Here is a 55613-nt window from a genome sequence, read left to right as displayed (position 1 = left end):
AGCCCCATGTCGATCCGCCGGGAGAGGTTACTCGCCTGTTCCAACACGCCTTTTCCAAATTCCGGGCGATGCGCGATGGCGCCCACTTCCGGCATTCCCGCGCGCAGCATGTCGAGGCACCAGCGCGGCCGCGCGAGCAGGCGCAGGCCGAGCGCGGGGGAGATGCGGGTGAGCGCGCGGAAGCCGTTGCGCAGGTCGCGCTCGCGCACCGAGGTGATGGCGGTGTCGACGGTGAGGAACAGCGTCTCGACGCCCGCCTCCTCCGCCTGGGCCAGCAATTCATCGCCGATCGCCCGATCGGACAGCACATAGAGCTGGAACGCCAGCGGGCCGGAGGTGGCGGCGCGCAGCTGACCGATCGAGGCGATGGAGAAGGTCGAGAGGCATAAGGGTACCCCCGCCGCATGGGCCGCGCGGGCCGCCGCGATCTCCCCGTTTCCGGCATAAAGCCCAAGGAATCCAACGGGTCCGAGCATGAAGGGCAGGGGATGAGAGGTGCCCAGATAGTGCGTGGTGAGGTCGCGCGTGGAGATGTCGTTGAGCACGCGCTGCACCAGCGTCCAGCGGGCGAAATCGGCGCGGTTGGCGGCCAGCGTCTCCTCGCCAAAGGCACCGCCATCGACATAATCGAAGAAGATGCGCGGCAGGCGGGCCTTGGCGGCGGCGCGGGCATCCTCGACATTGACAATCATGGGCGGCGTCTCCCGGTAAAATGGCACCCTATAGACGCGAAGGGCGGTCGGGGTCGATGGAATCGAGGAAGCGGGTGACGATATCCTCGCCCTCCACCGGCGCGGAGCCAACCATCACCGCCACGCAAAGCCCTATCAGGGAAGAGATTTCCGTGTGCGAGCGGGCATGGGCGCGCAGATTCATGACGAGAGTGGGGCACAGGAACAGGCCGAGGCGGATCACCTGCCGCCAGTCCTGCGGTAACATGTTGCGATTTTTGAGCTCGGCCAGCAGCGGGCGCCAGACCTCGCGTGCCTTCACGGCCAGCAACTCGGCGCGGATGGGCGAGAGCCGCCAGTCGGTCTCGACGACGATCCGCCCCTCGTCCAGCGCCATCTGCGCGGTGAACCAGTCGCTCGCCAGCCTGGGCTCATAGAGCCAGAACGGGTGGGCGAATATGTTGTGAAAGCTCGCTTTTATTTCCGCGAGCAGGGTCGGCACATGGGCTCCGGCAAAGGCCGGATCGAAGAAGGAGAGGTGGGCTTGCTCGCCCTGCTGGCTGAACCAGACATTGGCGTTGTGCGCATCGCCATGGGCGACCACGCCGCCGGCATCGGCGAGGCGTTCCGGGCGAAGCCGGGCCTCGGCGGCGGTGAAGAGGTCGCCCAGCGTGCTGGCATAGGTGACGCCGTTCACGGTGAAGCGACGGGTGGAAATGTCTTCCCAGTCAAGGGTTTGGCCGGGCAGGGGGAAGCTCTGGCCGACATAGAAGTCGCGGTAGCGCCCGCCGGGGAAGGCGTAGGGGGCGCGGTCGATCAGCCGCTCATGGAACAGCCGGTGGATCGGCTCGGCGCTCGCCTCAGCCGGTGAGATCGGGTGCAGCGTGTCGCGATAGGTGGCGCTAAGGCTTTGAGAAAGCTGGCGTTCCGCCTCCACGGCGAGGGCGCGCAGGGCGGGTTCGTCGGCCAGGTCGAGGGTGCGCAGCACGTCGGAAAAGCGCGGCTCGTCGCGGCGGCGATAGATCAGGATCTGCTCGCCCGGCAGGGTCGACATCAGCACCGGCTGATCGACCGGCAGGCCGGCCTTGGCGAGGATGTCGGCGCGGTAATATTCTCCGGCCATCGCCTCCTCGCCTTCCTCCTGATGGAACTTGAAGAAGAAGGCGCCGTCCTCGGTATTAAAGAAACCGTTCAGCGAGTTGAGGCTGTACTGGTCGAGATTGATCTTCAGCTTCAATGGCTTGACGGCGAACAGGTCGGCCAGCAGGGCAGCCAGCGGTGCCTCCGCCGCCGCCGGATCGCGCAGCGCCAAAGCGCGGATATGGGCGGTGCGGCTTGGGGGCGTGCGATCAGGTGTCATGATACCCCTTGCGGGCGGATAATGGTCTTCAAACCCGTCGCTTCGCCCGCCAGCAGGCGCGCATAGGCGGATGGCACGGCGCCGAGTTCCACCTGCTGATCCACGAGGTCAAGGAGTGCAGTGTGGTGGACGGTCAGTGCAGTGAGTGCAAGGGCGAGCTCGTCGGTGAAGGCGTGGCAGCCGATGAGGCTCACCTCGCGCTCGACCAGCAGATTGGGGTCGATGTCGAGCCGGCCATGGAAGATGCCGACGAGGCCGATCCGCCCGCCGCCCTCAATGCCCCCGAGCAGATGGGCGAGCGCGGCGGTGCTGCCGGTCGCCTCGATGGCGGCCATGGGCAGTGCTCCCTTGAGCGCGGCGCGGATCGCTTGCGGTTCCAGCGGGACGATGGTCGCCCCGGTCACCTCAGCCACGCTTTGGGCGCGGGCGGCGTTGCGGTCGACCACCAGCACCGGGCCGTCATGGTCATGAGTGAGCAGCAGCGCGCAGAGCCCGCCAATGGTGCCGCAGCCGAGCACGAGCACCGGCTCGCCGGGCTGGAGGGCGAGGCGCCGCAGCGTGTGCAGCGCCACCGCCAGCGGCTCGGCCATGGCGGCGACCGCCGGGTCGATGGCGGGGTCGACGGGGAAGAGGAGGCGCGCGGGCAGGTTGACCTGTTCGGCGAAGCCGCCATCGCAGGCCTCGCCGACAAAGCCGAGTTTTTCGCACAGATGATGGCGACCCGCGCGGCAGGCCGGGCACGCCCCGCACCAGAAGCGGGAATCCGCCACCACGCTTTGCCCCACCGTGAGGCCGCTCACCCCCTCGCCCAGCTCCGCGACGATGCCGGTCAGCTCATGGCCGGCGACGGAGGGGGCGCGGGTGATCCATTGCCCGGTGCGGAAATTATGCAGGTCCGAGCCGCAAATGCCGGCCGCCGTCACGGCCAGCCGCACCCAGCCGGGCGCGGGCGTGCCGGGGGCGGGGATGTCTTCCACGCGTAGATCACCGGCGGCATGCAGACGGACGGCTTTCATCGTGTCACTCCGCAGTCCGTCATGGCCGTCCCCGGACGTGATCCGGGGATCATCCCGGTCCTCCACGTCTTCGCGTGCACGGGGCGGGACGGGGCAAGTCGTGGATCCCCGGGCCAAGCCCGGGGATGACGGTCGATCAGGTGGGACACCCCCTTGCCATCCGTCATGCTGAGCCGCGGGGCTCGGCCCCGCGTGTCGAAGCCCGCAGGCGACGGCCATTTGGTGGCCGGTCGGCCGGCGATATCCTTCAAGGCGCGCTGCGCGCGCACCTCAGGATGACGGTGCGCCTGGGAGAGAACGCGGAGCGGCATTCCCTTCCCTACCCCTTCAGCAACTCGTCGCGCAGTTCCGAGACCGCGTTCTCGTGGCTGGAAAAGCCCTCATAGCGGGCGAGGCGGCGGGCGTGGGCGGCGAATTCCGGGTAGGCGCTGCCGGTGACATAGCCGATGGACGACCGCTTGAGGAAATCCGTCACCGAGAGCGGGCCATAGGTACGGGCCCAGCGGCTGGTCGGCAGCACGGCGTTCGGCCCCAGCACGAAATTGGCGATGGTGACGGGCGTGTGCGGGCCCATCAGCACCTCCGCCGCCTCGGTGATGCGGCCGAGATGGGCGAAGGGGTCGGTGGAAAGGATTTCCAGATGCTCGGGGGCATAGGCGTTGATGAAGTCGATGCTCTCCTCGACCGACGAGGTCAGCACGATGCCGCCGCTTTTGCCGGTGAGCACGGCTTTGGAGAACGCGACGCGCTGCTCGCTCATGCGGGCCCAGAGGCCCGGCAGGGCTTTCAGCGCGGCCTCGGCCACCTCGCGCGAATGGGTGACGAGATAGGCGGAGCTGTCCGGCCCATGCTCGGCCTCGATCAGCAGGTCGAGCGCGGCGACCGCGCCATTCACCGTGCCATCGGCGAAGATGATGGCTTCGGACGGCCCGGCGGGCAGGCCGGTGTCGATGATGTCGGACAGAAGCCGCTTGGCCGCCACCAGCCAGGGCGAGCCGGGGCCGACGATCTTGATCGCCTTGCCGACGGTCTGCGTGCCATGGGCGACCGCCGCCACGGCTTGGGCGCCGCCGCATTTATAAACGGTCTCGACGCCGGCGAGGCGGGCGGCGACCAGCGTGGCCGCGTCCACGCCGCCATCCTCGGTCGGGGGCGTGACAATGGCGATGTTCGGCACCTTGGCGACGGTGGCCGGCACGGCGGTCATCATGGTGACGGAGGGAAAGGCTCCCTTGCCGCGCGGCACATAGAGCGCGACGGAGGAAATCGGCGTCCAGCGGTCGCCGGCGAAGGCGCCGGGGCGCACTTCCTTCAGCCACATCGGCTCAGGGGCCTGCTCCTCATGGAAGCTGCGGATGTTGGAAATGCCGAAGCGGATGCTGTCGATCACCTCCGGGGCGACCTTGGTGAAGGCCTCGTCGAACTCCGCCTCGGTCGCCTTGATGCGGTCGGGCGAGAGATTGGCCTTGTCGAAATCGCGGGCGAAGCGGGCCAGCGCCGCGTCGCCTTCGGTCCGCACCGCCTCGATGATCGGGCGGACCTTCTCGATGAAGCCGGAGAGATCGGTTTCCGAGCGCCTCAGCAGGGCGGCGCGGCCTTCCGCGTCCAGATGTGCCAGCTCATGGAGATTGCAGATCGATTCCGACATGGTTCAGGCCCTCAACGTCTCGGTCTGGGTGAATATGTACATACATATCAGCCCGTCTGTGAGACCAAAATTGTCGCGCCGCCTGCCCAATTCGCGGGCGGTGTGGGGTCACACCGAGGCGAGGAAGCCGCCATCGACCGGGAAGCACTGGCCGGTAATGTAGCCGGAGGCATCGCTGGCGAGGAAGATGACGATGCCGGCGAGGTCGTCCAATTCGCCGAAACGGCCGAGCGGGATTTTCGGCAGCATGGCCGCCTGCCAGGCGGGATCGGCGTAGAACACTTCCGTCATCGCCGTGCGGAAATAGCCGGGCGCGATGGCGTTGACGCGGATGCCGAGCGGCGCCCATTCCGTGGCCAGCGCCCGCGTCATGCCGAGCAGGCCGGTCTTGGACGAGCCATAGGGCACGGCGGTGGGGATGCCGACCTCGGAGGTGAGCGAGCACAGATTGACGATGGCGCCCGTTCTGCCGCCGGCGCGCATCGCCTTTGCGGCCGCCTGCGCGCAGAAGAAGGCGCCCTTGAGATTGGTGTCGAGAATGGCGTCCCACAGCGCCTCCTCGACCTCCAGCGCCGGGCAGACCTGCTCCATGCCGGCATTGTTGATGAGGATGTCGAGCCCGCCCAGCGCGGTGGCCGCTGTGTCGATGGTGGCGCGGATGCCGGCGACATCGGTGACGTCGAGGGCGAGGGGGATGGCGCGCCGGCCGAGGGCTTGGATGGCGGCTTGCGTCTCCGCGAGGGAGGCCGTGTCGCGCGCGGTGATCGCCACATCCGCCCCGGCGGAGGCCAGCGCGGTGGCCAGCGCCGCGCCGATACCCCGGCTCGCGCCGGTGACGAGGGCGGTGCGGCCGGTGAGGTCGAAGGCGGGGTGGGTCATGGGTGGTTCACTCGGGTCGGCGTTGTCACGCCGGGACGTCGTGGATGGCCGGATCAAGCCCGGCCATGACGGTGTTCTGTTTCATCGGTCGTCGTCCTCCCAAGCGCCGTCATCCCCGGGCTTGACCCGGGGATCCACGACTTGGGCCGGGCACGTGGTGGAAGGCGTGGAGGACCGGGTCAAGCCCGGCCATGACGGTGTTCTGTTTCATCGGTCGTCGTCCTCCCAAGCGCCATCATCCCCGGGCTTGGCCCGGGGATCCACGACTTGGGCCGGGCACGTGGTGGAAGGCGTGGATGGCCGGATCAAGTCCGGCCATGACGGTGTGAGAGGCGCCCACCGCCCTCAGTGCTCGTCGTCCTTGATCTCGTTCTTCAGCAATTCGAGAATCCGGCGCTTCACGGCGATGAATTCGGGATCCATAACCATGTCCATGGTGCGCGGGCGGGCGATCGGGACGATGATCTCCTCCTTCAGCCGGCCGGGGCGGGCGGTCATCACATAGATGCGGTCGCCGAGCAGGATCGCCTCGTCAATGTCGTGGGTGACGAAGAGGACGGTCTTGCGGTTCTCCTCCCACACCCGCAGCAGCAGCTTCTGCATGGTGTTGCGGGTCTGGCTGTCGAGCGCACCGAAGGGCTCGTCCATCAAGAGGATCTTCGGGTCGTTGGCGAGCGCGCGGGCGATCGCCACGCGCTGCATCATGCCGCCGGAGAGCTGCTTGGGGTAGGCGTCGTGGAAGGCGGCGAGGCCCGTTTCGTTGAGGTAGCGGTTGACGATCGCCTCGCGCTCGGCGGCCGGCATCTTGCGGCGCTTGAGGCCGAATTCGACATTCTCGCGCACGGTGAGCCAGGGAAACAGCGTGTAGGACTGGAACACCATGCCGCGATCCGGGCCGGGGCCGTCGACTTCCTCGTCACCCAGCAGGATCTCGCCGGAGGTCGGCTGGGCGAGGCCGGCGACGAGATAGAGCAGGCTCGACTTGCCGCAGCCGGACGGACCGACGATGACGGCGAACTGGTTGTCCGGCACGTCGATCGAGATGTTGTCGATCGCCACCACGGTCTTGCCGCGGGTCGCATATTCCAGCCGCACATCCTGGATGCGCAGGCGCGGCGTCTCGCCGGCAACAGGGGCGGAGGTCTCGACGGGGGCGGCAGCCCGCAGGATTTCAGCGGCGCTCATGGCGAGGCCCTTTCGTTCTCGGTTGGCCGGGGTGTTCAGTTCGCCCACGGCACGAGGCGCAGGCGGACCAGCCGGAAGATCGTGTCGGTGAACAGGCCGAGCAGGCCGATCACGGCGATGGCGAGGAAGATCACGTCGACCTGAAAGCCGCGCATCGCCTTCATCGAGATGTAGCCGAGGCCCGAGGAGGCGGCGACGAGCTCGGCGACCACGAGATAGGTCCAGGCCCAGCCCATAGTGATGCGCAGCGTATCGACGATGCCGGGCAGCGAGGCCGGGGTGAGCACATGCAGCAGCGCGTCGCGGCGCGACGCGCCGAGCGTGTAGGAGGCGTTGAGCAGGTCCTTGGAGACGCCGCGCGAGACGTCGGCGATCATCACCAGCTGCTGGAAGAAGGTGCCGAAGAAGATGACCATGATGCGCTGCTCGATGCCGATGCCGATCCACAGGATGAACAGCGGCACGAAGGAGGTCACCGGCAAATAGCGGATGAAATTGACCAGCGGTTCGAGGCCGGCCTGCACCACGCGGAAGGTGCCCATCAGCAGGCCGAGCGGCACGGCGAGCAGCGAGGAGATGAGGAAGCCGATGACGACGACCTGAAGGCTGGCCCAGATGTGCTGGGCGAGCGTGCCGTCATCCAGCAGGCGGAAGAAGGCGCCGATCACGGCGGTCGGCGAGGGCAGGAAGATGTCCTGCATGAAGCCGCCATAGGTGGCGAACGACCAGGCGCCGATGACCAGCAGCCAGACCAGCGTCGAGACGAGATAGCGCAGCGCGCCGGGCACCTCCTCCTTCGGGGTGAGGCAGAGGTCGACGACGGAACGCTTGCGGGCCATGGGCTGTCTCGGAACGAAAAGGCAAAAGGGGAGGGAGCGCCCGCTGCCGGGCGCCCCCGCGCGGCTTACTGGAAGGACGGGTCGATGATCTCGGCATAGGTGATCGGCTTCTTGATCTTGCCGAGGTCGGTCCAGATCTCATTGCCGAGGGCGATCACCTCGGTGACCTTGCCGGGCTTGGCGGGCGTGCCGAGGTAATCAATGGTCATCGCCTTGTCGTAGAACTTCACGCCCGAGGCGGCGTCGGCGAAGTCCTTCGGCTCGGAGAGATAGCCGCCGACGCCCTTGGCCATGATGGCATAGGCCTTTTCGGGGTTGGTCTTGATGTAGTCGACCGCCTTCTGCAGCGCGGCGACGAAGCCCTTCACGTCCTGCGGACGGTCCTTGATGACCGAGCAGGAGAATTCCAGCACGTCGACGATGACGCCGGGGGTGGCGGCGCTGTCGGTCAGCACCTTGCCGACATTCTTGGTCTTCACCAGCGTCAGGTTCGGCTCCCAGGTGACGGCTGCGGGCACCTGGCCGGCGATGAAGGCGGCGGCGGCGGCGTCGGCGCTCATGTTGAGCACTTCGACATCCTTGAGCGGCAGGCCCTGCTTCTTCATCAGGTAGGAGAACCAGAACTGCGAGGTCGAGCCCTCGTTCAGCGCCACCGTCTTGCCCTTGAGATCGGCCAGCGAGTTGATCTCCTTGAGCGAGACCATGCCGTCGCCGCCATGGCTCTCGTCGAACAGGGCGACCGCCTTGAAGCAGAAATTGTCCGAGCGGTACTTCAGGATCTCGTCCAGCGTGGTGGCGGTGCCGTCCAGCTTGCCGGCGGCCTGCGCGGCCATCGCCAGCGCGGAATCATCGACCACCTGGAACTCGGCGTCGACGCCGTTTTCCTTGAAGTAGCCGAGCTCCTTGGCGAGGTAGAGCGGGCCGTAGCCGACCCACACCGTGTGGCCGATGGAGATCTTGCCGGCGGCGGCCGGCTGGGCAACCGACGCGGCGAGCACGGCCCCGGTGAAGGCGCCGGCAAGGCACCGGCGGAAGGTGGTGGTCAGCATGGATGGTCTCCCTGTGGATCCGGCACTCGGGGACCCGGCACCTCACCCGAAGGCCGGTGGAACCCGTGATGAAGATCGCTCGGCGCGGGATCGGGAGTGTCTATTCTTAGCACCGCGAAACCGGCCTAGCGGCAAACAGTTAGCTTTCAGGGATGCGGCGCGTGCCAGCCTTTGAAAGCCGAAAAACGCTATGCCGAAACCGCTTCTTAGGCACGCCTATGTTTTGGGCGCCGCGCGCCCTTTCTTGTGTCAGCGGTGGCCCGCTCCGCGCGTCCGGCAGGTAAGCGCGCGGCCCGTGACTCCGGGCCGTTTTGCGCCCGTGCCGGCGCTGGCGCGTCAGCCGCGCGGCTTTGCCGACTGCTCGCAAAGCGAGCGGCGGATCACGCGCCGGCCGCGCGCTCGGTGGGAGCGTGGGTCGCGCCCTGAAGCGCGTGGTAGCGGCGGCTGAAATAGATCAGCCCTTCCGCGCCGTCGCCGCTGGCCAGGCCCACCACCTCGCAGAACAGCACGTCATGCGTGCCGACCTCGACCGTGCGGACGATGCGGCAGTCGAAGGCGGTGAGCGCGCCCACCAGCATCGGCGCCCCGGTCTGCGAGACGCGCCATTCGCCGCCGGCGAAGCGTTCCTCGACCGGTTTGCCGCCGCCGAACAGGTTGGACAGCGTCTCGTGGCCGGAGGCCAGCGTGTTGATGCAGACGACGCCATTGGCATGGACGGCGGCGCTGGCCGAGGAGCCCTTGTTGAGGCAGACCAGCAGCGTCGGCGGCTGGTCGGTGACCGAGCACACCGCCGAGGCGGTGAAGCCGTGCCGCCCACCCGGCCCGTCGGTGGTGACGATGTTCACGGCCGCGCCGAGGCGGGCCATGGCATCGCGATAGTCCTGCCGTGTCACCGCCGGTCCCGCGACGCTGTCGGCGCGCTCCGCGCTCTCGGCCTGCTGGCACTGTCCCATGACGATCTCCCTCGCTGCGAGGATGTTAAGTCGGCTAAAAATAGCGGACGGCCGGGGCCGCCCACCGGGGTCGCGATGCTCAGAACTCGCGCAGATTGTCGCGCAGCAGCTGGTGCTTGTATTCCTTGCGGGTCAGGCCGCGGGCCTGAAGCTCCGGCACCAGCCCGTCGCAGATTTCGGCGATGTAGCGGCGCGAGACGCGCAGCACCGGGGTGGTGATGAGGAAGCCGTCGCCGCCGATCTCGGCCATCGCCTCGCCCATCTTCTCGGCGACCTGGGCGGGGGTGCCGATCAGCTCCATCGAGGAGACGAGACCGCCGCCGCCGGCCGCCGCCAGCTCGCGCAGCGTCTTGCCCGAACCCCACTGCTGGAACTTGTCGAGCGTGCCGGATTCGCCGTTGGTCACCAGCTTCTCGGGCAGCGGCTTGTCGAGATCATATTTGGCGAAGTCGATCTCGGTGATGGCGGAGATCGAGATCAGCACGTCGGTGACGAAATTGTCGGACATGGTGACGTGCTCATAGCGGGCGCGGGCTTCCGCTTCGGTCTCGCCGAGGCTCGGGCAGACGCAGAAGAACACCTTGATGTCGTCGGGGTTGCGGCCCATCGCCTCGGCGCGGGCGCGGATGTCGGCGCGGAACGCCTTCATGCCCTCGACGCCATTGGCCACCGAGACGATGGCGTCGGCATAGCGCGCGGCGAAATCGCGCCCGCGCGGCGAGGCGCCGGCCTGCAGATAGACCGGGCGGCGCTGCGGCGAGGGCACGGTATTGAGCGGGCCGCGCACCTGATAATAGGTGCCCTTGTGGTCGATGGTGTGGACCTTGGAGCCGTCGGCATAGATGCCGTTCTTGCGGTCGAGCACCACGGCGTCCGGCTCCCAGCTGTTGAACAGCTTGTCGCAGACTTCCATGTATTCCTCGGCCATGGCGTAGCGGTCCTCGCGCGGAGGCAGCTTGTCCATGCCGAAATTCTTCGCCATCAGGTCCTCGGCCGAGGTGACGACGTTCCAGCCGAAGCGGCCCTTGGTCAGGCTGTCGATGGTCGAGGACAGGCGTGCCAGCATGAAGGGCGGGTAGGCCATGGTCGACATGGTGGCGACCACGCCGAGATGCTTGGTGGCCATGCCCATGGCCACCGCCAGCGGGGCGGGATCGGCCTTCGGCACCATCATGGCGTGCTTGAGCGAGATGTCGCGCGAGCCGCCATAGGTTTCCGGCACCATCAGCTTGTCCTCGATCATGATCAGATCGAAGCAGGCGCGCTCCATCGCCTGGGCCATCTCGATATAGAACTGCCCGTCCCACGGATTGCCGCCCTGGCCGAACGGCTCGCGCCACTCGTCGGGGGTGAAGTTCATGAACCAGGCGAGGTGGAAGGGCTTGGGGGCGGCATTGGGGGCGGCCGTGTCAGAGGCAGACATCGTTCAGTCCTTCACGAGAAGCCGCGCCGGCGCGGGGGTGCCGGGCGGGATCGCTGATGCGGGAGTAGGGGTGGATGAAACGAGGGTGAGGCGGACCTTCTCGCGCTCGGCCTCGAAGGCGCGCGATTCGCGCATCACCCGGCACTTCGCCTCGAAATCCGAGACGATGGTGGCGCCGAAGCGTTCGGGCGCCTGCGGGTCCTTGCGCGGGCGGTCCACGGCGATGACGCGGGTGCCGAGCAGGAAGGCCTCGGGCAGATCATGCGTGACCATGACGATGGTCATGCGGTTCTCTTCCCACAATTCGCGCACCAGCTCGTGCATGGATTTGCGGGTGCCGGGGTCGAGCGCGCCGAACGGCTCGTCGAGCAGCAGCACCTTCGGCTTCATGATCAGCGCCTGCGCCAAAGCGAGGCGCTGCTGCATGCCGCCGGACAGCTGGGCGGGGTACTTGCCGGCGTGCTCGGCAAGGCCGACGCGGGTGAGCAGCGTCATGGCCCGCGCCTCCAGCGCCCGGCGACGGGCGCCGAAGAACCGGCCGAGGATCGGCGCGCCGGCCCATTGCGGGCCGAGCATCACGTTTTCCAGCACGGTCTTGTGCGGGAACACGGAGTAACGCTGGAACACCACGCCGCGATCGGCGGTCGGCTCGGCGGCGATCGGCTCGCCGTCGATCAGGATTCGTCCGCGCGTGGGCACTTCCTGGGAGAGCAGAAGGCGCAGCAGCGTGGTCTTGCCGACGCCCGAGGGGCCAATGATGACGAGGAATTCGTGATCGTCGAGCGACAGGTTGACCTGTTCGAGCACGATCCGCTCGTCATATTCCTTCCAGACATTGTCGATGAGGATCGTGGTCATTCAGGCCGCCTTGATCCGGTCCCAGGGATAGGCGGCGGCGGCGAGCTTGCGCAGACCGTAATCCATCAGGAAGGCAAGCAGCGTGATCCAGGCGACATAGGGCAGGATCACGTCCATCGCGAGATAGCGGCGCACCAGGAAGATGCGGTAGCCGAGCCCGCCCTCCGCCGTGATCGCCTCGGCGGCGATGACGAACAGCCAGGCCGCGCCGAGCGAGAGGCGCACGGAATCGATGAGGCGCGGCATCACCTGCGGCAGCACCACGCCGGTCACCATCTGCCAGGTCGAGGCGCCCAGCGTCTGCGCCTTGATGATCTGCTCGGCCGGGATGGCGGCGACGCGCAGCATCACGTCGCGGATGATGAAGGGGGCGATGCCGAACACGATCAGCACGATCTTCGAGGCCTCGCCCAGCCCGAACAGGATGAACAGGATCGGCAGCACGGCGAGCGGGGGAATGAGCGAGAAGGCGGCGAAGAACGGCTCGAACATCGCCCTGAGGTAGGGGATGAAGCCGACGGTTATGCCCAGCACCAGCCCGAGCGCGGCGGCGATGCCGAGCCCGACGAACAGCCGCCAGAGCGAGAGCCAGGTGTCCCACCACAGGAGATACTGCTTGGTGGCGATGTCGAGCGTCGTCGCCAGCCGGGCCATCGCGGCATAGAAGGTGGAGAAGGCCGGCATCAGCTTGTCGTTCGGCTCGATGGCGAGCCGAGCATTCGAGGCGAGAAGATAGATCGCGATCACCGCCACGAAGGGCAGGGCGGCCAGGATCACCTTCACGCCGGGGCGGGGCGCGTAATTGATGATGCGACGCATGGTTTGGCCTCTGCTTCCCTCTCCCCGACGGGGAGAGGTGGCCCGCGAAGCGGGTCGGTGAGGGAGCTGCTTGGCTGCGGGGCGGGAGACAAGCCCCTCACCCCACCCCGCTCCCCCTCGGGGAGAGGGAGCTGCGCCCGGCTTTTTGGCGCGCGCTGTTGGCTCCTGTGAGCCCGCTCACAGCTTCCCGTCGACCGCCAGCTTGGTGAAGCTCGGGTTGATGCGCATCTTGATGTTGCCCTTGTCGCCGAGCACGGCGCCGCTGGCGACCTCGATGCCGATCGAGTCGACGCTGGTCGCGCCCTGACCGAACAGGCCCTGCTCGAAGCAGAAGGTGCGGATGCTGTCCCAGATCTTGGCGTTCTCGGCCGCGGTCAGGAAGTCATAGGCTTCCGCCGGGGTGTAGAAGAAGTGCGTGGTGTCGATCTGCGCCTGCAGGCCGCCGGCATCGGTGCCCATGGCGCTGGTCATCACCGCGCGCATTTCCTCGCCCTTGGCGCCGCCGGCCTTGAGGATGCCGAGCGCCTCGTACCAGGCGCCGATCACCGCCTTGGCGAAGTCCGGGTTGTCCTTCAGCACATCGGTCTTGCCGATGAACACGTCCATGATCTCGCCGGGGATCTGCGCGCTGTCGAACAGCTTGGTGGCGCCCTTCACCTTCAGCATGTCCTCGGTGAGCGGCTTCCACGAGACGGCGTGCTTCATCGCATCCTGCGAGATGAAGGCGGCGGCGATCTCGGCGTCGGAGATGTTGATCGCCTTGGCGGCGGTCGGATCGTTGATGCCGGCCTTCTGCAGCGCGCGGTTCAAGAGGTAGTGCGAGACGGAATATTGCAGCAGGTAGACGTCCTGCCCGGCCAGTTCCTTCACGTCCTTGGCGGTCTTGGAGACGATGAGGTCGTTGCCGTCGGAATAGTCGGTGATGAGGAAGACCGAGGTGTCCACCCCGCCGGCGGCCGGCATGGTCAGGCCGTCCATCGAGGCGACGCCGACCGCGTCGATATCGCCGGCGATGAACTGGTTGACGCCGCCGACATAATCATTGGTCTGCAGCAGGTCGACCTCGATGCCGTATTTGTCGGCCCACTTCTTCATGATGCCGGACTGCTTCATATAGGCGAACGGCATGAAGCCGATATAGACGGTGTAGGCGACCTTGAAGCTCTTCTTGGGAGCGGCTTCGGCTGCGTTCTGGGCGGCGCCGACGAGGGAGGCGGCAGTGATTCCGGCAAGAAGAACGGCGGCCCTGACGATGCGCTTCATGGGGGACGGCTCCTGGTCGCTTGAACGGGCGGGACCAGGTTATTAAACGTTGACTTAATACCGGCTGCAAGCCTAACAAATGAGCACGCCTAGCATATGGGCGAGGCAAAAAATTCCGTAGATTTACGGAGGGGACGACATGACCGCCAAGGCCGCCCGCAAGCGCCTTCAACCGACCGAACGGCGGGCGATGATCCTCGACGAAGCCTTGCGGCTGTTCGCGGAGCGCCATTTCTCCACGGTCACGGTGCGCGACATCGCCATGGTCTGCGAGATCAATGTCGGGCTGCTCTACCACTATTTCGACAATAAGGAGGACCTCGTCCGCCGCGCCCTTGCCCATGCCATCGACGAACTGGTGGCGGGCTATGAGGCACGCCGCGTGGCCTCCGCCGATCCGCTGGCGCAAATCCTCGCCTGGGTCGAGACCCATGCCGCGATCACCCCGACCATCACCCGCATGGTCAAGCTGATGGCCGATTACGCGACCTCCGGGATGCGCGACGGCGAACTCGATGCGCTGATCGCCGGCTTCTATTCGCGCGAGAAGATTCTGCTGGAGGATGCGCTGCAGCGCGGCGTGTCGAGCGGCGTCTTTCCCCCGCTCGACACCGCCCGGATGGCGCGGCGCATCGGCCTTGTGCTCGACGGCATCTTCTTCGCCGCGGCGAGCCGGGGCGACGACCGCATCGTCGAGGATGTGCGCGACCTCGCCGATTTCGTGCCGGTCATGCTCGGCGTCGCGCCGGCGGGCATGGGCGTCCGTGCGAATGCGCAAAGTCTTGTAAACGCGCCGATACAGATCACTGAACGGTGATTAGATGATAACCGTCATGATCTCCTAGCTTCCCCGGCAGGAGCGCACATCGGAATCGTCGCCGGCCGGGATGCCCGGCGGTTCCCGTCGGTGCGCCCTCATCCCCGATGGAGAGGGCGACATGAAATTTACACTCAACGGAACCGAGCGGACGATCGAGGCGGATGGCGACATGCCGCTGCTCTGGGCGGTCCGCGACATTGTCGGGCTCACCGGCACCAAATTCGGCTGCGGCGCGGCGCTGTGCGGCGCCTGCACCGTGCATGTGGACGGGGCCCCCGTCCGCTCCTGCCAGACCTCGCTGGCGGATGTCGAAGGCAAGAGCGTCACCACCATCGAGGGCGTGGGCGGCGAGGTCGGCACGGCGGTGGTCGCCGCCTGGCGCAAGCTCGACGTCGTGCAGTGCGGCTACTGCCAGTCCGGCCAGATCATGTCCGCCATCGGCCTGCTCAGCGAGAACCGCAAGCCCACAGATGAAGACATCGACGCCGCGATGGATGGCAATGTGTGCCGCTGCGCCACCTATCAGCGCATCCGGGCCGCCATCCACGACGCCGCCTCCAACCTCGCGTGAGCGCCATGCACCTCATCACACCGGATCACTACCGCCAGATGCTGGCGAGCCTCGCGCCGGCGACGGTTCCTTCCCGTCGCAACTTCATCAAGGGCCTCGCCGCCGCCGGTGGCGCGCTCGTCATCGGCGTGCATTTCCAGGCCGGCAAGGCCTTCGCCGCGACCGCCGCCGGCGGCCCGGCCGCCGCGCCGATGCCCAACGCCTTCGTGCGCATCGCGCCCGACAGCACGGTGACGGTGCTGATCAAGCATCTCGACATGGGCCAGGGCGTCACCACCGGCCTCGCCACCATCGTCGCCGAGGAACTCGACGCCGACTGGAGCCAGATGCGCGCGGCCTTCGCCCCGGCCAACCCGCAGCTCTACAACAACCTCGCCTTCGGCCCGATCCAGGGCACGGGCGGCTCGACCTCGACCGCCAATAGCTGGGAGCAGCTGCGCAAGGCCGGCGCCGCCGCGCGGCAGATGCTGATCGCCGCCGCCGCTCAAGAATGGGGCGTGCCGGCCTCCAGCATCACCATCGCGAAGGGCGTGCTGACGAGCGGCACCCGTACCGGCTCCTTCGGCGCGTTCGCGGAAGCCGCCGCCAAGCTGCCGGTGCCGGCCGAGGTGACGCTGAAGGACCCCAAGGACTTCACGCTCATCGGCACCAAGCTGCCGCGCCTCGATTCCGCCGCCAAGACCGACGGCACCGCGATCTATGCGCTCGACATCCGCCGGCCGGGCATGCTCACCGCCGTGGTGCGCCGGCCCGACCGCTTCGGCGCGACGCTCAAGAGCTTCGACGCCAGCGCGGCGAAGAAGGTGCCGGGCGTGGTCGAGGTGGTGGCGGTGCCGAGCGGCGTCGCCGTGCTCGCCACCAACACCTGGGCGGCGATGCAGGGCCGCGAGGCGCTCACCGACATCGTCTGGGACGAGAGCGGCGCGGAAATGCGCGGCACGGCCGAGCTGACGGAGGAATACCGCGCTCTTGCCAAAACGCCCGGCAAGCCGGCGGCGCGCCGGGGCGACGCGGTGAAGGGGCTGGCCGGTGCGGCCAAGACCGTTGAGGCCGAGTTCGCCTTCCCCTATCTCGCCCATGCGCCGATGGAGCCGCTCAACTGCGTCATCGAGAAGACGGCGGAGGGTGTGACCATCACCACCGGCTCGCAGTTCCAGACCATCGAGCAGGGCGTGACGGCGTCCATTCTCGGCCTCAAGCCCGAACAGGTGAAAATCGAGACGGTGTGGGCCGGCGGCTCCTTCGGCCGGCGCGCCAACATCCCCGCCGACTACATCGCCGAGGCCGCGACCATCCTCAAGGCGACGGACGGGCGCGCCCCGGTGCATCTCGTCTGGACCCGCGAGGACGACATAAAGGGCGGTTTCTACCGGCCGATGTTCCTGCACACGGTGCGCGCCGGGGTGACCGCCGACGGCAAGATCGCCGGCTGGGAGCAGCGGATCGTCGGCCAGTCCTTCATCATCGACACGCCGTTCGAGGCGTTCATGGTGAAGGAAGGGGTGGACGGCACCTCGGTGGAGGGCGCCTCCGACACCAATTACGCCATCGGCAATTTCGCGGTCGATCTGCACACGCCGAAGGTGAAGGTGCCGACGCTGTGGTGGCGCTCGGTCGGCCACACCCACACCGCCCATGTGGTGGAGGTGATGATCGACGAGCTGGCCCATGCCGCCGGACGCGATCCCGTCGAGTTCCGGCTGGAGCTGCTGACCGACAAGCCGCGCCACACCGCCGTGCTGAAACTCCTCGCCGAGAAGGCGAAGTGGGGGCCGAAGGCCGGGCCGGGCAAGGGGCGCGGCATCGCCCTGCATGAGAGCTTCAACTCGGTGGTCGGCAGCGTCATCGACGTGTCGGTGGTGAACGGCCAGATCAAGGTCGAACGCGTGATCTGCGCGGTCGATTGCGGCATCGCCATCAACCCGGACGTGGTGGCGGCGCAGATCGAGGGCGGCGTCGGCTTCGGCCTCGGCGCGGCGCTGCATGACGAGATCACGCTCGACAAGGGCGTGGTCGAGCAGGCCAATTTCGACACCTATATCCCGCTGCGGATGTCGGAAATGCCCAAGGTCGAGGTGCATATCCTGCCCTCCGCCAACGCCCCCACCGGCATTGGCGAGCCGGGCGTGCCGGGCGTCGCCCCGGCGCTGTCCAACGCCATCTTCGACGCCACCGGCCAGCGGCTGCGTTCGCTGCCGTTCCGGCTCGAAGACTTCAAGGCTTAGGCACGCCTTAGATCGACAGGAGAAGGCCGGCGTGAGCCGGCCTTTTTCATGAGGTCGCCACCGCCCGCATCGCGGCCTTTCAAAGCGAGGCGATGGTTCCCATCGTGTGGACCAGCGCGTCGAACACCACGCGGTGGCGCGCGCTGGCCTTCAGATCTTCATGCATGACGATGGCCACCGGCAGGTCGAGCGCGAAAGCGTCCGGCAGCACGGGCACGAGGTCCGGCTCGCGCCGGGCGATCGCCGCCTGGCAGAAGCCGATGCCGAAGCCGGCGCGGATGGCCGCGAGCTGCGCGAGGTCGCTGTCGCTGCGCAGCGCATAGGCCGCGCGCCCCAGCATCGGATAGCGCGCCATCACCGCGCGGATCGCCGGGGTCTCGCTGTCGAAGCCGATCAGATCGTGGCCGACGAGATCGTCGAGGCTTTCCGGCAGGCCCTTGCGCGCGACATAGGCGCGGTGGGCATGCAGCCCGATGCGCAGCGGCGGCAGGTGCCGGGCGAGCAGCGCCTGCTGCGCCGGCGGGGCCATGCGCACGGCGATGTCGGCGGCGCGCTCCAGCACGTTCTCCACCGCATTGGTCAGTACCAGCTCGATGACGAGACGGGGATGGCTCGCCCGCAAATCCGCCAGTACCGGCGGCAAATGGATGGCGCCGACCACCTCGGAGGCGCTGACCCGTACCGTGCCGCGCACCTCGCCTGTGGCGCCCGAGGCGGCGCGCCGCAGCGCCGCGGCATTGGCGGCCAGCGCGCGGGCATAGGGGCCAAGGTCGATGGCGAGGTCGGTGGGCGCGAGCCCGCGCGGCGAGCGCAGGAAAAGCTGCGCCCCGAGCGCCTGTTCCAGCGCGTCGAGATGGCGGGCGATGGTCGGCTGCGTCAGGCCGAGCCGGCGCGCGGCGCCGGAGAGCGAACGCTCCTTCAGCACGGCGAGGAAGGAGCGGTACAGGTCCCAGCCCGGTTCGTCAGTCATACGTTTATGTATAGCAATGCCACGGATTTCGACAATTCCGTTGCACTCTTTGCAGGCCGATCATCGCGCCATCAACCACGGGAGGTCGCGATGACGACGAAGACGGTTCTGGTGCTGGGGGCGACGGGCGGGATTGGCGGCGCGATGGCGCACACGCTGCTCGCTCGCGGCTGGCAGGTGCGCGCGCTCACCCGCAGCGGCACGCCCGGCCTGAGGGACGGCATCCTCTGGCAGCGCGGCGATGCGCTGGCGGCGGCGGATGTGGCGCGCGCGGCGGAGGGCGCGTCGCTCATCGTCCATGCGGTGAACCCGCCCGGCTATCGCGACTGGGACCGGCTGGTGCTGCCGATGCTGGCCAACACGCTCGCCGCCGCCCGCGCGGGCGGGGCGCGCCTGTTGCTGCCGGGCACGGTGTATAATTACGGCCCGGACGTCTTCGCCCCCGGCGCGCCGCTCATCACTGAGGACGCGCCGCAGGCGCCGCTCACCCGCAAGGGGGCGATCCGCGTGGCGATGGAGCGGGAGCTGGAAGCCGCCGCGGCGCGCGGCGACAGCCCGGTGCTGATCGTGCGCGCCGGCGACTATTTCGGGCCGCAGGCCGCCAATAACTGGTTCGGTCAGGTGCTGGTGAAAGCCGGGACCGCGCCACGTTCGATCCAGTATCCCGGCCGCGCCGGGGTCGGGCACCAATGGGCCTATCTGCCGGATGTCGCGGAGACCATGGCGCGGCTGGTCGAGCGCGACGACCTGCCCGCCTTCGCCCGCTTCCACATGGACGGGCACTGGGACGACGACGGCACGCGGATGATCGGGGCCATCCGCCGGGTGCTTGGCGCGCCGGATCTGCCGGTCAAGGCGTTCCCCTGGACACTGGCCCGCCTTGCCTCGCCGGTGGTGCCGCTGTTCCGGGAGCTGATGGAGATGCGCTATCTCTGGCAAGAGCCGGTGCGGCTGGACAATGGCCGGCTGCGCGCCACGCTGGGGGCGGAGCCGCACACGCCGCTCGACGAAGCGGTGCGGGCGAGCCTGATCGGCCTTGGATGCCTCAGAGCTGCGCCGCAGACCTCAGGCGGGCCGGATCTCCGGCAGGAATTCGGCGCCGCGCCGTGACAGGAACTCGGTGAGCGCGGCGGCGGGCGGGGTCTGGCGCTTGGCGGTGCGCTTGACCACGAACCATTGCCGCACCACCGGCAGCCCCTCGACATCGAGCGTCGCCAGCCGGTGGTCGGCGATTTCGGCGGCGATGGTGTGGGCGGAGAGGAAGGCGAGGCCGAGGCCCGCCATCACCGCCTGCTTGATGGTCTCGTTGGAGCCGATCTCCATGGCGATGCGCGGCTCGATCCCGGCATCCTGAAAGAACCGCTCCATCAGCCCGCGCGTGCCCGAGCCCGGCTCGCGCACCAGAAAGCTCGCGCTGGCCAGCGCCGCGGGGGCGATCCGCCTTCCGAGCAGCGGGTGGTCGGTGGGGGCGATGATGACATGGGGGTGCTCGCCGATCGGGTATTTGTCGACCTCCATGTCGACCGGCGGGCGGCCGGTGATGGCAAGATCGATGGCGTCGCCGCGCAGCGCGGCGATGATCTCCTCGCGATTGCCGACGCTCAGCACCACGTCGATGCCGGGATGCAGCCGGGCGAAGGCGCCGAGCGCGCTGGGCACGAAATATTTCGCGGTGGACACCAGCCCGACCGCCACCCGCCCGGATTTCAGCCCCTTCATCGCGTCGAGCGCGGCGGCGCAATCGGCAATGGCCGCCTCGACGCGGGAGACGGCGGCGAGCACCTCGCGCCCGGCCGCGCTCGGCTGGAACCGGTCGCCCGCGCGGTCGAGCAGCGGCAGGCCGAGATGCTCCTCGAGCAACTGCACCTGCATCGTCACCGCCGGCGGCGTGACGTTCAGCTTGCGGGCCGCGCCGGTAACCGTGCCGGTATCGACGACGGCGGCGAGGGCCCGAAGCTGCTTGAGCGTGGCATTACGCATGCACCATTACGCTTCAGCTAAATTGAAAAGGTATCAAAGAATATTCGAATTTCCTTAGTTCAACAAGTCGGGCAGTGTTGTCAGCAACAAGAGGCGTCCGCCGCTTCGGGTCCCCCACTCGAAGGCTCAACGGAAACGACACGCCAAAGGGCAAAAAGCCCTCACATAACCGGGGAAACGCCAATGACACGCCCGACCTTGGACGATCACCTTTCGGGGTGGTCGCAGACCAATGAGCTGCGCCGCGACGTCGCGGCCGCCATCCGCGCCCTTGCCGGCGCCGGTATCCGGATTTCCGAGCTGCTTGCCGCCGGCCCGCTCGCGGGAGCCCTGGCCACGGTACGCGGCTATCATGAGGACGGCGACAGCCAGAAGGAGCTGGACGTCCTCGCCGACGATCTGGTGCGTGACGCCCTGCGCGCCACCCCGGTCGCGCTCTACGGCTCCGAGGAGGCCGAACAGGCCGAGGCGCTCAGCGCCACCGGCACGCTCGCCGTCGCCGTCGATCCGCTGGATGGTTCGTCCAACATCGACAGCAATATGAGCGTCGGCACGATCTTCTCGATCCTGCCCCATGTCGGGCCTGATTCCCTGCTCCAGCCGGGCTCGGCGCAGCTCGCCGCCGGCTTTCTGGTGTACGGGCCGCAGACCTCGCTGGTGCTGACCGTGGGCGAGGGCACGCAGATCTTCGTGCTGGACCGCGCCAGCGGCGCCTTCGTGCTCGCCGAGGCGGCGGCCGCGGTCGCCCTGGAAACCGCCGAATACGCGGTCAACGGCTCCAATGAGCGGCACTGGGACCACGCCATACGCTGCTATGTGGATGACTGCCGGGCCGGCGCCGATGGCCCGCGCGCCAAGGATTTCAACACCCGCTGGGTCGCCTCCATGGTGGCCGATGTCTACCGCATCCTGGTGCGGGGCGGGGTCTATCTCTATCCGGGCGACGCGCGCCAGGGCTACCACACCGGCCGGCTGCGGCTGGTCTATGAGGCCAACCCGGTCGCCTTCCTGATGCAACAGGCGCATGGCGCGGCCACCGATGGGCGCGTGTCGATCCTCGAACTCCAGCCGACGCATCTGCACCAGCGCGTGCCGCTGGTCTTCGGCTCACGCTGCGAAGTCGAACGCATCGCCCGCTATCACCTGGATTCCGCCGCCATGCCGGAGCGTTCGCCGCTCTTTGGCCGGCGCGGCCTGCTGCGCGCCTGAAGGGGCCGGTACCATGTCGATCCATTACCCGATCATTTCCGTCACCGGTTCGTCAGGCGCCGGGACCACCTCGGTCCGCCGGATCTTCGAGCAGATCTTCCGCCGGGAGAACGTGACCGCCGCCTATATCGAGGGCGACGCCTTCCACCGCTATGACCGCTCCGAGATGAAGCGCGTGATGGCCGAGGAGGCCGGGCGCGGCAACCACCACTACAGCCATTTCGGGCCCGATTCGAACCTGTTCGAGGAACTGGAAGAGACCTTCCGCTCCTATTCCAAGACCGGCACCGGCAAGTCCCGCCACTATGTCCATGACGACAAGGAAGCGGAGGAATATGGCGGCGCGCCCGGCACCTTCACCGCGTGGGAACAGATCCCGACGCCGACCGACCTGCTGTTCTATGAGGGCCTGCACGGCGCGGTGATCAGCGGCAATGTCGATGTCGCCCGTTATGCCGACCTGAAGATCGGCGTCGTGCCGGTGATCAATCTCGAATGGATCCAGAAGATCCACCGCGACCGCTCGCATCGCGGCTATTCCACCGAGGCGGTGACCGACACCATCCTGCGGCGCATGCCGGACTATGTGAATTACATCTGCCCGCAATTCGCGCAGACCGACATCAACTTCCAGCGCGTACCGACGGTCGACACCTCGAACCCGTTCATCGCCCGCTGGATCCCGACGGCCGACGAATCGATCGTCGTCATCCGCTTCAAGAATCCGCGCGGCATCGACTTCCCCTATCTGCTCTCGATGATCGAGGGCTCATGGATGAGCCGTGCCAATTCCATCGTGATCCCCGGCGGCAAGCTCGACATCGCGATGCAGCTCATTCTCACCCCGATGATCCTCAACCTCGTCGAGAAGAAGCGGCGGGCTGCATGAGCCGGGAGGACAGCATGTTGACCAGCAATTCCACCACCAGCCAATCTGCCGACGCCCTCGGCGAGACCCCGCTCAACGATATGGCCAACGCGCTGCGCGCGCTGTCCATGGACGCGGTCGAAAAGGCCAAGTCCGGGCATCCCGGCATGCCCATGGGCATGGCGGATGTGGCGACCGCCCTGTTCAGCCGCTTCATGAAGATCGATCCGAGCCGGCCCGATTGGGCCGATCGCGACCGCTTCGTCCTGTCGGCCGGCCATGGCTCGATGCTGCTTTATTCGATCCATCATCTGCTCGGCTATGCCGATATGGGGATGGACCAGATCCGCAGCTTCCGCCAGCCCGGCGCCATCACCGCCGGCCATCCCGAGCATGGCCACACGCTGGGCGTGGAGACCACCACCGGCCCGCTCGGCCAGGGCCTGACCACGGCGGTCGGCATGGCGCTCGCCGAGCGCATGCTCAATGCCCGCTTCGGCGACGATCTGGTCGATCACCACACCTATGTGATCGCCGGCGATGGCTGCCTGATGGAAGGCATCTCGCAGGAAGCGATCGACCTCGCCGGGCATCTGAAGCTGTCGAAGCTCATCGTGCTGTGGGACGATAACGGCATCTCGATCGACGGGCGGACCTCGCTCTCGACCTCGACCGACCAGCTCGCCCGCTTCGCCGCCGCCGGCTGGGACGCGCTCTCCGTGGACGGCCACGCGCCCCATGCGGTGATCGACGCCCTCGCCGAGGCGCGCGACAGCGACCGGCCGACGCTGATCGCCTGCCGCACCACGATCGGCTTCGGCGCGCCGACCAAGGCGGGAACGGAAGCGGTTCACGGCGCCCCGCTCGGCGCCGCCGAGATCGAGGGCGCCCGCGCCCGGCTCGGCTGGAACTATCCGCCCTTCGAGGTGCCCGATCATGTGCGCGCCGCCTGGGCCGGCATCGCCCAGCGTGGCCGCGCCGCCCGCGAGGCCTGGGAGGGACGGCTCGCCGCCTCGCCCGCGCGCACCGCCTTCACCGTGGCGATGGACGGCGAATTGCCGGCCGATTTCGACGAGAAGCTGGTCGCCTACAAGAAGGAACTGAGCGCGACCGCCCCGAGCGTCGCCAGCCGCAAGGCCTCCGAAATGGTGCTGGGCGTGGTCAATGCCGCGACCGACCTCACCCTCGGCGGCTCGGCCGACCTGACCCACTCGAACCTGACCCACACCAAGGGTCTGGTCCCGGTGACGCCGGGCAACTATGCCGGCCGTTACCTGCATTACGGCATCCGCGAGCACGCCATGGCCGCGGTGATGAACGGTCTCGCCCTGCATCGCGGCTTCATCCCCTATGGCGGCACCTTCATGGTGTTCTCGGACTATGCCCGCGGGGCGATGCGGCTCTCGGCGCTGATGGGCCAGCGTGTGGTCTATGTGCTGACCCACGATTCCATCGGCCTCGGCGAGGACGGGCCGACGCACCAGCCGGTCGAGCATCTCGCCATGCTCCGGGCGACGCCGAACCTCAACGTGTTCCGCCCCGCCGACGCGGTGGAGACGCTGGAGGCCTGGCAGCTCGCGCTCCATGCGGAGGGCACGCCCTCGGTGCTGGCGCTCTCGCGGCAGAACCTGCCGACCTTCCGCACCAAGCATGCGGAGGAGAACCTCACCGGCTACGGCGCCTATGTGGCGAAGAAGCCGAAGCGCCGGCGCGACGTGACGCTGCTGGCCACCGGCTCGGAGGTCGAGATCGCCTTCAAGGCGGCCGAGCTTCTGGAGGCGCGCGGGGTCGATGCCGCCATCGTCTCCATGCCCTGCTGGGAGCTGTTCGAGAAGCAGAGCCCGGATTACCGCCGCGCCGTGCTCGGCACCGCCCCGCGCGTCGGCATCGAGGCCGCCGCCCGGCTCGGCTGGGACCGCTGGATCGGCGAACGCGGCCGCTTCGTCGGCATGACCGGCTTCGGCGCCTCGGCGCCGGCGCCCGCCCTCTACGAGCAGTTCAACATCACACCGGAAGCCGTGGTCGATGCGACCTGCGAGCTTCTGACCTGCGCCTGAGCCGGAGACCGATCATGGCCCGCATCACCCTTCGCCAGCTCCTCGACCATGCGGCCGAGCAGGGCTATGGCGTTCCCGCCTTCAACATCAACAATATGGAGCAGGGCCTCGCCATTCTCGAGGCGGCCCATGCCGTGGACGCGCCGGTCATCATGCAGGCCAGCCGCGGCGCCCGCTCCTACGCCAACGACATCATGCTCGCCCGCATGATCGAGGCGCTGGCCGAGATGTACCCGCATATCCCGATCTGCATGCATCAGGACCACGGGAACAACGAGGCGACCTGCCTCTCGGCGATCCAGCACGGCTTCACCTCGGTAATGATGGACGGCTCGCTGATGGAGGACGCCAAGACCCCGGCGGACTATGAGTACAACGTCGCCATCACCCGCCGCGTGGTCGATGCCGCGCACTGGGTCGGGGCGTCCGTCGAGGGCGAACTCGGCGTGCTCGGCTCGCTGGAGCACGGCGCCGGCGAGCAGGAGGACGGGCATGGCGCCGAGGGCGCGCTCAGCCACGACCAGCTGCTGACCGATCCCGACCAGGCGGTGGACTTCGTCGCCCGCACCAAGGTCGACGCGCTCGCCATCGCCATGGGCACCTCGCACGGCGCCTATAAATTCTCGCGCAAGCCGGACGGCGACATCCTCGCCATGAACATCATCGAGGAGATCCATCGCCGGCTACCGAACGTGCATCTGGTGATGCACGGCTCCTCCTCGGTGCCGCAGGCGTTGCAGGATCTGTTCAACGCCTCGGGCGGCGAGATGCCCCAGACCTGGGGCGTGCCGGTCGAGGAGATCGTGCGCGGCATCCGCCACGGCGTGCGCAAGGTCAATATCGACACCGATTGCCGCCTCGCCATGACCGCGCAGTTCCGCAAGGTGGCGCAGGCCAACAGGTCGGAATTCGACCCGCGCAAATTCCTGAAGCCCGCCATGGACGCGATGCGCGACCTCTGCCGCGAGCGGTTCGAGCAGTTCGGCACGGCGGGCCAGGCCTCCAAGATCAAGGTCCTGCCGCTCGCGGCGATGGCCAAACGCTACGCCTCGGGCGCGCTCGATCCGGTGATCGGCGGGGCCCGCGCGGCGGCGGAATGAACGAGCCCGCGCCCGGCGCGGGATCACGAACCAATACGAGGGAAACGACCGGCGCGCGCCGCATGTCAGGCGCGCCCACGGCAACGCCACAGGAGCGAGATCGATGAACGCGATCGACAAGACGACCACGGCCGAGACCAAGCGCGACCGCTACGCCGCCGGCGTGATGGAATACCGCAAGATGGGCTATTGGGAGCCCGATTACGAGCCGAAGGACACCGACGTCATCGCCCTGTTCCGCGTCACCCCGCAGGACGGCGTCGACCCGATCGAGGCCTCGGCGGCGGTGGCCGGCGAAAGCTCGACCGCGACCTGGACGGTGGTCTGGACCGACCGCCTCACCGCGCACGACAAGTACCGCGCCAAGTGCTACCGGGTCGATCCGGTGCCGAATTCGCCCGGCTCCTATTTCGCCTATATCGCCTATGATCTCGACCTGTTCGAGAACGGCTCGATCGCCAACCTCTCGGCCTCGATCATCGGCAATGTGTTCGGCTTCAAGCCGCTCAAGGCGCTGCGCCTTGAGGACATGCGCCTGCCGGTCGCCTATGTGAAGACCTTCGACGGCCCGGCCACCGGCATCGTCGTGGAGCGCGAGCGGCTCGACAAGTTCGGCCGGCCGCTGCTCGGCGCCACCGTGAAGCCCAAGCTCGGCCTGTCCGGCCGCAATTACGGCCGCGTGGTCTATGAGGCGCTCAAGGGCGGCCTCGACTTCACCAAGGACGACGAGAACATCAACTCGCAGCCCTTCATGCACTGGCGCGACCGTTTCCTCTACTGCATGGAAGCGGTGAACAAGGCGCAGGCGCAGACCGGCGAGATCAAGGGCACCTATCTCAACATCACCGCCGGTACGATGGAGGAGATGTATGAGCGCGCCGAGTTCGCCAAGAGCCTCGGCTCCAACATCGTGATGATCGACCTGATCATCGGCTATACGGCGATCCAGTCCATGGCCAAGTGGGCGCGCCGCAACGACATGATCCTGCATCTGCACCGCGCCGGCCACTCGACCTATACGCGCCAGAAGTCGCACGGCGTCTCCTTCCGCGTCATCACCAAGTGGATGCGCCTGGCCGGTGTCGACCACATCCATGCCGGCACCGTGGTCGGCAAGCTGGAGGGCGACCCCCACACCACCAAGGGCTATTACGACCTGTGCCGCGAGGATTTCGTGCCGCAGAACCTCGCCCACGGCATCTTCTTCGACCAGCCCTGGGCCTCGACCCGCAAGCTGATGCCGGTGGCCTCCGGCGGCATCCATGCGGGCCAGATGCACCAGTTGATCGACCTGCTCGGCGAGGATGTGGTGCTCCAGTTCGGCGGCGGCACGATCGGCCATCCGATGGGCATCCAGGCCGGCGCGCAGGCCAACCGCGTGGCGCTGGAATGTATGATCCTCGCCCGCAATGAGGGCCGCGACATTCTCCATGAGGGCCCGGAAATCCTCAAGGAGGCGGCGCGCCACTGTCTGCCGCTGAAGCAGGCGCTGGAGACCTGGAAGGACGTGACCTTCAACTACTCCTCCACCGACACGCCCGATTTCGTGCCGCAGGCCACCGCGGCGGAGTGACCCCCTCGCGGCGGGTTCGCGCTTCTCTCCGCCGTCATGGCCGGGCTTGTCCCGGCCATCCACGACTTCCCTTTCGGGACGACGACAAGGCGTGGATCCCCGGGCCAAGCCCGGGGATGACGGCAAAGGGGCACTCGCCGCTTCGCGACTTTTCTCCTGGGCTCCTGATCTGCACGGCGCTGCGCGCCGCTTGTCCGGGGCACGACAAACGAGGACACCACCATGCGCATCACCCAGGGAGCCTTCTCCTTCCTGCCGGACCTCACCGACGAGCAGATCGCCAAGCAGGTGCAGTACTGCATCGACAAGGGCTGGGCGGTGAATGTCGAGTTCACCGACGACCCGCATCCCCGCAACACCTATTGGGAGATGTGGGCCATGCCGATGTTCGACGTGAAGGACGCCGCCGGCGTCATGTTCGAGCTGAACGAGTGCCGCAAGACCTATGGCGGCCGGCAGTACATCCGCATCAGCGCCTTCGACGCCACCCATACGTGGGAATCGCTGCGCCTGTCCTTCATCACCGACCGTCCTGCCGACGAGCCCGGCTTCGCGCTGGAGCGTCAGGAAGTCGATGGCCGGGCGATGCGCTACACCACGCGCTCCTATGCGGCGAACCAGCCCGAGGGCTCGCGCTACTGATCCCCTATCGCTGACCCGGCGCGCCCAGCTGCGCCGGGTCAGCCTCCCGATCCGTCGGTCTCCCTCTACTCCCCCGACGGAACTATCGCGGTCGCCTCGGTTTCCTCCCCGACCGCGAGGGACCGATTCCGGAATGCCGCGCCCGGAATCGGTCCCCCTTTCTTTTTGCCGGGCATGCGCCCCCACGCGCCCCCGGCGCGCCGCCGCCCTCCGTCCAAGGAGCCTCCCATGGATGCCGTGATCGACGATCCTGCCGTCACCACTGCCCCCCCGCAGGTGCCCGAGGCCATCGACCTGCGCGCCGAATTCGTCTCCAGCGGCCTCGCCGAGGTTCTCGATGAGCTGGACCGCGATCTGGTCGGCCTCGGCCCGGTGAAAAGCCGGCTGCGCGAAATCGGCGCGCTGCTGCTGGTCGACCGCGCCCGCGCCCGTTTCGGCCTGCAGGCGGTGAGCCCGACGCTGCATATGAGTTTCACCGGCAATCCCGGTACCGGCAAGACCACGGTGGCGCTGCGCATGGCGCAGATCCTCCACCGGCTCGGTTATGTCCGCAAAGGCCATCTCGTCACCGTGACGCGCGACGATCTGGTCGGCCAGTACATCGGCCACACCGCGCCCAAGACCAAGGAAATCCTCAAAAAGGCGATGGGCGGCGTGCTGTTCATCGACGAGGCCTATTACCTCTACCGGCCGGAAAACGAGCGCGATTACGGGCAGGAGGCGATCGAGATCCTCCTGCAGGTGATGGAGAACCAGCGCGACGATCTGGTCGTCATCCTCGCCGGCTATGCCGACCGGATGGAGCGTTTCTTCACCGCCAATCCCGGCTTCCGCTCGCGCGTCGCGCATCACATCGACTTCCCCGACTATTCCGGCGGGGAGCTGGAGGCGATCGGCGGGCGCATTCTCGGCCAGATGAATTACCGGCTCAGCCCTGCCGCGCAGGAGGCGTTCCATCGCTATGTCGAGCTGCGCATGGCGCAGCCGCATTTCGCCAATGGGCGCTCGGTCCGCAACGCGCTCGACCGCGCCCGGCTGCGCCAGGCCAACCGCCTGTTCGCCGGGGACAAGCCGGTGACGGCCGATGATCTCAGCACCCTTGAGGCCGAGGACATTCTGGCCAGCCGGGTGTTTTCCGGCGGCATCGACAGCTACCCGCCGCTGCCGGGGCGGTGACAGGACGAAGCCCCCGTCATGGCCGGGCTTGGCCCGGCCATCCACGTCTTGGCGGGTGGACAACAAGTCGTGGATCCCCGGGCCAAGCCCGGGGATGACGGCGCGCCAAGCGGCCTGCCCGGACCCACCGATCTTTCCTAAGGAGACCCCCATGCCCCTCATCGCCCCCTCCATGCTGGCCTCGGACTTCGCCCGTCTCGGCGAGGAGGTGCGCGACGTGGTGAGCGCCGGTGCCGACTGGATCCATCTCGACGTGATGGACGGGCATTTCGTGCCGAACATCACCTTCGGTCCGGATGTCATCAAGGCGATGCGCCCGCACACCGACAAGGTGTTCGACGTGCATCTGATGATCGAGCCGGTGGAGCCCTATATCGAGGCCTTCGCCAAGGCCGGCGCCGATGTCATCACCGTGCAGGCGGAGGCGACCCGCCATCTCGACCGCTGCCTCCAGCTGATCCGCTCGCTCGGCAAGAAGGCGGGCGTGGCGCTGAACCCGGCGACGCCGGAGAGCACGGTCGCCTATGTGCTCGACAAATGCGACCTCATCTGCGCCATGACGGTCAATCCCGGCTTTGGCGGGCAGAGCTTCATCCCCGACGTGCTGCCCAAGGTGGCGCGGCTGCGGGCGATGATCGGCGAGCGGCCGATCCATCTCGAGATCGACGGCGGGGTGAACCCGCAGACCGGCGCGCAATGCGTCGCGGTCGGCGCCAATGTGCTGGTTGCCGGCTCCGCCGTGTTCAAGGGCGGCGTGGAAGGCTACCGCGCCAATATCAGCGCCATCCGCAGCGCCTGTGCTCAGGTTCGCGCGGCGGCGTAGTTCAGCGGCGTTGCCGGGCTCAGCGCAGCGCGTCCTCGGTCAGGCTGAGGATCAGCACCTGCCGGGCGGCGGCGGGGATGGAGGGCGAGGCGCGCACCTCGATATCGAGCGAGGGCCGCTTCGACTGCACCAGCGTCGCCATCTTGTTCGCCACATCGCCGCTGGACGGGTGATAGGACAGGGTGTTGGAACTCGGCGCGGCGACGCCGGTGTCGGAGACCACGACCTCGAAACCGGCCGCCTTGAGGATATTGGTGAAGGCCTCCACCCGCGCCGCCGGCACGCTGGCGACCGGGGCGAACAGCCGCACCGTGTAGCCGTCGCCGAGCGCGGCGGGCCTGGGCGGCGGTTCGGGCACGACCGGCGCCTCGGCCACAGCGGCCCCGTTCGCCGGGGCTCCCGTCGCCGGCGGGGCGGCGAGAGGTTCGCCTGCCGTGCCGGCCAGCGGCTCGGCGGCGGGGGCTGAAGACTGCGCCGGGGCCGGGGGCTGAACCGGGGGCGCGGCCTGCGGCGCCATCGCGACCGGCGCGGGGGTCGCGGCCGCCGGCGGGGCGTTCTCCGCAAGCGATGCGGTGGCTTCCGCCAGACGGTTCTCCATTCCCACCAGTGCGGTGCGCAGCGTGGCGAGTTCCCCGCGCAGCGCGGCGCTCTGCTGGGCGCTGATGCCGGCCAGCACCACGGCGATCAGCACGAGGATGCCGGCCACCAGCAGCATCGCCCGGTTGGCGCCGGTGCGGGCCGGGGAAGCCTGTTCGGATGGCGCAGCGGACGAGGCGGCGGGGCGGCGCGATTCCAGCTCCAGCCGGCGGCTCTCGATATCGAGCCGGCGCATATCCACCTTGAGCTGCTCGATGCCGAGCCAGCGTTGGAACTCCTGCGGGTCCTGCGGCGGGCCCTTGGCGCGGGCCGCGGCCGGAGCCGACGCCTGAGCCGGTGCTACGGCCGCCGGTTCCGGGGTCTCGGCGGCCGGGCGGGAATCATCCAGCGAGGGTTCGCGCTTGTCCATGCTTCACTCCGAAGGCCACGCCGGCCGATTGTCCGGCGTCCGGCCCTAGCTGTCGAGCCCGACGATGGCGCGGGCAAAATCGCGCGCGGCGAAGGGCTGGAGATCGTCGATCCCCTCGCCGACGCCGATGAGGTGGACCGGCAGCCCGTGCTTGGCGGCGATGGCGACCAGGATGCCGCCCCGCGCCGTGCCGTCGAGCTTGGTCATGACGAGGCCGGTGACGCCGGCCACGCGGCGGAACGCCTCGACCTGCGACAGCGCGTTCTGGCCGACCGTGGCGTCGAGCGTCAACACCACCGCGTGCGGCGCGGCGGGATCCTGCTTCTTGATGACCCGCACGACTTTTTCCAGTTCCGCCATCAACTCGGCGCGGTTCTGCAGGCGCCCGGCGGTGTCGATAATGAGCACGTCCGCCCCGTCGGCGCGCGCCTTGGCGAGGCCGTCAAAGGCGACGCCGGCGGCGTCCGCGCCCGGCTCGCGCGAGACGATGGTGGCGCCGGTGCGGTCGGCCCACACTTTCAACTGCTCGATGGCGGCGGCGCGGAAGGTGTCGCCGGCCGCCAGCACCACCTTCTTGCCCTCGTCGCGCAGCGTCGCGGCCAGCTTGCCGATGGTGGTGGTCTTGCCCGAGCCGTTGACGCCGACCATCAGCAGCACGAAAGGCTTGGTGTCGGTAGTGAAGACCAGCGGGGTGGCGATCGGTTTCAGCACCGCCTCGATCTCGGCGGCGACGAGGCTGCGCACCTCCTCCGGGTCGATATCCTTCTCGTAGCGCCCCTTGCCGACGGCTTCGGCGATGCGGGCGCTGGTCTCCACGCCGAGATCGGCGCGGATCAGGATGTCTTCCAGATCCTCCAGCGTGCCGGCATCCAGCTTGCGCTTGGTGAACAGGTCGGTGATGCCGGTCGACAGGCTGGAGGCGGTGCGGGTGAGGCCCTGCGTCAGCCGCTTCCAGAAGCCGGGGCGGGGGGCGTCATCGGCGGGAATGTCGTTCATGCGGCGAGCAGCCTTGTTCCGTCATGGCCGGCGATGCGCACCATGGCGCGCGTGCCGGGGGCGAGGGGGCGGGCGAGCCGCACCTGGGTGAAGCCGGGCGTGCGGGCGAGGCCGCCGCGCTCGGCCAGCACGTCGCGGGTCGCCCCGATCTCGCCGGCGAGGTGGCGCTGGAGCGCGTCCGCGCCCTTGGCGCGCAGCCGTGCGGCGCGTTCGCGCACGATGTCGCCCGGCACCTGCGGCATCCGCGCGGCGGGCGTGCCGGCGCGGGCGGAATAGGGGAAGACGTGCAGATGCGTCAGCCCGCATGCATCGACCAGATCGAGCGAGGCGCGGAACTGCGTCTCGGTCTCGGTCGGGAAGCCGGCAATGAGATCGGCGCCGAACACCATGTCCGGGCGCAGAAGGCGCATCTCCCGGCAGAAGCGGATGGCGTCGGCGCGCAGATGGCGGCGCTTCATCCGCTTGAGGATCAGGTCGTCGCCGGCCTGAAGCGAGAGGTGCAGATGCGGCATCAGCCGCGCTTCCTCGGCGAAGGCCCGGATCAGGTCGTCATCGGCCTCGATGGAGTCGATGGAGGACAGCCGCAGCCGGGGCAGGTCCGGAATGTGCCGGAGCAGCGCGCGCACCAGAGCCCCGAGGCGCGGCGCGCCGGGCAGGTCCGCGCCATAGGAGGTGAGATCGACGCCGGTCAGCACGACTTCGGCGAAGCCCTGTTCCACCAGACCCCGCACGCGCTCCACCACCGCGCCCATCGGCACGGAGCGGGAATTGCCGCGCCCATAGGGGATGATGCAGAAGGTGCAGCGATGGTCACAGCCGGTCTGCACCTGCACGAAGGCCCGCGTATGGCCGTCCACGGTCTCGGCGGCGGCGTCCAGAAGATGCGGCGCCGTCTCGCGCACCGACATGATGTCGCCGACCAGCGCCTTGGCCTCGGCGCCGATCCCGAAATCCAGCGCGGCGCGGGTCGCGGCCCAGTGCGCCGGGGAGAGCTTTTCCTCATTGCCGAGCACGCGGTCGACTTCCGCCATGGCGGCAAAGCCGGCCGTCTCGGTCTGCGCCGCGCAGCCGGTGACGAGGATGCGCCGGGCGGGGTCCTCGCGCTTCAGCCGGCGGATGGTCTGGCGCGCCTGGCTCACCGCCTCCGCCGTGACGGCGCAGGTGTTGACCACCACGGCGCGTTCCAGCCCGGCGCCGGCGGCGAGCGCCTTGACGGTCGCGGAATCCAGCGCGTTGAGGCGGCAGCCAAAGGTGACGACGTCGACCGTCATGTCCTCGCCTTCGCCCTCACGCCGTGGTCTCGCCCAGCATGGCGGCATCGAGCCGGCCGTCGAATTCGACTTCGGCCGGGCCGGTCATCAGCATGTGGTCGTCGCTCGCGCGCCAGTCGATGACGAGATCGCCGCCCGGCAGGGTGATGGTGACGCGCCGGCCGGTCAGCCCGTTGCGGGCGGCGGCAACGGCGGTGGCGCAGGCCCCCGAGCCGCAGGCGCGGGTGAGGCCGACGCCACGCTCCCACACCTTGAGGCGGATGTGATCGGGCCCCACCAGCTGGGCCACCGAGATATTGGCCCGCTCGGGGAAGATCGGGTGATGTTCCAGTTCCGGGCCGTACTGGGCGAGGTCCACCGCGTCGATGTCCTCGACCCAGAAGATGGCGTGCGGGTTGCCGACATTGACGACGGACGGGCCGCGCAGCACCGGTGCCTCATGCGGGCCGGCCTGAAGCTCGATGGCGCGGGTGTCGTCCACCGGGCCGGCCAGCGGAATGTCGTGCCAGCCGAAGCGCGGCACGCCCATGTCGGCCGTCACCATCGTGCCGGTGACACGGCAGTCGAGCCGGCCGGCGATGCTCTCGAACACCAGATGATCGGCGCCGGTGCGGCCGGCTTCATAGAGCGCGATGCAGCGCGTGCCATTGCCGCAGGCGCCCGATTCCGAGCCGTCGGAATTGATGATGCGCACGAAGGCGCTCGTGCCCTCGCTCGTCGGCGGGTAGAGCGCCATGATCTGGTCGAACGGCACCACGCCGGGCCGGGCGATGGCGCGCGCCTCTTCCGGCGGCACCGCGACCGGCGCGTCGCGCAGATCGAGCACGACGATCTCGTTGCCGAGGCCGTTCATCTTCACGAAGGGGCGGTTTTCGAGCGTTGCCATGGCTGGAACCGGGTGTGCCTGCGTCCATCGTCGGACGCCGTCCTTATATGGCGAAGCGCGCGGAATTGACCAGCGGCAAAGGCTGCGGGCGCGAGTGCGGCGAAACGGCCACGTTTGCGCGAGACCTTGCGCCCGTGCGCATCGCGCCGTCGCGAAGGCGCGGGCGGGATGATAGACAGGAGGCCGCGTCCGCGCTGTCCCCGGTGAGCCGATGATGTTCCTGATCCTGCCCGCCCGCGCCCTGGCGCGCCGGCTTGTCCTTGCGTTCGCCGTGATGCTGGCGCTGCTGCCCGGCGCGGGTTTCCTGCACGCGCAGACGGCGCCGGAGAGCGCCCCGCCGCAGAGCACCGCGCCCCAACCGACCGTGCCTGAGGCGGCCCCGCCCGCCACTCCCGCGCCCGATGCGGCGCCCACCCCCGACGCTGCGCCGCTCGACGAGGACGACATGGTGGCCCCGCCGGTGATCGACCCGAAATCGGTCGACACGCAGCCGCTCGCCCCGGCCGACGATCCGCTGACGCGCCCCGACGGTTTCGGCGACCCGGCGGAGCTGAAGCCGGTGCCGGTGATGATGAAGCAGGCCAAGAGCGGCTGGGACGATGCCTTCGCCAGCATCGTGGCGACGCTCAAGGAGATCGACGCGGAGATGGCGCGGCTGAAGCTGACGCCGCATGGCGCGCCCTTCATTCTCTATACCGGCACCGACGATGCCGGCTTCGAGTTCGAGGCGATGGTGCCCTTCGCGGGCGCAACGACGGAAAAGCCGGGTAACGGGATCGTCTTCTCCGCCTCGCCTGCCGGCCGGGCGCTGCGCTTCACCCATCGCGGCCCCTATGACGCGATGGACCCGACCTATGAGCAGATCGCCAACCTGCTCGACGCCAAGGATCTGGAGGCGCAGGACATCTATATCGAGGAATACCGCTCCGACCCCCGCACCACGGCGCCGGACGATCTGGTGATCGACATCTGGGTGCCGCTGAAGTGAAGGGCAGGAGCCGTCGCTCACAACGTCAAGCCCGGGCATGACGGCGTTCGGGTATGGGCGTGCGCGCCGCCCCGTCCCCATCCTCCCGCACATCCACCCTGCGCGGGCGGCATTCGCCATGCCCGCCGCTTCGTGCTATGAGCCGCGCAAACGGACACCTTCGATAAAGCGATGAATCTGATCGATACCACAGCGGCTCCGGCCGCCGGGGCGCAGAGCCCCGTCGAGACGCCGCGCGCGCCGGGCAAGCCCTCGCTTGTCGGGCTCGACCGCGCTGGCCTTGGCGCCGCGCTGGCCGAGATCGGCATCAGCGAGCGCGAAAGCCGCATGCGCGTCGCCCAGCTCTGGCACTGGATCTATCTGCGCGGCGCCACCTCCTTCGACGACATGACCAATGTCGGCAAGGGTCTGCGGATGAAGCTCGCCGACGCTTTCAGCCTCGACCGGCCGGAGGTGGTGGTCGAGCAGGTGTCGAATGACGGCACCCGCAAATGGCTGCTGCGTCTGCCGCCCGACATTGCCGGCGACAAGCCGCATGATGTCGAGATGGTCTATATCCCCGAGAGCGACCGCGGCACGCTGTGCGTCTCCTCGCAGGTCGGCTGCACGCTCAACTGCTCCTTCTGCCACACCGGCACGCAGCGCCTGGTGCGTAACCTGACGGCGGCCGAGATCATCGCCCAGGTGATGGTGGCGCGCGACCGGCTGGGCGACTATCCCGGCATGGACCGCGCGGTCGGGCCGGGCCTGCCGACCGAAGGCGACCGGCTGGTAACCAACATCGTCTTCATGGGCATGGGCGAGCCGCTCTATGCCTATGACTCGGTGGCCAAGTCGATCGAGGTGCTGGCCGATGGCGAGGGCCTCGGCATCGGCAAGAGACGCATCACCGTCTCCACCTCGGGCGTGGTGCCGGAAATCGAAAAGCTCGGTCGCGAGGTCGGCCCGATGCTCGCCATCTCGCTGCACGCGGTGCGCGACGAGCTGCGCGACGTGCTGGTGCCGATCAACAAGAAGTACCCGCTGAAGGAACTGCTGGAGGCCTGCCGCACCTACCCGCCGGCCTCCAACGCCAAGCGCATCACGTTTGAGTACGTCATGCTCAAGGGCGTGAACGATTCACCGGCCGATGCCAAGGCGCTGGTCAAGCTGCTCGCCGGCATTCCCGCCAAGATCAACCTGATCCCGTTCAACCCGTGGCCCGGCACCAAATATGAGTGCTCGGACTGGGAAACGATCGAGACCTTCTCCGACATCGTGTTCCGCGCCGGCTATTCCAGCCCGGTGCGCACGCCGCGCGGGCGCGACATTCTCGCCGCCTGCGGCCAGCTCAAGAGCGAGACCGAGAAGCTCTCGGCCCGCGAGCGCCTCGCCCTGCGGGCGATGGCGGCCGCGGCGGAATAGGCGGGATCATGGATTCACTGCTGCGCCTTCTGCTGCGTCTGCTCGTCGTGCCCTTCGGGATCGCGGTGGGGATGGTCGCCGCGCTGATCGTCATCATGGTCGGCTACTGGCAGCTCGGCGACCTGCTGGCCGGGGTGCCGGAGGTCGAGTTCTTCGCGCTGGCCGATGCGCTGTCGGCGGCGGCCTTCGTGATGACGGCGGTGGTGCTGGTGATGTGGGCGGTGGCGGCGATCGGCATCCTGTTCGCCGAGGCCTTCGCGGTCCGCTCCTGGATCTTCCACACGCTCAATGGCGCGGTCTCGGCCTGGATCGCGACCCAGATATTCCCGCCCTATCCCGACACGCCCGTGCCGTTTGACGGCATGCTCTATGTGCTCGGCGCGGGGCTGGCCGGCGGGCTCGCCTATTGGGCGGTGGCCGGCTGGAATGCCGGCTTCTGGAAGCCGCTCGGCCGTCCGCTTGCCGCCGTCTCGCCGCATGACGTTTCCGGCTCCGCGCCGCCGCGCATTCCCCCGCACGGCTGAGGCCTGCGGCCAGCCCCGGCGTTGCCGGTACTTGCGCGCGGGCGCGCCATGCCTATAGTCCGCGCGCTTTCAAGCTTATGCCTCTCTCGTGCGGAAACTTTCGACATGGCTGACGTCAAGCGCGTGGTCCTCGCCTATTCCGGCGGTCTCGACACCTCGGTGATCCTGAAATGGCTGCAGACCACCTATGGCTGCGAGGTGGTGACCTTCACCGCCGATCTCGGCCAGGGCGAGGAGCTGGAGCCGGCGCGCAAGAAGGCCGAGATGCTCGGCATCAAGCCCGAGCACATCTTCATCGAGGATGTGCGCGAAGAATTCGTGCGCGACTACGTGTTCCCGATGTTCCGGGCCAACGCGCTCTATGAGGGCCAGTATCTGCTGGGCACCTCCATCGCGCGTCCGCTGATCGCCAAGAAGCAGATCGAGATCGCCCGCAAGGTCGGCGGCGATGCCGTGTCGCACGGTGCCACCGGCAAGGGCAACGACCAGGTGCGCTTCGAGCTGAGCTATTACGCGCTGGAGCCGGAGATCAAGATCATCGCGCCCTGGCGCGAATGGGATCTGCGCTCGCGCGAGCAGCTCATCGCCTTCGCCGAGAGCCACCAGATCCCGATCGCCAAGGACAAGCGCGGCGAAGCGCCGTTCTCGGTCGACGCGAACCTGCTGCACTCCTCCTCCGAGGGCAAGGTGCTGGAAAACCCGGCGCTTGAGGCGCCCGAGATGGTCTATATGCGCACCATCGCGCCCGAGGACGCGCCGGACAAGGCGACCTACATCACCATCGATTTCGAGCAGGGCGATGCGGTCGCCATTGATGGCGAGGCGCTGTCCCCGGCCAGCCTGCTGACCCGCCTCAACGCGCTCGGCAAGGAAAACGGCATCGGCCGGCTCGACCTGGTCGAGAACCGCTTCGTCGGCATGAAATCGCGCGGCGTCTACGAGACCCCCGGCGGCACCATCCTGATCGCCGCCCATCGCGGCATTGAGAGCATCACCCTCGACCGCGGCGCGGCCCATCTCAAGGATGAGCTGATGCCGCGCTATTCGGAGCTGATCTATAACGGCTTCTGGTTCTCGCCCGAGCGCGAGATGCTGCAGGTGCTGATCGACAAGAGCCAGGAGCTGGTCACCGGCCGGGTGCGGCTGAAGCTCTACAAGGGCAATGTCACCGTGGTCGGCCGCGAGAGCCCCTATTCGCTCTACAATCAGGATCTCGTGACGTTCGAGGAAGGCGCGGTCGCCTATGACCACCGCGACGCGGCGGGCTTCATCAAGCTCAACGCCCTGCGCCTGCGCACGCTGGCGAGCCGTGACCGCAAGATCGGCCGCTGAGCGGCTTGATCCCGAAGTGCCCTCATCCCCGGGCGTGACCCGGGGATCCAGCTTTGGGACACCTACCTGCGGGGCCAGCGTGCTTCGAGGCCGGCCTCTGGCCGGCACCTCAGCATGACGCGGATTGTGAAGGCGTGGGGTTGAATGCGCCGTCATCCTGAGGTGCGCGCGTCCGCGCGCCTCGAAGGATGAAGTCTTTCACGCCGACTTCTTGAACACTCCGACCTCGATCTCGTCGCCCGCCGCGCCGATCATGCCGGCGGGGTCATTGGCGAGTTCGAGGTCGTTCTCGTCGATGGCTGTGGGCGCAGCAACCGGCACGCCCGGCTTCAGCAGCCCATGCGCGGCCAGCGCGATCACCGCCATGCCGGGCATCACCACGCTCATCGCCAGCGTCGGCGACGGAAAGAGGCTCGCGGCCGCCGAGCCGGCGAAGCCGCCGCCGATCTGCAGGCAGCCCATCAGCGCCGCCGCCGAGCCGGCAATGGCCGGCGAGCCGGAGAGCGCGGCCGTGGTCGCGCCCGGCATCACCAGCGCCATGCCGCAGGCCCAGACCGCGACCGGCCCCATGACGGTGGCGAAGGACAGCGGCAGCAGCGCCGGCAGCACGGCCATTGCCGCGCCAGCGAGCGCCACCATGGCCAGGCCGATGGGGATCAGCCGGTTGGCGTCCATCCGTTTCATGGCGCGGCCGGCAATGATGGTGCCGCCCATATAGGCGCCGGTCTGGCAGATCATGGCGAGGCCGAACTGGGTCGGCGTGAGGCCGACCGCGTCGATCAGCACGAAGGGCAGGATCGCGCCCAGCGCGTAGATGCCGCCGACCGAGAAGCCGATGGTCAGGCTCGCCCGCATGAAGCCGCTGTCGCGCAGGAGCCGGCTGTAATTGCCGACAATGCGCGCCGGGCGCGCCTGCGCCGGGTCGGGCTTCGGGTTGGTCTCGGGCACGGCGAGCACGATCAGGCCGAGCGCGGCGAGGCCATAGAGCACCATCACGTAGAAGATGGGCTGCCAGCCGAACGCCATGAGGATCGCCCCGCCCAAGGTCGGCGCCACGGCGGGGCCGACCGCCAGCATGGTGCCGATAAGGTTGAGGATGCGCGCCGAGGGCTGGCCGATGAACTGGTCGCGCACGATGGCGCGGGCGATGGCGGGCCCGGCCGCGACGCCGATGCCCTGCAAGACGCGCCCGGCGATCAGCCAGCCGACGCTCGGCGCCGTGGCGGCGATCAGGCTGCCGGCGACATAGAGGGTGAAGAAGCCGATGGCGGCGGGGCGCCGCCCATAGGCGTCGGACAGCGGCCCGCACAGCAGCTGGGCCAAGGCGAAGGCGCCGAAATAGACCGAGAGCGTGAGCTTCATCGTCGAGGCGGTGCTGCCGAAGGCGGTCACCAGCTCCGGCATGGCCGGGGTGTAGAGCGACATGCTCAAGGGGCCGATGACGATGATGAGCGCGCCGATGATGGCGGTGCGCCGCTCGGTCATCACCGGCACGGCGTCGGGGCGGGCGGCGAGGGGCGCGCTCATGCGCTCTCTCCCCGGCCAGGTGCGCACAGATTGGCGCGGATTGCCTCCAGCGCGTGGCGCAGCGCGTCGCGCGCGGGCTGGTCGAGCCCGGTGAGCGCCTCCTCGCGGGCGGTTGAGGCGGCGGCCATGACACGCTCCAGCAAGGGCGAGGCCTCGGGCGTGAGGCGCACGATCTTGGCGCGGCGGTCGCTCGGGTCCGGCTCGCGGGCAATGAAGCCCTGCGCTTCCAGCCGGTCGAGATAGCCGACCATGGTCATGGGCTCGATGCTCATCCGCTCGGCCAGCACGCCCTGGCGCAGGCCCGGATTGATGTTGAGGTGAATGAGCGTGCGCGCCTCGCCCGCGGTGAGGCCGAGCCCCGCCTCATTGAAGGCGTGGTCCATGCGGGCGCGGTAGAGGCGGGCGGCGTCGACGAGGAGAAAGCCGAGAGGAATATCCGTCATGATCAGTCGGACATATAGTAAGGTAAGCTTATGATCAACTGCGACTTTTGGTGTGGGAGGTGTTCGCGTTTGGGCGAGGGCGTCATCCCGGACGGCCAGAGGCCGATCCGGGATCGTGTCCCGTCCTGCGTCGTGCCTCGGCCGAACCTGCCGACGATCCCGGCTCTTCGCTGCGCGGAGCCTGCCCTTGGGCTTGCCAAAGGCAAGACCCGAGGGGCCGGGATGACGCGAGGGGCATGGGGTGCCGTTACCTCCTCCAAACCACGTCATCCCCGGGCTTGACCCGGGGATCCACGACTTTGGGCGCGGGGCGTGAGGGAAGGCGTGGATGGCCGGGTCAAGCCCGGCCATGACGGCGTAAGGGCTGGGTACGCTGCCGTTCCGGCTACCGTACAACTCCATCTCGCCGTGTGACAGGGGGGGCCGGGGAGGGACCCTCCCTGCCGTCCTCAGTCCAGCGGGACCTTGCGATTCTCGCCGAGGTCCGGGCGTTCGCCCGCGAGGCGGGCCGCCATCATCTTCACCGCGATCACGACGGACGATCCCGTGCCGTCCCAATATTCGGCGTCGGACGGCAGGAAGCGCAGCACGCGGATGTTCGGGTCGCCCTTGCCGTCCGGCCAATAGGCGCGGGCGGCCTCGTTCCACAAGTCGTCCAGCTTGGCGCGGTCCTCCAGCACCTCGCATTCGCCGGAGACCGAGAGAAAATCGTTGCTCGACGGCTTGGCGAAGGTGAGCGCGCCCTGCGGGTCGCGGGCGAGTTCGTCATCGGTATGGCCGCGCCGGTCGGTGAGGAACCAGATGCAGCCTTCCTCGCGCGCCGGGAAGGCGTGCATGGGGCGCCCACGCAGGGTGATGCCCTGCTTGGTCACCAGCATGCAGGTGCGAATGTCGGCCATCATCGCCCACACCTTGTCGATCGCCTCATTGGTCGTCGTGTCGCTGTGATCCATGAACATCTCCTGTTTCACGGGGGCAACACGCGGGCGCGGCGGGCGGTTCCGGCGGATGGGCAAAACGCCTCGCGCGGCTTCCCGCTTCGTCATGGCCTTATGGCGCGCGGGCGCTATGGTGGGGCACCGCTAGAGGAGTTGCTGCATGCCCTGGTCGCTTACCGTCGGCTATGTCTATGGCACGGCCGTGCGTATCCACGTCACCTTCCTGCTGTTCCTGATCTGGATCTGGGCGGCCTATTACCAGCAGGGCGGCGTGGGCGCGGCCTGGAACGGCGTCGCCTTCGTCGCGCTGCTGTTCCTGTGCGTGCTGCTGCACGAGTTCGGCCACATCTTCGCGGCCCGGCGCTATGGGGTGAAGACGCCGGAGGTCACGCTCTGGCCGTTCGGCGGCATTGCCCGGCTGGAGCGGATCCCGGAAAAGCCGTCCGAGGAACTGGTGGTGGCGCTCGCCGGCCCGGCGGTCAATGTGGTGATCGCGCTCGGCCTGCTGATCCTGCTCGGCGGCGATGTCGGGATGGAGCACATCGAGCAGATCGAGAACCCGCAATCGAGCCTGCTGGCCAAGCTCGCCGCCGCCAACATCTTCCTCGTCGTGTTCAACCTCATCCCGGCCTTCCCGATGGATGGCGGGCGGGTGCTGCGGGCGCTGCTGGCCATGAAGATGGGCCATGCGCAGGCGACGCAGACGGCGGCCTCGATCGGCCAGGGCCTCGCCATCGGCCTCGGCCTGCTCGGCATTTTCGGCAACCCGATGCTGATCATCATCGCCGTCTTCGTCTTCCTCGCCGCCTCGGGCGAAGCCGGCCAGGTGCAGATGAAGCAGGCGGCGCAGGGCCTGCTGGTGCAGGACGCGATGATCACCCAGTTCGAGACGCTCGGCCCGCAATCCAGCGTCGGGGACGCGGCCGACGCGCTGATCCGCACCACGCAGAAGGAATTCCCCATCGTCGACGGCGCCGGCCATCTGCGCGGCGTGCTCACGCGCGACGCGATGATCCGCGCGCTTCAGGCCAAGGGGCCGGCCTCCTCGGTGCTGGAGGCGATGCAGGCCGACGTGCCGACCGTGCCGATGCGCACCCCGCTCGACCGGGCGCTGAAGCTCATCACCCTCAGCGGCGCGCCGCTGGTCGGCGTGGTCGGGGCGGACGGGCGGCTGGTCGGACTGCTCTCGCCGGAGAATGTCGGCGAGATGATGATGCTGCGCGCGGCCCAGCCGGAGGCGCGCTTCGGGCCGTGGGCGCGAAAGCCGACAGCGTGAGCGGGCCGCCGCTCACGCTTCCCGGACGCCGGTGGTGCGGGTGAAGGCGGGCGGGTCGCTGGCGGGGAAGCTCTCATCCAGCGCCTCATCCACGCTGGCTTCTTCCGAGCTTTCGTTATCCGGCGGGATGACCTCGGTGCCGCCCGGCACGCCGCCATCGGAGGGCGGGACATCGCCGGTGATGCCGCTATGGGCGGGCGGGTCGCTCGCCGGAAAACTGTCCTCGACGGCCTTGTCGACCTCGCGGTCGGTGTAGTCGGTTTCGTCAGGGGCCTTGCGCGGGTCGCCGTTGCGCGGATCGTTCATGTCGGTGCTCCTCCTGTTCCCGACTGAACTGGGTTGCCGGGCCGCCGCTTCAAGCCGGGGCAGGATCATCGCGATGATCTTTGCCGATCTTTTCCGCAAGCGGGAACCCGGACGGGCGCGCGGCGTTTTCCTCAACCGCCGCGCCCCCGCGCGGGCGCGGCCTGTCTCGCGGTCCCCGGATTGCCGACAACCTCCGGCGACCGCCTTGTGACGCGAGGAGGTAGGCTGATGACCCCGGATCAGGATCCCGTTCGTCTGCAATACTGGCCGTCGTCCCGCGCGGTCGACGCGCCCGACGCCTGGCCCGACAGCTATGAATTCGACAGCGTCGAGGACGCGGTGGCCTTCGCCATGACGCAATCGCCGGCCGATCGCGAGGTCGCCTGGCTGCGCACGGGGGAGGGCAACATATTGAAGCTGCCGCAGATTCGCCGCCTGTGGGAACTGCGTTCCGACGCCTGAGCGGACGATTTATCGCCGCTTCGACGCCGTACCGGCCGCGCGGCGTTGATATTGCGGGCGTTCTGGGTATAGTGCGCCGCAAAATTCTGGCGCGGGTCCGAACAGCCTTCGGGCCCGCTTTTTGGTGTTATTCATGAAGCTGCGCAACATCGCCATCATCGCCCACGTCGACCACGGCAAGACCACGCTGGTGGACGAGCTGCTCAAGCAGTCCGGCTCCTATCGTGAGAACCAGCGCGTCGCCGAGCGTGTGATGGATTCGAACGACCTCGAAAAGGAGCGCGGCATCACCATCCTCGCCAAGGCCACCTCGGTGGTCTGGAAGGATACCCGGATCAACATCGTCGACACGCCCGGCCACGCCGATTTCGGCGGCGAGGTGGAGCGCATCCTGAACATGGTCGACGGCGCCATCGTGCTGGTCGACGCCGCCGAGGGCCCGATGCCGCAGACCAAGTTCGTGGTCGGCAAGGCGCTCAAGGTCGGCCTCCGCCCGATCGTCGCGATCAACAAGGTCGACCGCTCAGACGCCCGCTCGCAGGAAGTCATCAACGAGGTCTTCGACCTGTTCGCCGCGCTCGACGCCAGCGACGAGCAGCTCGACTTCCCGATCCTCTACGGGTCGGGCCGCAATGGCTGGATGAACACCTCCGCCGACGGCTCGCAGGACGAGGGCATGGGCCCGCTGTTCGACCTCGTGCTCAAGCATGTTCCCGAGCCCACCGTCGATGACGGCCCGTTCCGCATGATCGGCACGCTGCTGGAAGCCAACCCCTTCCTCGGCCGCATGATCACCGGGCGCATCACCTCCGGCTCGATCAAGCCGAACCAGTCGATCAAGGTTCTGGCGCAGGACGGCTCGCTGGTCGAGCAGGGCCGCGTCTCCAAGATCCTCGCCTTCCGCGGCATCGAGCGCCAGCCGATCGAAGAGGGCGTGCAGGGCGACATCATCGCCATTGCCGGCCTCTCCAAGGGCACCGTCGCCGACACGTTCTGCGACCTCTCGGTCGAAGCCCCGCTCAAGGCGCAGCCGATTGACCCGCCGACCGTCACCATGTCCTTCATCGTCAACGATTCGCCGCTGGCCGGCACCGAGGGCGACAAGGTCACCAGCCGCGTCATCCGCGACCGCCTGCTGCGCGAGGCCGAAGGCAATGTCGCGCTGAAGATCGAGGAATCCAGCGACAAGGACTCGTTCTTCGTGTCCGGCCGCGGTGAACTCCAGCTCGCCGTGCTGATCGAGACCATGCGCCGCGAAGGCTTCGAGATCGCCGTCTCGCGTCCGCGCGTCGTGTTCAGCAAGGACGAGGCGACCGGCGATATCCTTGAGCCGATCGAGGAAGTGCTGATCGACGTCGACGAGGAATATTCCGGCGTCGTCGTGCAGAAGATGTCCGAGCGCCGGGCCGAGATGGTGGAAATGAAGCCCTCGGGCGGCAGCCGCCAGCGCCTCGTGTTCTACGCCCCGACCCGTGGCCTGATCGGCTATCAGGGTGAGCTGATGACCGACACGCGCGGCACGGCGATCATGAACCGCCTGTTCCATGCCTATCAGCCGCACCGGGGCGAAATCCCCGGCCGCCGCAACGGCGTGCTGATCTCCAACGAGGCCGGCGAGGCCGTGGCCTATGCGCTGTGGAACCTCGAAGATCGCGGCCCGATGATGATCGAGCCGGGCTGGAAGGTCTATCAGGGCATGATCATCGGCGAGCACAACCGCGAGAACGATCTCGAGGTGAACGTGCTCAAGGGCAAGAAGCTCACCAACATCCGCACCACCTCGAAGGATGAGGCCGTGCGCCTTACCCCGCCGATCCGCATGACGCTGGAGCGTTCGCTGGCCTGGATTCAGGACGACGAGCTGGTCGAGGTGACGCCGAAGTCGATCCGCATCCGCAAGCGTTTCCTCGATCCGAACGAGCGCAAGCGCGAGGAGCGCCGCAAGGAATCCGAGGGCGTCTGACACGCCCCTGCAAATCCCCTTCCCCCGCGCCTTGCGTGGGGGAAGGGTTTTCGCGTGGCGCCCGCGCCATGCTTTGAGAGCCAGACGTGGCGCCCGCGCCACGCCTTTCGAAGCCAGAAGTGGCGCCCGCGCCACGCTCACGCAAATGCTTCGTGCATTCGTCCATCAAGCCTCTTGATCCGGTCGAGCGGTTTTGCTCCCATCAGGGCAATGAGCACGCTTCTTGTCGAGACGCGCCGGGCTCGCCCGGCTGATGCCGCGAACGTCGCCGAAATCCATGATTCGGCTTGGCGCGCGACCTATCGCGGCCTGATCCCCGGCGCCGAACTCGAAAAGATGATCCAGCGCCGTGGTCCCGGCTGGTGGGAGACGGCGCTGCGCCGTGGCTCCCGCGTGCTGGTGCTGACCTTCGGCGACGCGGTCGCCGGCTATGCCAATCTCGGGCGCAACCGCGCGCGCGGCCTGCCCTATGAGGGCGAGATCTACGAGCTTTATCTGCGGCCGGAATATCAGGGCCTCGGCTTCGGCCGGCGGCTGTTCGAGGATGCGCGCAAGGAACTCGCCGGCGCGGGCTTTGACGGCCTCGCCGTCTGGGCGCTGGCGGAGAACGAGCCGGCGCTCGGCTTCTACCGCGCGCTCGGCGGCATGGGCGTCGCCCGCTCCTCCGAGACCTTCGGCGGCCGCGCGCTGGAAAAGCTGGCCTTCGGCTGGAACGGCTGAGCCTTCATTTCCTCGCCTTACGACGGGCCTTATGGCAGCCCGCCACTGACATCGTCCCGGCGGCAGCGTCGCGAACGCGGTACGCCATCCCCATGCGCCGTTATCCCGACCGCCGCTCACGTCATCCCATACGCCGTCATGGCCGGGCTTGACCCGGCCATCCACGCCTTCCCACGCGCACTCGGCCAAGACGTGGATCCCCGGGCCAGGCCCGGGGATGACGGTGTTCTCGAATGAGGCTTTGCGGGGTCGGGTCGCCGCTACCGCGCCCCCTCAGCCGCCCACCATCGCCTCAAATCGCGCCGCGAGGGCTGCCGGCTCCCCCTTTAGCCGGAAGGTCTTGAGCCGTGCGGTGGCGCCGGAAACCAGTTCCACGCTGGAGGGCGCGACACCGGCCGCCTTGGCCAGCAGCCGGGCGATGGCGGCGTTGGCCTTGCCATCCTCCGGCGCGACCGACACGCGCAGCTTCAGCGCCCGGCGCCCGTCGGCGAGATCGACCAGCCCGTCTATCGCGTCGCGCCCGCCGCGCGGGGTGGCGCGCACGGTCACGGTGAGCCCGTCCGCCGCCGGCGTCCAGGCGTGCGGCGCTTCCCCGCTCACGGGCGTCCCCGGCCGTTCAGACGAACAGTTCAAAGACCAGGTTGCGGATGAAATACAGGCCGATGATCAGCACCACCGGCGAAATGTCGATGCCGCCGAGATTGGGCAGGATGCGGCGCAGCGGCGCCAGCACCGGCTCGGTCACGCGCCAGAGGAACTCGCCAATGCTGCGCACGATCGGGTTATGCGCGTTGACGACATTGAACGCCACCAGCCAGGACAGGATGGCCGAGGCGATGAGAATCCAGACGTAGAGGGTGATGATCGTGTCGAAAAGCCAGAGAAGCGAGTACATCGCGAGCCTCGAAGCGGGGCGCAGGGGCGGGAGTGTCGCAAGATGCTTAAAGGCGCGGCCGCCCGGCGGCAACCCCGTCGATTGACGCGGGCATCCGCGGCGCGCCGCGGGCTATGTCATTACCTGAGGAGCGCGCGCGGGCGGCTTTTCAACAGGCTGCCCCGAGGCTTTCGCGCTTGTGCGCGATAGCGGCGCGGGCGCCTTGACAGCGGGGCGGCGGCAACCGTACAAGGCGCGGCCTGACGCGTGGGGCCGTAGCTCAGTTGGGAGAGCGCTGCAATCGCACTGCAGAGGTCAGGGGTTCAAATCCCCTCGGCTCCACCATCCCACCGTCAGGCAGAACCCCATCCCGATCCGATTATCGACGACGCCCCACGGCGCGCATCCGCGCGTCGTGTCGCCAGCCGCCTGAGGGCAGGTCTCACTGAGGCCGGTCTGATTGAGGGCAGGTCGGGCAGGGTGCAGGATCTGGTGGCAGACTGGCGCTGCCGGCCGCTGGCCTGTGCAGGCCCCCTAAGCCGGCTTACTCGCCGGGGGACGACGGATGGCCCCGGCCGATGCCGGTATATTTGAAGCCGCGGCTGATGAGGTCGACGGGGGGGTAGATGTTGCGCAGGTCGACCACGGTCGGGCTCTTGAGCACGCTTTTCAGCCGGTCGAGATCCAGCGCGCGGAAGGCATCCCATTCGGTGACGATGACCAGGCAATCCGCCCCTTCGGCGCATTCATAGGCGCCGGAGGTGTAGATCACGCTGGGCGGCAGCACCTTGCGGGCCTCGTGCATCCCCTCCGGGTCATAGGCGCGCACGGTGACGCCGCGATCGACCAGCGACTGCACGATGTTGATCGCCGGGCTGTCGCGCATGTCGTCGGTGTTCGGCTTGAAGGTGAGGCCGAGCACGGCGACGGTGGCCCCGCGCGGCGGCACGTCGAGCGCCTCCAGCACCTTGCGGCCCATGGCGGCCTTGCGGGTCTCGTTGACCGTGGTGACGGTCTCGATCAGGCGCACCGGCGAGCCGGCCTCCTGCGCCGTGCGCATCAGCGCCAGCGTGTCTTTGGGGAAGCAGGAGCCGCCATAGCCGGGGCCGGCATGCAGGAACTTCGAGCCGATGCGGCCGTCGAGGCCGATGCCGCGTGCGACTTCCTGGACATTGCCGCCGACCTTCTCGCACAGATCCGCCATCTCGTTGATGAAGGTGATCTTCATCGCCAGGAAGGCGTTGCTGGCATATTTGATCAGCTCCGAGGTGTTGCGCTCGGTGAACAGGATCGGTGCGGCGTTGAGCGAGAGCGGGCGGTAGAGCGCGGCCATCACCTCGCGGGCGCGCGGATCGGTGGTGCCGATCACCACGCGGTCGGGGCGCTTGAAATCCTCGATCGCCGCGCCCTCGCGAAGGAATTCCGGGTTCGAGACCACGGCGATGTCCGCCTCCGGCGCCGCCTCGCGGATGATGTGCTCGAGGTCGGTGCCGGTGCCGACCGGCACGGTCGACTTGGTGACGACGACGGTGAAGCCTTCCGCGACCTGCGCGATCTCGCGCGCGGCGGCGTGGACATAGGACAGGTCGGCATGGCCGTCGCCACGGCGCGAGGGCGTGCCGACGGCGATGAACACCACTTCGGCTTCCTTCACCGCCTGGGTGAGGTCGGTGGCGAAGTCGAGCCGCCCGGCCTCGACATTGCGGCGCACGAGATCGTCGAGCCCCGGCTCATAGATCGGGATCTCCCCGCGGTTCAGCCGCTCGATCTTGCCGACATCCTTGTCGATGCAGGTCACGTGATGGCCGAAGTCCGAAAAGCACGTACCGGAAACAAGGCCGACATAGCCGGTACCGATCATTGCAACGCGCATGAAGTGATCCCATCCCCCAGAAAGCCGAAGCGCCGGCCGCCCCCCGCAGGCGGCATGTCGAGACGCGCTACGGACCTAGCAAATTCGCTGCCGAACGGCGAGGGGTGGCGCGTCTCCCGTTACCATTTCGTGGCGCCGTGCGGCATTTGGGAAAGCGGCGCGCTGCCGGCAAAATGTCGCGTTACGTCAAGGTGGACTGCTGACCTTCCGGCAGAAACAGGCGGTATAAATCGGAAATGAGGATAATCTTGTTTGAACTATTCTTATTTAGACCAATTCAAAAGAAGTCGTTACGAAATGTTTAGTTGACACTTCTGTCGCGTGGGCGGATGACCGCGACGTTCACGCCGCAGCACTGCGAAAATTGTTTCGATGAATTTGCTTCTCCCGCCCCGTGGCCGCGCCAGTGCCCGCCCCGCCTCCGTCCGCCCGGCGCCCGGATGGGGTGCGCGCGCCTGGCTGGCGCTCGCCGTGCTCGCTCTGTGGGCGGGGATGGCCGTGCCGTCGCGGGCCGAGATCGTGCTGACCGATCTGACCGGCCGGCAGGTGACGCTCGCAGCGCCCGCCCATCGCCTGCTGATCGACGATGGCCGCTTCCTCGTCGCGCTCGCCCTGATCCAGCCCGATCCGGTCGGCGTGCTCGCCGCCTGGCCGCGCGACATCAACCGGCTCGGCAAGAGCACCTATGACGCCTATCGCGCGAAATTCCCCGCCATCGACGCCCTCGCCAAGGTGGCGAGTTCGGCCGGGTCGATGTCGGTCGAGCAGGTGGTGGCGGCGCGGCCGGACCTCGCCGTGTTCTCGCTGGGTTCCCAGCCGAGCGGGGAGGAGCGCGCGCGTATCGAGGCCGCCGGCATCCCGGTGGTGGTGATCGACTTCTTCACCCACCCGCTGACCAATACCGAGCCGAGTCTGCGCCTGCTCGGGGCGGCGACCGGCGCGTCCGACAAAGCCGAAGCGTTCCTGGCCTTCCGGCGCGCCCGGTTCGCCGCGGTGACGGACAAGCTGGCCGACCTTCCGCCCACGCAGCGCCCGCGCGTCTTCCTGGAGCCGCATGCCGGCATGACGGCGGATTGCTGCAATTCGCCCGGCCGCGGCAATGTCGGCGAGATCATCGAGAGGGTCGGCGGCGACAATATCGGCGCGGCGGTCATCCCGCGCGCCTTCGGCAAGCTCAACCTCGAATATGTCATCGCCCAGGACCCGCAGGTCTATATCGCCACCGGCGGCAGCCATATGGAAGGCACCGGCGGCCTGCTGATCGGGCCGGAATACACGCCTGAGCGCGCCCGCGAGACGCTGGCCCGCGTCATCGCCCGGCCGGGCTTCGCGGGGCTGGCGGCGGTGCGCGACAAGCGGGTCCACGGCCTGTCGCACCAGATGCTCAATTCCGCGCTCGACCTCTTCACCGTCGAGATTCTCGCCAAGTGGATCCATCCCGAGCGTTTCCGCGACCTCGATGTCGACGCCACCGTCGCCGAGGTCAACGCCCGCTTCCTCGCGGTCCCCGTGGAGGGGCCGAACTGGATCGACCTCGATTGAACCGCGCCGCTCGCCGGGAGCGCCGTGCCGCCAACGACATCCCCAACGGAGTTACGCCATGCCCATCGACGCGACGCCTTCCCGGTCCCATTTGCCGTCCCGTTCGCGCTTCCTGCGCTCCGCCATGCTGTGCGCCACCGCGCTGGTCGCGCTTGGCGGCACGGCGCTGGCGGACCCTGAATTCGTCAAGCAGGTGAAGCCGGGCGCGGGCCTCTACGAGGTCGTGTTCAGCCCGGCGATGGGCCGCGTCTATGTCGCCGCCGCCGGCACGCGCGGGGCGACCGACACCCATGTGCTGGCGCTGGACCCGGCGACGCTGGAAACCAGGGAGGCCATCTCGCTGGGCGACGACCCGATGTTCGGGCTCGGCATCAACAACAAGACCAAGACGCTCTACGGCACCCAGACCCGCGACGGCTCGGTCGGCGTGATCGACCTCGCCACCGGCAAGGTCGTGGCCAAGCTCGCCAGGGGCGAAAAGGCCCATGTGCGCGAGGTCGCGGTCGACGAGGCGGCCAACCGCGCCTATGTCACCGTGCTCGGCATGCGCGACACGCCGAGCGCCATCTGGATCATCGACGGCGCGACCAACACCATCGTCGACACCATCGAGGGCCTGACCGGCGGCATTGCCGGCATCTCGCTGGATGCGAAGAACAACCGCCTGTTCCTCTCGGCCCTGCAGGCCAATGAGGTGGTGGTGCTCGACCTTGCCACCAAGAAGGTGACGAACCGCTACCCGTCGGGCGGCGAGGGCGCGATCAACCTGGTTTATGACGCCAGCGGCGATCAGGTGTTCGTCGCCAATCAGGGCTCGGGCGAACTCGCCGTGCTCGATGCCAAGGATGGCAAGCTGATCAAGAAGATCGCCACCGGCGCCGGCGCGCTGAGCGTCGCGCTCGATGCCAAGCGCAGCATTCTCTATGTCGCGAACCGCACGGCCGGCTTCGTCACGCTGGTCGACAGCAAGACGCTGGAGCCGATCGCCAATGTGGTGACGGGGTCCATGCCGCAGACCATCGCGCTCGATCCCGAAAGCGGCAACGCCTATGTGACGAACAAGCTCAAGAGCGTGCCGCGTCCGCGTCCGCCGGCTCCGCCCGCCGGCGCGCCGGCCGCTGCGGGTGCGCCTCCGGCGGGCAGCCCCACCCCGGTTGCTGCCGCCGCTCCCGCTGGTGCCCCGCCCGCAAATGCGCCTGCAGCTGGCGCGCCTCCCGCCGGGGCCCCTCCGGCTGGCGAGCGGGCCCGGCCGGTGCCGATGGTCGACCCCTTCGGCGACACCGTCACGCTGATCCGGCCCTGATCCGGCGCGCCCGGAGCTGGAATTGCCGAGCAACCTGCCGATGAGTGCGTGCTGATGAGTACCTGTCGATGAGTGCCTGCCCGAGCGGAGCGATGCGCATGCGCGGCATGAGGGACGAGCCTGCCGCGACGTGGCCGGCGCGGCCGGATGCCGCCGCTTCCCTGCCATTCGCTCTCGTCTCGGGGCGCGAGACGCTCATCGGCCGGGGCTGCCTCGGCCGTCTCGATCCCGGCGCGGCGCCTGTGCAGGCGCGCGTGCGGGACTATTTTGCCGCGCGGCCGGACGGGCCGCGTGTGCTGGTCGGCGCGCTGCCCTACGACATGGCTGCGCCCGCCTATCTGTTCCAGCCGGCGGAGCTGACCCGCCTCGCCGGCCGCTCGCCTCTCGCCCAAACCCTCCAGTCGGCCTTTCCGGCGGCGCCCCCGGCGGCCGCGCGGGATACGCTGCCGGCCCCGCACTGGCGGGTCATGGCCGAGCCGACGCTCCCCGCCTACCGCGCCGCCGTCGCGGCCGCGCTGGAGAAAATGGCGGATGGCGAGGATGATCTGCGCAAGATCGTGCTCTCGCGCAGCCTGCGCCTCGCCGCCGACCGGCCGATCGACGCCCGCGCGCTCCTGCGCATCCTCGCCCGCGACGAGAGCGTCACCACCTTCTGCGTGCCGGTATCGGGAGCGGAGGGGGACGGCGCCTTCATCGGCGCGACGCCGGAGCTGCTGATTTCCAAACGGGGCGAGGCGATCCTCTCCCACCCGCTGGCCGGCTCCGCGCGCCGCCATGCCGACCCGGCGCTGGACCGGGCCGCCGCGCAGGCGCTCGCCGTTTCCGAGAAGGACGGGCGCGAACACCGCGCCGTGGTCGAGGCGATTCTCGACCAGCTCGCGCCCTATTGCCTTGAACTCGGCACGCCCGAGGGCACGCAGATCACCTCGACCGCCACTATGTGGCACCTCGGCACCCGCATTGCCGGCCGCCTGCGCGACCCCGCGCTCTCCAGCCTGGAACTTGCGGCGCTGCTGCACCCGACGCCGGCCGTGTGCGGCACGCCGCGCCCGGCGGCGGCGCGGCTCATCGCGGAGCTGGAAGGCTATGATCGCGGCTTCTATGCCGGCGCCGTCGGCCATTGCGACGAGGCCGGGGACGGCGCCTGGCACGTCGCCATTCGCTGCGCGCGGATTGCCGGCGGCGAGGCGCGGCTTTATGCCGGGGCCGGCATCGTGCCGGGCTCCGATCCCATCGCTGAGGGGGAGGAGACTTCCGCCAAATTCGCCGCGCTGCTTCAGGCCTTCGGCATTGACGAGGATGGCCGTCCGCTGGAGGAAAAGGTCCCGTGATCCCGCTGCGACAGGTCTGGCCGCCGGAATGTGCCGCGCGCTACCGCGCCGCCGGCTATTGGCGCGGCGAGACCTTCACCTCGTTCCTGCGCCAGCGCGTGCGGGAGATGCCGGACCACATCGCGGTCGTCGGCGGGGAGGCGCGCTGGACTTTCGTGGAGCTTGAGGCCCGCGCGGAACGCATCGCCCGTGGCCTGCTGGCGCTGGGCTTTCAGCCCGGCGACCGGGTGGTGGTGCAGCTTCCCAACATCCCGGAATTTCTGTCGGTGGTGTTCGGCCTGTTCCGCGCCCGGCTGGTCCCGGTCTACGCGCTCCCCGCCCATCGCCAGATCGAGATCGCCCATTTCGCCCGCACGGCGGAAGCGCGCGGCTATATCGTGGCGCAGAACCATGACGGCTTCGACTATCGGACGCTGGCCCAGCAGGTCACCGCCGAGGTGCCGGCCGTGGAACATGTCGTGGTGGTCGGGGAGGGCGGAGACTTCCCCTCGCTCGACACGCTGCCCTCCGGCGAAGGCGTGGTGCTCCCCGAGGATGCCGACCCCTCGGAGGTCGCCTTCCTGCAGATTTCCGGCGGCTCGACGGGGCTCTCCAAGCTGATCCCGCGCACCCATGACGATTATATCTATTCGTTCCGGGCGAGCGCGGAGATCTGCCAGCTCAGCCCCGACAGCGTCTATCTCGCCGCGCTCCCCGTGGCGCATAATTTCCCCATGAGCTCGCCCGGCGTGTTCGGCGCGCTCTATGCGGGGTCGCGCATCGTGCTGGCGCCCTCGCCGAGCCCGGAAGCCGCGTTCCCGCTGATCGCCCGCGAGCGGGTGACCATCACCGGCCTCGTGCCGCCGCTCGCCCTGCTGTGGCTCCAGGCCGCGCCCACGACGACGCACGATCTGTCCTCGCTTCAGGTGCTGCAGGTCGGCGGGGCGAAGTTCCTGCCGGAATCGGCGCGCCGCGTGCGCCCGGTGCTCGGCTGCACGCTGCAGCAGGTGTTCGGCATGGCTGAAGGGCTGGTGAACTACACCCGCCTCGACGACCCCGACGAGATCATCGTCGAGACGCAGGGCCGGCCGATCAGCGACGCCGACGAGGTGCTGATCCTCGACGATGCGGGCCATCCCGTGCCCGAGGGCGAGGCCGGCAACCTGTTGACGCGCGGGCCCTACACGATCCGCGCCTACCACAATAATGACGGGGCCAATGCCCGCGCCTTCACGCCGGACGGCTATTACCGCACCGGCGACGTGGTGAAGCGCACCCCCGAGGGCTATCTCGTCGTGCAGGGCCGCGCCAGCGACCACATCAACCGCGCCGGCGAGAAGATCTCCGCCGAGGAGATCGAGGACCATCTGCTCGGCCACCCCAGCGTGTTCGACGCGGCGGTGGTGTCGCTGCCGGATGCGTTTTTGGGCGAGCGGTCCTGCGCCTTCATCATCGCGCAAGGCGAGAAGCCCAAGGCCGCCGCGCTGAAGGCATGGATGCGCACGCGCGGCCTCGCCGACTTCAAGGTGCCGGACCAGATCGTCTTCGTCGACGCCTTCGAGACGACCGCCGTCGGCAAGGTCTCGCGCAAGGAGCTGCGGGCGAATCTCCGCCGCCGCTTCCTCGAACAGGAGGCCGCCCGATGAGCGCCAAACCCGGCCTGCCGACGATTCCCCCCTACGATTTGCCGCGCCGCGAGGAACTCCCCACCCCGCGCGGGCCATGGAAGCTGGAGCGCGACCGCGCCGCGCTGCTGATCCACGACATGCAGAACTATTTCCTGCGCGTCTTCGCCCCCGATACTTCCCCGCTCGTGCCGGTGATCGCCCATATCGCCGCGCTGGCTGAGGCGGCGCGAGCGGCGGGCGTGCCGGTGTTCTACACCGCGCAGGAGGGCAATCAGGACCGGCGCGACCGCGGCCTTCAGGCTGACCTCTGGGGCCCCGGCATGAGCGGGGCGCCCGAGCACCAGCCGATCCATGCCGCGCTCGCCCCGCAGCCCGGCGACTTCGTGCTAGTGAAACACCGCTACAGCGCCTTCCAGCGCTCCAATCTGGAGACGCTGATGCGCGCGCGCGGCCGCGACCAGCTCGTCATCTGCGGCGTCTACGCCCATATCGGCTGCACGCTCACCGCCGCCGACGCCTTCATGCGCGACATCGAGCCCTTCCTGGTGGCCGATGCGCTGGCCGATTTCTCCCGCGCCAAGCATGACCTCGCCCTCGCCTATGCGGCGGATGTGTGCGCGGTGCCGCTTATGAGCGCGGATGTTCTGGAGGTGCTGTGATGGCCATCGAGCCCGGCGATATCACCCGCATCGTGGCCCCCGCTGCCCCGATCACCCGCGAGCGGATGCGCGCCGACATCGCCCGCATGCTGCATGAGGACCCCGACGAGATCGGCGGCGATGACAGCCTGATGGATCTCGGCCTCGATTCCATGCGCGCGATGAATCTCGTGCTGACCTGGAGCGAGGGCGGGCTGGAGCTGGAATTTTCCGACTTCGCGGAAACCCCGACGCTGAATGGCTGGTGGGCGCTCATCAGCGCCAAACAGGCCGCGCGGGCCTGATTGCATGACGGGAACCCCTGAGGCCGAGACTTTCCCGCTCGCCGAGGCGCAGGCGGGGCTGTGGTACGCGCAGCGTCTCGACCCGGCCAACCCGCTGTTCCATGCCGGCCAGTATATCGAG

The 55613-nt window shown here is 68.4% G+C and carries 53 protein-coding genes and 1 tRNA gene (2 of these 54 running past the window's edge); 28 read left to right on the top strand and 26 right to left on the bottom strand.

Going from position 1 to position 55613, the window contains the following annotated elements; all coding sequences use genetic code 11:
- The 13 genes from KIP89_RS02500 to KIP89_RS02440 all read right to left on the bottom strand — a co-directional run.
- Window positions 1-692 carry the 5' portion of an alpha-hydroxy acid oxidase gene (locus tag KIP89_RS02500; RefSeq protein WP_213753831.1) on the bottom strand. It extends 451 nt beyond the left edge of the window, so the window shows 692 of its 1143 coding nt (coding positions 1-692); it begins with the start codon at window positions 690-692; its stop codon lies beyond the left edge, outside the window.
- A 28-nt stretch (window positions 693-720) separates the two neighbouring features.
- Window positions 721-2031, bottom strand: a complete 1311-nt coding sequence (locus KIP89_RS02495; RefSeq protein WP_250152152.1) for a hypothetical protein — start codon at window positions 2029-2031, stop codon at window positions 721-723.
- Window positions 2028-3047, bottom strand: a complete 1020-nt coding sequence (locus KIP89_RS02490) for a zinc-dependent alcohol dehydrogenase (RefSeq protein ID WP_213753830.1) — start codon at window positions 3045-3047, stop codon at window positions 2028-2030. The genes KIP89_RS02495 and KIP89_RS02490 overlap by 4 nt, the downstream gene beginning before the upstream one ends.
- 319 nt (window positions 3048-3366) lie before the next feature.
- Window positions 3367-4695: a histidinol dehydrogenase gene (hisD, locus tag KIP89_RS02485; protein WP_213753829.1), complete on the bottom strand. Its 1329-nt coding sequence runs from the start codon at window positions 4693-4695 to the stop codon at window positions 3367-3369.
- Window positions 4696-4803: 108 nt separating this feature from the next.
- Entirely contained in the window at window positions 4804-5574 is a 771-nt protein-coding gene (locus KIP89_RS02480; RefSeq protein WP_213753828.1) for an SDR family NAD(P)-dependent oxidoreductase, read from the bottom strand.
- Between the two features lie 345 nt (window positions 5575-5919).
- Window positions 5920-6759, bottom strand: coding sequence for an ABC transporter ATP-binding protein (locus KIP89_RS02475; RefSeq protein WP_213753827.1), 840 nt, complete (start codon window positions 6757-6759; stop codon window positions 5920-5922).
- Between the two features lie 35 nt (window positions 6760-6794).
- The gene (locus KIP89_RS02470; RefSeq protein WP_213753826.1) at window positions 6795-7598 is read right to left on the bottom strand and encodes an ABC transporter permease; all 804 of its coding nucleotides are present in this window, start codon (window positions 7596-7598) and stop codon (window positions 6795-6797) included.
- A gap of 65 nt (window positions 7599-7663) precedes the next feature.
- Entirely contained in the window at window positions 7664-8647 is a 984-nt protein-coding gene (locus tag KIP89_RS02465; RefSeq protein ID WP_213753825.1) for an ABC transporter substrate-binding protein, read from the bottom strand.
- Between the two features lie 380 nt (window positions 8648-9027).
- Window positions 9028-9600, bottom strand: a complete 573-nt coding sequence (locus tag KIP89_RS02460; protein WP_213753824.1) for a flavin reductase — start codon at window positions 9598-9600, stop codon at window positions 9028-9030.
- A gap of 79 nt (window positions 9601-9679) precedes the next feature.
- Window positions 9680-11023, bottom strand: a complete 1344-nt coding sequence (locus tag KIP89_RS02455; protein ID WP_250152151.1) for an NtaA/DmoA family FMN-dependent monooxygenase — start codon at window positions 11021-11023, stop codon at window positions 9680-9682.
- Window positions 11024-11026: 3 nt separating this feature from the next.
- Window positions 11027-11881: an ABC transporter ATP-binding protein gene (locus KIP89_RS02450; RefSeq protein ID WP_250152150.1), complete on the bottom strand. Its 855-nt coding sequence runs from the start codon at window positions 11879-11881 to the stop codon at window positions 11027-11029.
- The gene (locus KIP89_RS02445; protein WP_213753823.1) at window positions 11882-12700 is read right to left on the bottom strand and encodes an ABC transporter permease; all 819 of its coding nucleotides are present in this window, start codon (window positions 12698-12700) and stop codon (window positions 11882-11884) included.
- Between the two features lie 177 nt (window positions 12701-12877).
- On the bottom strand, window positions 12878-13963 hold the full coding sequence (locus KIP89_RS02440; RefSeq protein WP_213753822.1) for a putative urea ABC transporter substrate-binding protein: 1086 nt from the start codon (window positions 13961-13963) through the stop codon (window positions 12878-12880).
- A 139-nt stretch (window positions 13964-14102) separates the two neighbouring features.
- Here KIP89_RS02440 and KIP89_RS02435 point away from each other — a divergent pair, with 139 nt between their 5' ends.
- The 3 genes from KIP89_RS02435 (at window position 14103) to KIP89_RS02425 (ending at window position 17579) form a co-directional block, all read left to right on the top strand.
- Window positions 14103-14780 carry a TetR/AcrR family transcriptional regulator gene (locus KIP89_RS02435; RefSeq protein ID WP_213753821.1) on the top strand — a complete coding sequence of 226 codons (678 nt, stop codon included), beginning with the start codon at window positions 14103-14105 and terminating at the stop codon, window positions 14778-14780.
- A 121-nt stretch (window positions 14781-14901) separates the two neighbouring features.
- Window positions 14902-15354: a (2Fe-2S)-binding protein gene (locus KIP89_RS02430; protein ID WP_213753820.1), complete on the top strand. Its 453-nt coding sequence runs from the start codon at window positions 14902-14904 to the stop codon at window positions 15352-15354.
- A 5-nt stretch (window positions 15355-15359) separates the two neighbouring features.
- Window positions 15360-17579: a xanthine dehydrogenase family protein molybdopterin-binding subunit gene (locus KIP89_RS02425; RefSeq protein WP_213753819.1), complete on the top strand. Its 2220-nt coding sequence runs from the start codon at window positions 15360-15362 to the stop codon at window positions 17577-17579.
- A gap of 79 nt (window positions 17580-17658) precedes the next feature.
- On the opposite strand, the gene KIP89_RS02420 is transcribed toward KIP89_RS02425, so the two are convergent.
- Window positions 17659-18549: a LysR family transcriptional regulator gene (locus KIP89_RS02420; RefSeq protein ID WP_213753818.1), complete on the bottom strand. Its 891-nt coding sequence runs from the start codon at window positions 18547-18549 to the stop codon at window positions 17659-17661.
- Between the two features lie 90 nt (window positions 18550-18639).
- Between KIP89_RS02420 and KIP89_RS02415 the strand changes: the two genes are divergently transcribed.
- Window positions 18640-19659, top strand: coding sequence for an NAD-dependent epimerase/dehydratase family protein (locus KIP89_RS02415; protein WP_213753817.1), 1020 nt, complete (start codon window positions 18640-18642; stop codon window positions 19657-19659).
- On the opposite strand, the gene KIP89_RS02410 is transcribed toward KIP89_RS02415, so the two are convergent.
- Window positions 19615-20529, bottom strand: a complete 915-nt coding sequence (locus KIP89_RS02410; protein WP_213753816.1) for a LysR family transcriptional regulator — start codon at window positions 20527-20529, stop codon at window positions 19615-19617. The genes KIP89_RS02415 and KIP89_RS02410 overlap by 45 nt on opposite strands.
- Before the next feature lie 183 nt (window positions 20530-20712).
- On the opposite strand from KIP89_RS02410, the gene KIP89_RS02405 reads away from it, so the two are divergent.
- The 8 genes from KIP89_RS02405 (at window position 20713) to rpe (ending at window position 29977) form a co-directional block, all read left to right on the top strand.
- Window positions 20713-21738 (top strand): class 1 fructose-bisphosphatase, encoded by a 1026-nt coding sequence (locus KIP89_RS02405; protein ID WP_213753815.1) that lies wholly within the window; start codon window positions 20713-20715, stop codon window positions 21736-21738.
- Window positions 21739-21751: 13 nt separating this feature from the next.
- The gene (locus KIP89_RS02400) at window positions 21752-22627 is read left to right on the top strand and encodes a phosphoribulokinase (protein ID WP_213753814.1); all 876 of its coding nucleotides are present in this window, start codon (window positions 21752-21754) and stop codon (window positions 22625-22627) included.
- Between the two features lie 14 nt (window positions 22628-22641).
- Window positions 22642-24663 carry a transketolase gene (gene tkt / locus KIP89_RS02395; RefSeq protein ID WP_213753813.1) on the top strand — a complete coding sequence of 674 codons (2022 nt, stop codon included), beginning with the start codon at window positions 22642-22644 and terminating at the stop codon, window positions 24661-24663.
- 14 nt (window positions 24664-24677) lie between these two features.
- Window positions 24678-25763: a class II fructose-bisphosphate aldolase gene (gene fba / locus KIP89_RS02390; RefSeq protein ID WP_213753812.1), complete on the top strand. Its 1086-nt coding sequence runs from the start codon at window positions 24678-24680 to the stop codon at window positions 25761-25763.
- 103 nt (window positions 25764-25866) lie between these two features.
- Window positions 25867-27336: a form I ribulose bisphosphate carboxylase large subunit gene (locus tag KIP89_RS02385; RefSeq protein ID WP_213753811.1), complete on the top strand. Its 1470-nt coding sequence runs from the start codon at window positions 25867-25869 to the stop codon at window positions 27334-27336.
- Between the two features lie 222 nt (window positions 27337-27558).
- Window positions 27559-27978, top strand: coding sequence for a ribulose bisphosphate carboxylase small subunit (locus KIP89_RS02380; RefSeq protein WP_213753810.1), 420 nt, complete (start codon window positions 27559-27561; stop codon window positions 27976-27978).
- Between the two features lie 228 nt (window positions 27979-28206).
- Window positions 28207-29154, top strand: a complete 948-nt coding sequence (gene cbbX, locus KIP89_RS02375) for a CbbX protein (RefSeq protein ID WP_213753809.1) — start codon at window positions 28207-28209, stop codon at window positions 29152-29154.
- 151 nt (window positions 29155-29305) lie between these two features.
- Complete coding sequence (gene rpe, locus KIP89_RS02370) at window positions 29306-29977, top strand: ribulose-phosphate 3-epimerase (protein ID WP_213753808.1); 672 nt, start codon at window positions 29306-29308, stop codon at window positions 29975-29977.
- A gap of 19 nt (window positions 29978-29996) precedes the next feature.
- On the opposite strand, the gene KIP89_RS02365 is transcribed toward rpe, so the two are convergent.
- The 4 genes from KIP89_RS02365 to dapF are packed head-to-tail and all read right to left on the bottom strand — an operon-like array spanning window position 29997 to window position 34136.
- Window positions 29997-30983 (bottom strand): hypothetical protein, encoded by a 987-nt coding sequence (locus KIP89_RS02365; RefSeq protein ID WP_213753807.1) that lies wholly within the window; start codon window positions 30981-30983, stop codon window positions 29997-29999.
- Between the two features lie 45 nt (window positions 30984-31028).
- Window positions 31029-31979 (bottom strand): signal recognition particle-docking protein FtsY, encoded by a 951-nt coding sequence (ftsY, locus tag KIP89_RS02360; protein ID WP_213753806.1) that lies wholly within the window; start codon window positions 31977-31979, stop codon window positions 31029-31031.
- Window positions 31976-33250, bottom strand: a complete 1275-nt coding sequence (gene mtaB, locus KIP89_RS02355) for a tRNA (N(6)-L-threonylcarbamoyladenosine(37)-C(2))-methylthiotransferase MtaB (protein ID WP_213753805.1) — start codon at window positions 33248-33250, stop codon at window positions 31976-31978. Before mtaB ends, ftsY begins: the two co-directional genes overlap by 4 nt.
- 16 nt (window positions 33251-33266) lie before the next feature.
- Window positions 33267-34136 (bottom strand): diaminopimelate epimerase, encoded by an 870-nt coding sequence (gene dapF / locus KIP89_RS02350; RefSeq protein ID WP_213753804.1) that lies wholly within the window; start codon window positions 34134-34136, stop codon window positions 33267-33269.
- Between the two features lie 211 nt (window positions 34137-34347).
- On the opposite strand from dapF, the gene KIP89_RS02345 reads away from it, so the two are divergent.
- The 4 genes from KIP89_RS02345 to KIP89_RS02330 all read left to right on the top strand — a co-directional run bounded on the left by KIP89_RS02345 (window position 34348) and on the right by KIP89_RS02330 (window position 38384).
- Window positions 34348-35124, top strand: a complete 777-nt coding sequence (locus tag KIP89_RS02345) for a GyrI-like domain-containing protein (protein WP_250152149.1) — start codon at window positions 34348-34350, stop codon at window positions 35122-35124.
- A 171-nt stretch (window positions 35125-35295) separates the two neighbouring features.
- Window positions 35296-36528, top strand: coding sequence for a dual-specificity RNA methyltransferase RlmN (gene rlmN, locus KIP89_RS02340; protein WP_213753803.1), 1233 nt, complete (start codon window positions 35296-35298; stop codon window positions 36526-36528).
- A gap of 8 nt (window positions 36529-36536) precedes the next feature.
- Window positions 36537-37052 carry a hypothetical protein gene (locus KIP89_RS02335; protein ID WP_213753802.1) on the top strand — a complete coding sequence of 172 codons (516 nt, stop codon included), beginning with the start codon at window positions 36537-36539 and terminating at the stop codon, window positions 37050-37052.
- Between the two features lie 105 nt (window positions 37053-37157).
- A complete protein-coding gene (locus KIP89_RS02330; protein WP_213753801.1) occupies window positions 37158-38384 on the top strand; it encodes an argininosuccinate synthase in 1227 nt (408 codons plus the stop codon).
- Window positions 38385-38582: 198 nt separating this feature from the next.
- Here KIP89_RS02330 and KIP89_RS02325 read toward each other — a convergent pair whose 3' ends face one another.
- The 3 genes from KIP89_RS02325 to KIP89_RS02315 all read right to left on the bottom strand — a co-directional run bounded on the left by KIP89_RS02325 (window position 38583) and on the right by KIP89_RS02315 (window position 41307).
- Window positions 38583-39911, bottom strand: coding sequence for a multidrug effflux MFS transporter (locus KIP89_RS02325; RefSeq protein WP_213753800.1), 1329 nt, complete (start codon window positions 39909-39911; stop codon window positions 38583-38585).
- Window positions 39908-40354: a MarR family winged helix-turn-helix transcriptional regulator gene (locus KIP89_RS02320; protein ID WP_213753799.1), complete on the bottom strand. Its 447-nt coding sequence runs from the start codon at window positions 40352-40354 to the stop codon at window positions 39908-39910. The genes KIP89_RS02325 and KIP89_RS02320 overlap by 4 nt, the downstream gene beginning before the upstream one ends.
- 449 nt (window positions 40355-40803) lie before the next feature.
- Window positions 40804-41307 (bottom strand): pyridoxamine 5'-phosphate oxidase family protein, encoded by a 504-nt coding sequence (locus KIP89_RS02315; RefSeq protein WP_213753798.1) that lies wholly within the window; start codon window positions 41305-41307, stop codon window positions 40804-40806.
- A gap of 145 nt (window positions 41308-41452) precedes the next feature.
- On the opposite strand from KIP89_RS02315, the gene KIP89_RS02310 reads away from it, so the two are divergent.
- Complete coding sequence (locus KIP89_RS02310; protein WP_213753797.1) at window positions 41453-42568, top strand: site-2 protease family protein; 1116 nt, start codon at window positions 41453-41455, stop codon at window positions 42566-42568.
- A 12-nt stretch (window positions 42569-42580) separates the two neighbouring features.
- On the opposite strand, the gene KIP89_RS02305 is transcribed toward KIP89_RS02310, so the two are convergent.
- A complete protein-coding gene (locus KIP89_RS02305; protein ID WP_213753796.1) occupies window positions 42581-42874 on the bottom strand; it encodes a hypothetical protein in 294 nt (97 codons plus the stop codon).
- 228 nt (window positions 42875-43102) lie between these two features.
- Between KIP89_RS02305 and KIP89_RS02300 the strand changes: the two genes are divergently transcribed.
- The 3 genes from KIP89_RS02300 (at window position 43103) to KIP89_RS02290 (ending at window position 46019) form a co-directional block, all read left to right on the top strand.
- A complete protein-coding gene (locus KIP89_RS02300) occupies window positions 43103-43336 on the top strand; it encodes a hypothetical protein (protein WP_213753795.1) in 234 nt (77 codons plus the stop codon).
- A gap of 133 nt (window positions 43337-43469) precedes the next feature.
- Window positions 43470-45299: a translational GTPase TypA gene (gene typA / locus KIP89_RS02295; RefSeq protein ID WP_213753794.1), complete on the top strand. Its 1830-nt coding sequence runs from the start codon at window positions 43470-43472 to the stop codon at window positions 45297-45299.
- Between the two features lie 210 nt (window positions 45300-45509).
- Complete coding sequence (locus KIP89_RS02290) at window positions 45510-46019, top strand: GNAT family N-acetyltransferase (protein WP_213753793.1); 510 nt, start codon at window positions 45510-45512, stop codon at window positions 46017-46019.
- Window positions 46020-46292: 273 nt separating this feature from the next.
- Here the strand turns inward: KIP89_RS02290 and KIP89_RS02285 are convergent, their stop codons facing one another.
- Both KIP89_RS02285 and KIP89_RS02280 read right to left on the bottom strand, forming a co-directional pair.
- The gene (locus tag KIP89_RS02285) at window positions 46293-46619 is read right to left on the bottom strand and encodes a DUF167 family protein (protein WP_213753792.1); all 327 of its coding nucleotides are present in this window, start codon (window positions 46617-46619) and stop codon (window positions 46293-46295) included.
- Window positions 46620-46635: 16 nt separating this feature from the next.
- On the bottom strand, window positions 46636-46914 hold the full coding sequence (locus KIP89_RS02280) for a YggT family protein (RefSeq protein WP_213753791.1): 279 nt from the start codon (window positions 46912-46914) through the stop codon (window positions 46636-46638).
- Between the two features lie 248 nt (window positions 46915-47162).
- Between KIP89_RS02280 and KIP89_RS02275 the strand changes: the two genes are divergently transcribed.
- A tRNA-Ala gene (locus tag KIP89_RS02275) sits at window positions 47163-47238 on the top strand.
- Window positions 47239-47437: 199 nt separating this feature from the next.
- Here KIP89_RS02275 and KIP89_RS02270 read toward each other — a convergent pair.
- Window positions 47438-48766: a UDP-glucose dehydrogenase family protein gene (locus tag KIP89_RS02270; RefSeq protein WP_213753790.1), complete on the bottom strand. Its 1329-nt coding sequence runs from the start codon at window positions 48764-48766 to the stop codon at window positions 47438-47440.
- Between the two features lie 372 nt (window positions 48767-49138).
- On the opposite strand from KIP89_RS02270, the gene KIP89_RS02265 reads away from it, so the two are divergent.
- From KIP89_RS02265 to KIP89_RS02235, 7 genes are all read left to right on the top strand, one after another.
- Complete coding sequence (locus tag KIP89_RS02265) at window positions 49139-50308, top strand: ABC transporter substrate-binding protein (RefSeq protein ID WP_213753789.1); 1170 nt, start codon at window positions 49139-49141, stop codon at window positions 50306-50308.
- A 58-nt stretch (window positions 50309-50366) separates the two neighbouring features.
- Window positions 50367-51611 carry a YncE family protein gene (locus tag KIP89_RS02260; protein WP_213753788.1) on the top strand — a complete coding sequence of 415 codons (1245 nt, stop codon included), beginning with the start codon at window positions 50367-50369 and terminating at the stop codon, window positions 51609-51611.
- Window positions 51612-51709: 98 nt separating this feature from the next.
- Window positions 51710-52942: an isochorismate synthase gene (locus KIP89_RS02255; protein ID WP_250152148.1), complete on the top strand. Its 1233-nt coding sequence runs from the start codon at window positions 51710-51712 to the stop codon at window positions 52940-52942.
- Complete coding sequence (locus KIP89_RS02250; RefSeq protein ID WP_213753787.1) at window positions 52939-54567, top strand: (2,3-dihydroxybenzoyl)adenylate synthase; 1629 nt, start codon at window positions 52939-52941, stop codon at window positions 54565-54567. The genes KIP89_RS02255 and KIP89_RS02250 overlap by 4 nt, the downstream gene beginning before the upstream one ends.
- Window positions 54564-55208 carry an isochorismatase family protein gene (locus KIP89_RS02245; protein WP_213753786.1) on the top strand — a complete coding sequence of 215 codons (645 nt, stop codon included), beginning with the start codon at window positions 54564-54566 and terminating at the stop codon, window positions 55206-55208. Before KIP89_RS02250 ends, KIP89_RS02245 begins: the two co-directional genes overlap by 4 nt.
- Window positions 55208-55492, top strand: a complete 285-nt coding sequence (locus KIP89_RS02240) for a phosphopantetheine-binding protein (protein ID WP_213753785.1) — start codon at window positions 55208-55210, stop codon at window positions 55490-55492. The genes KIP89_RS02245 and KIP89_RS02240 overlap by 1 nt, the downstream gene beginning before the upstream one ends.
- Window positions 55493-55496: 4 nt before the next feature.
- A protein-coding gene (locus tag KIP89_RS02235; protein ID WP_213753784.1) for a non-ribosomal peptide synthetase crosses the window boundary here: on the top strand, window positions 55497-55613 show its beginning. 3792 nt of this gene lie beyond the right edge of the window; only the first 117 of its 3909 coding nucleotides appear in the window; it begins with the start codon at window positions 55497-55499; the stop codon falls past the right edge of the window.

It is taken from the genome of Ancylobacter radicis, from assembly GCF_018449475.1.
Classification (GTDB): domain Bacteria; phylum Pseudomonadota; class Alphaproteobacteria; order Rhizobiales; family Xanthobacteraceae; genus Ancylobacter; species Ancylobacter radicis.
The sequence above is the reverse complement of the archived record's forward strand: the minus strand, read 5'-3'. Positions and strand labels throughout refer to the sequence as shown.

What these genes read in the sequence shown, in the direction of transcription:
- KIP89_RS02495 (WP_250152152.1), bottom strand. Translation starts at nt 2,031, where the DNA reads ATGACACCTGATCGCACGCCCCCAAGCCGCACCGCCCATATCCGCGCT.
- KIP89_RS02490 (WP_213753830.1), bottom strand. Translation starts at nt 3,047, where the DNA reads ATGAAAGCCGTCCGTCTGCATGCCGCCGGTGATCTACGCGTGGAAGAC.
- hisD (WP_213753829.1), bottom strand. Translation starts at nt 4,695, where the DNA reads ATGTCGGAATCGATCTGCAATCTCCATGAGCTGGCACATCTGGACGCG.
- KIP89_RS02480 (WP_213753828.1), bottom strand. Translation starts at nt 5,574, where the DNA reads ATGACCCACCCCGCCTTCGACCTCACCGGCCGCACCGCCCTCGTCACC.
- KIP89_RS02475 (WP_213753827.1), bottom strand. Translation starts at nt 6,759, where the DNA reads ATGAGCGCCGCTGAAATCCTGCGGGCTGCCGCCCCCGTCGAGACCTCC.
- KIP89_RS02470 (WP_213753826.1), bottom strand. Translation starts at nt 7,598, where the DNA reads ATGGCCCGCAAGCGTTCCGTCGTCGACCTCTGCCTCACCCCGAAGGAG.
- KIP89_RS02465 (WP_213753825.1), bottom strand. Translation starts at nt 8,647, where the DNA reads ATGCTGACCACCACCTTCCGCCGGTGCCTTGCCGGCGCCTTCACCGGG.
- KIP89_RS02460 (WP_213753824.1), bottom strand. Translation starts at nt 9,600, where the DNA reads ATGGGACAGTGCCAGCAGGCCGAGAGCGCGGAGCGCGCCGACAGCGTC.
- KIP89_RS02455 (WP_250152151.1), bottom strand. Translation starts at nt 11,023, where the DNA reads ATGTCTGCCTCTGACACGGCCGCCCCCAATGCCGCCCCCAAGCCCTTC.
- KIP89_RS02450 (WP_250152150.1), bottom strand. Translation starts at nt 11,881, where the DNA reads ATGACCACGATCCTCATCGACAATGTCTGGAAGGAATATGACGAGCGG.
- KIP89_RS02445 (WP_213753823.1), bottom strand. Translation starts at nt 12,700, where the DNA reads ATGCGTCGCATCATCAATTACGCGCCCCGCCCCGGCGTGAAGGTGATC.
- KIP89_RS02440 (WP_213753822.1), bottom strand. Translation starts at nt 13,963, where the DNA reads ATGAAGCGCATCGTCAGGGCCGCCGTTCTTCTTGCCGGAATCACTGCC.
- KIP89_RS02435 (WP_213753821.1), top strand. Translation starts at nt 14,103, where the DNA reads ATGACCGCCAAGGCCGCCCGCAAGCGCCTTCAACCGACCGAACGGCGG.
- KIP89_RS02430 (WP_213753820.1), top strand. Translation starts at nt 14,902, where the DNA reads ATGAAATTTACACTCAACGGAACCGAGCGGACGATCGAGGCGGATGGC.
- KIP89_RS02425 (WP_213753819.1), top strand. Translation starts at nt 15,360, where the DNA reads ATGCACCTCATCACACCGGATCACTACCGCCAGATGCTGGCGAGCCTC.
- KIP89_RS02420 (WP_213753818.1), bottom strand. Translation starts at nt 18,549, where the DNA reads ATGACTGACGAACCGGGCTGGGACCTGTACCGCTCCTTCCTCGCCGTG.
- KIP89_RS02415 (WP_213753817.1), top strand. Translation starts at nt 18,640, where the DNA reads ATGACGACGAAGACGGTTCTGGTGCTGGGGGCGACGGGCGGGATTGGC.
- KIP89_RS02410 (WP_213753816.1), bottom strand. Translation starts at nt 20,529, where the DNA reads ATGCGTAATGCCACGCTCAAGCAGCTTCGGGCCCTCGCCGCCGTCGTC.
- KIP89_RS02405 (WP_213753815.1), top strand. Translation starts at nt 20,713, where the DNA reads ATGACACGCCCGACCTTGGACGATCACCTTTCGGGGTGGTCGCAGACC.
- KIP89_RS02400 (WP_213753814.1), top strand. Translation starts at nt 21,752, where the DNA reads ATGTCGATCCATTACCCGATCATTTCCGTCACCGGTTCGTCAGGCGCC.
- tkt (WP_213753813.1), top strand. Translation starts at nt 22,642, where the DNA reads ATGTTGACCAGCAATTCCACCACCAGCCAATCTGCCGACGCCCTCGGC.
- fba (WP_213753812.1), top strand. Translation starts at nt 24,678, where the DNA reads ATGGCCCGCATCACCCTTCGCCAGCTCCTCGACCATGCGGCCGAGCAG.
- KIP89_RS02385 (WP_213753811.1), top strand. Translation starts at nt 25,867, where the DNA reads ATGAACGCGATCGACAAGACGACCACGGCCGAGACCAAGCGCGACCGC.
- KIP89_RS02380 (WP_213753810.1), top strand. Translation starts at nt 27,559, where the DNA reads ATGCGCATCACCCAGGGAGCCTTCTCCTTCCTGCCGGACCTCACCGAC.
- cbbX (WP_213753809.1), top strand. Translation starts at nt 28,207, where the DNA reads ATGGATGCCGTGATCGACGATCCTGCCGTCACCACTGCCCCCCCGCAG.
- rpe (WP_213753808.1), top strand. Translation starts at nt 29,306, where the DNA reads ATGCCCCTCATCGCCCCCTCCATGCTGGCCTCGGACTTCGCCCGTCTC.
- KIP89_RS02365 (WP_213753807.1), bottom strand. Translation starts at nt 30,983, where the DNA reads ATGGACAAGCGCGAACCCTCGCTGGATGATTCCCGCCCGGCCGCCGAG.
- ftsY (WP_213753806.1), bottom strand. Translation starts at nt 31,979, where the DNA reads ATGAACGACATTCCCGCCGATGACGCCCCCCGCCCCGGCTTCTGGAAG.
- mtaB (WP_213753805.1), bottom strand. Translation starts at nt 33,250, where the DNA reads ATGACGGTCGACGTCGTCACCTTTGGCTGCCGCCTCAACGCGCTGGAT.
- dapF (WP_213753804.1), bottom strand. Translation starts at nt 34,136, where the DNA reads ATGGCAACGCTCGAAAACCGCCCCTTCGTGAAGATGAACGGCCTCGGC.
- KIP89_RS02345 (WP_250152149.1), top strand. Translation starts at nt 34,348, where the DNA reads ATGATGTTCCTGATCCTGCCCGCCCGCGCCCTGGCGCGCCGGCTTGTC.
- rlmN (WP_213753803.1), top strand. Translation starts at nt 35,296, where the DNA reads ATGAATCTGATCGATACCACAGCGGCTCCGGCCGCCGGGGCGCAGAGC.
- KIP89_RS02335 (WP_213753802.1), top strand. Translation starts at nt 36,537, where the DNA reads ATGGATTCACTGCTGCGCCTTCTGCTGCGTCTGCTCGTCGTGCCCTTC.
- KIP89_RS02330 (WP_213753801.1), top strand. Translation starts at nt 37,158, where the DNA reads ATGGCTGACGTCAAGCGCGTGGTCCTCGCCTATTCCGGCGGTCTCGAC.
- KIP89_RS02325 (WP_213753800.1), bottom strand. Translation starts at nt 39,911, where the DNA reads ATGAGCGCGCCCCTCGCCGCCCGCCCCGACGCCGTGCCGGTGATGACC.
- KIP89_RS02320 (WP_213753799.1), bottom strand. Translation starts at nt 40,354, where the DNA reads ATGACGGATATTCCTCTCGGCTTTCTCCTCGTCGACGCCGCCCGCCTC.
- KIP89_RS02315 (WP_213753798.1), bottom strand. Translation starts at nt 41,307, where the DNA reads ATGGATCACAGCGACACGACGACCAATGAGGCGATCGACAAGGTGTGG.
- KIP89_RS02310 (WP_213753797.1), top strand. Translation starts at nt 41,453, where the DNA reads ATGCCCTGGTCGCTTACCGTCGGCTATGTCTATGGCACGGCCGTGCGT.
- KIP89_RS02305 (WP_213753796.1), bottom strand. Translation starts at nt 42,874, where the DNA reads ATGAACGATCCGCGCAACGGCGACCCGCGCAAGGCCCCTGACGAAACC.
- KIP89_RS02300 (WP_213753795.1), top strand. Translation starts at nt 43,103, where the DNA reads ATGACCCCGGATCAGGATCCCGTTCGTCTGCAATACTGGCCGTCGTCC.
- typA (WP_213753794.1), top strand. Translation starts at nt 43,470, where the DNA reads ATGAAGCTGCGCAACATCGCCATCATCGCCCACGTCGACCACGGCAAG.
- KIP89_RS02290 (WP_213753793.1), top strand. Translation starts at nt 45,510, where the DNA reads ATGAGCACGCTTCTTGTCGAGACGCGCCGGGCTCGCCCGGCTGATGCC.
- KIP89_RS02280 (WP_213753791.1), bottom strand. Translation starts at nt 46,914, where the DNA reads ATGTACTCGCTTCTCTGGCTTTTCGACACGATCATCACCCTCTACGTC.
- KIP89_RS02270 (WP_213753790.1), bottom strand. Translation starts at nt 48,766, where the DNA reads ATGCGCGTTGCAATGATCGGTACCGGCTATGTCGGCCTTGTTTCCGGT.
- KIP89_RS02265 (WP_213753789.1), top strand. Translation starts at nt 49,139, where the DNA reads ATGAATTTGCTTCTCCCGCCCCGTGGCCGCGCCAGTGCCCGCCCCGCC.
- KIP89_RS02260 (WP_213753788.1), top strand. Translation starts at nt 50,367, where the DNA reads ATGCCCATCGACGCGACGCCTTCCCGGTCCCATTTGCCGTCCCGTTCG.
- KIP89_RS02255 (WP_250152148.1), top strand. Translation starts at nt 51,710, where the DNA reads ATGCGCGGCATGAGGGACGAGCCTGCCGCGACGTGGCCGGCGCGGCCG.
- KIP89_RS02245 (WP_213753786.1), top strand. Translation starts at nt 54,564, where the DNA reads ATGAGCGCCAAACCCGGCCTGCCGACGATTCCCCCCTACGATTTGCCG.
- KIP89_RS02240 (WP_213753785.1), top strand. Translation starts at nt 55,208, where the DNA reads ATGGCCATCGAGCCCGGCGATATCACCCGCATCGTGGCCCCCGCTGCC.